Annotated in this window: 58 protein-coding genes (1 of these 58 only partly in view); 11 read left to right on the plus strand and 47 right to left on the minus strand. The window is 71.0% G+C overall.

Annotated elements, in window-relative coordinates; all coding sequences use genetic code 11:
* The 15 genes from nuoL to OG570_RS08455 all read right to left on the minus strand — a co-directional run.
* Positions 1 to 1,342: the 5' portion of an NADH-quinone oxidoreductase subunit L gene (gene nuoL, locus OG570_RS08385; RefSeq protein ID WP_326956149.1), read on the minus strand. 557 nt of this gene lie to the left of the window's left edge; the window shows 1,342 of its 1,899 coding nt (coding positions 1-1,342); its start codon is at positions 1,340 to 1,342; its stop codon lies beyond the left edge, outside the window.
* A 64-nt stretch (positions 1,343 to 1,406) separates the two neighbouring features.
* A complete protein-coding gene (gene nuoK / locus OG570_RS08390; protein WP_247060354.1) occupies positions 1,407 to 1,706 on the minus strand; it encodes an NADH-quinone oxidoreductase subunit NuoK in 300 nt (99 codons plus the stop codon).
* Complete coding sequence (locus tag OG570_RS08395; RefSeq protein WP_326945924.1) at positions 1,703 to 2,563, minus strand: NADH-quinone oxidoreductase subunit J; 861 nt, start codon at positions 2,561 to 2,563, stop codon at positions 1,703 to 1,705. Before OG570_RS08395 ends, nuoK begins: the two co-directional genes overlap by 4 nt.
* Positions 2,560 to 3,123 carry an NADH-quinone oxidoreductase subunit NuoI gene (nuoI, locus tag OG570_RS08400; RefSeq protein WP_326945923.1) on the minus strand — a complete coding sequence of 188 codons (564 nt, stop codon included), beginning with the start codon at positions 3,121 to 3,123 and terminating at the stop codon, positions 2,560 to 2,562. Before nuoI ends, OG570_RS08395 begins: the two co-directional genes overlap by 4 nt.
* Positions 3,110 to 4,459, minus strand: a complete 1,350-nt coding sequence (gene nuoH, locus OG570_RS08405; protein ID WP_326956150.1) for an NADH-quinone oxidoreductase subunit NuoH — start codon at positions 4,457 to 4,459, stop codon at positions 3,110 to 3,112. Before nuoH ends, nuoI begins: the two co-directional genes overlap by 14 nt.
* Positions 4,456 to 6,930 carry an NADH-quinone oxidoreductase subunit G gene (locus OG570_RS08410; RefSeq protein WP_326956151.1) on the minus strand — a complete coding sequence of 825 codons (2,475 nt, stop codon included), beginning with the start codon at positions 6,928 to 6,930 and terminating at the stop codon, positions 4,456 to 4,458. Before OG570_RS08410 ends, nuoH begins: the two co-directional genes overlap by 4 nt.
* On the minus strand, positions 6,927 to 8,225 hold the full coding sequence (gene nuoF / locus OG570_RS08415; protein ID WP_326956152.1) for an NADH-quinone oxidoreductase subunit NuoF: 1,299 nt from the start codon (positions 8,223 to 8,225) through the stop codon (positions 6,927 to 6,929). The genes OG570_RS08410 and nuoF overlap by 4 nt, the downstream gene beginning before the upstream one ends.
* A complete protein-coding gene (nuoE, locus tag OG570_RS08420) occupies positions 8,225 to 9,088 on the minus strand; it encodes an NADH-quinone oxidoreductase subunit NuoE (protein ID WP_326956153.1) in 864 nt (287 codons plus the stop codon). The genes nuoF and nuoE overlap by 1 nt, the downstream gene beginning before the upstream one ends.
* Entirely contained in the window at positions 9,085 to 10,416 is a 1,332-nt protein-coding gene (locus OG570_RS08425) for an NADH-quinone oxidoreductase subunit D (RefSeq protein ID WP_247060344.1), read from the minus strand. Before OG570_RS08425 ends, nuoE begins: the two co-directional genes overlap by 4 nt.
* 61 nt (positions 10,417 to 10,477) lie before the next feature.
* Positions 10,478 to 11,230, minus strand: a complete 753-nt coding sequence (locus OG570_RS08430; protein ID WP_326945917.1) for an NADH-quinone oxidoreductase subunit C — start codon at positions 11,228 to 11,230, stop codon at positions 10,478 to 10,480.
* Between the two features lie 4 nt (positions 11,231 to 11,234).
* Positions 11,235 to 11,783 carry a NuoB/complex I 20 kDa subunit family protein gene (locus OG570_RS08435; RefSeq protein WP_086863694.1) on the minus strand — a complete coding sequence of 183 codons (549 nt, stop codon included), beginning with the start codon at positions 11,781 to 11,783 and terminating at the stop codon, positions 11,235 to 11,237.
* A gap of 4 nt (positions 11,784 to 11,787) precedes the next feature.
* Positions 11,788 to 12,207 carry an NADH-quinone oxidoreductase subunit A gene (locus OG570_RS08440; protein WP_247063898.1) on the minus strand — a complete coding sequence of 140 codons (420 nt, stop codon included), beginning with the start codon at positions 12,205 to 12,207 and terminating at the stop codon, positions 11,788 to 11,790.
* Between the two features lie 481 nt (positions 12,208 to 12,688).
* A complete protein-coding gene (locus OG570_RS08445; RefSeq protein ID WP_326956154.1) occupies positions 12,689 to 13,975 on the minus strand; it encodes a geranylgeranyl reductase family protein in 1,287 nt (428 codons plus the stop codon).
* A 9-nt stretch (positions 13,976 to 13,984) separates the two neighbouring features.
* The gene (locus OG570_RS08450; RefSeq protein ID WP_247060336.1) at positions 13,985 to 14,674 is read right to left on the minus strand and encodes a demethylmenaquinone methyltransferase; all 690 of its coding nucleotides are present in this window, start codon (positions 14,672 to 14,674) and stop codon (positions 13,985 to 13,987) included.
* A 9-nt stretch (positions 14,675 to 14,683) separates the two neighbouring features.
* Entirely contained in the window at positions 14,684 to 15,229 is a 546-nt protein-coding gene (locus tag OG570_RS08455) for a DUF4386 domain-containing protein (protein ID WP_326956155.1), read from the minus strand.
* Between the two features lie 53 nt (positions 15,230 to 15,282).
* Between OG570_RS08455 and OG570_RS08460 the strand changes: the two genes are divergently transcribed.
* The gene (locus OG570_RS08460; protein WP_326945914.1) at positions 15,283 to 15,753 is read left to right on the plus strand and encodes a MarR family winged helix-turn-helix transcriptional regulator; all 471 of its coding nucleotides are present in this window, start codon (positions 15,283 to 15,285) and stop codon (positions 15,751 to 15,753) included.
* Positions 15,754 to 15,755: 2 nt separating this feature from the next.
* On the opposite strand, the gene OG570_RS08465 is transcribed toward OG570_RS08460, so the two are convergent.
* Both OG570_RS08465 and OG570_RS08470 read right to left on the minus strand, forming a co-directional pair.
* Positions 15,756 to 16,859 (minus strand): glycosyltransferase family 4 protein, encoded by a 1,104-nt coding sequence (locus OG570_RS08465; protein WP_326956156.1) that lies wholly within the window; start codon positions 16,857 to 16,859, stop codon positions 15,756 to 15,758.
* Positions 16,860 to 16,862: 3 nt separating this feature from the next.
* Positions 16,863 to 17,933 (minus strand): glycosyltransferase family 4 protein, encoded by a 1,071-nt coding sequence (locus tag OG570_RS08470; protein ID WP_326945912.1) that lies wholly within the window; start codon positions 17,931 to 17,933, stop codon positions 16,863 to 16,865.
* A 177-nt stretch (positions 17,934 to 18,110) separates the two neighbouring features.
* On the opposite strand from OG570_RS08470, the gene OG570_RS08475 reads away from it, so the two are divergent.
* Positions 18,111 to 18,947: an inositol monophosphatase family protein gene (locus tag OG570_RS08475; RefSeq protein WP_247060331.1), complete on the plus strand. Its 837-nt coding sequence runs from the start codon at positions 18,111 to 18,113 to the stop codon at positions 18,945 to 18,947.
* A 31-nt stretch (positions 18,948 to 18,978) separates the two neighbouring features.
* Positions 18,979 to 19,542 carry a GNAT family N-acetyltransferase gene (locus OG570_RS08480; RefSeq protein ID WP_326956157.1) on the plus strand — a complete coding sequence of 188 codons (564 nt, stop codon included), beginning with the start codon at positions 18,979 to 18,981 and terminating at the stop codon, positions 19,540 to 19,542.
* Positions 19,543 to 19,678: 136 nt separating this feature from the next.
* On the opposite strand, the gene OG570_RS08485 is transcribed toward OG570_RS08480, so the two are convergent.
* The 3 genes from OG570_RS08485 to menD form a co-directional block, all read right to left on the minus strand.
* A complete protein-coding gene (locus OG570_RS08485; RefSeq protein ID WP_326956158.1) occupies positions 19,679 to 20,122 on the minus strand; it encodes a DUF3592 domain-containing protein in 444 nt (147 codons plus the stop codon).
* 22 nt (positions 20,123 to 20,144) lie between these two features.
* Positions 20,145 to 21,674, minus strand: a complete 1,530-nt coding sequence (locus OG570_RS08490; RefSeq protein WP_326945909.1) for a M1 family metallopeptidase — start codon at positions 21,672 to 21,674, stop codon at positions 20,145 to 20,147.
* Between the two features lie 719 nt (positions 21,675 to 22,393).
* Positions 22,394 to 24,070, minus strand: a complete 1,677-nt coding sequence (gene menD / locus OG570_RS08495; protein WP_326956159.1) for a 2-succinyl-5-enolpyruvyl-6-hydroxy-3-cyclohexene-1-carboxylic-acid synthase — start codon at positions 24,068 to 24,070, stop codon at positions 22,394 to 22,396.
* A gap of 90 nt (positions 24,071 to 24,160) precedes the next feature.
* Here menD and OG570_RS08500 point away from each other — a divergent pair, with 90 nt between their 5' ends.
* Genes OG570_RS08500 through OG570_RS08515 form a run of 4 tightly spaced genes read left to right on the plus strand, consistent with a single transcriptional unit; the run spans position 24,161 to position 27,340 of the window.
* Positions 24,161 to 25,084 carry a 1,4-dihydroxy-2-naphthoyl-CoA synthase gene (locus tag OG570_RS08500; RefSeq protein ID WP_326956160.1) on the plus strand — a complete coding sequence of 308 codons (924 nt, stop codon included), beginning with the start codon at positions 24,161 to 24,163 and terminating at the stop codon, positions 25,082 to 25,084.
* 1 nt (position 25,085) lies between these two features.
* Positions 25,086 to 26,219, plus strand: coding sequence for an o-succinylbenzoate--CoA ligase (gene menE, locus OG570_RS08505; RefSeq protein WP_326959930.1), 1,134 nt, complete (start codon positions 25,086 to 25,088; stop codon positions 26,217 to 26,219).
* Positions 26,220 to 26,270: 51 nt separating this feature from the next.
* Positions 26,271 to 26,417, plus strand: a complete 147-nt coding sequence (locus OG570_RS08510) for a hypothetical protein (RefSeq protein ID WP_326945906.1) — start codon at positions 26,271 to 26,273, stop codon at positions 26,415 to 26,417.
* A 50-nt stretch (positions 26,418 to 26,467) separates the two neighbouring features.
* Positions 26,468 to 27,340 carry a 1,4-dihydroxy-2-naphthoate polyprenyltransferase gene (locus OG570_RS08515; protein WP_326956161.1) on the plus strand — a complete coding sequence of 291 codons (873 nt, stop codon included), beginning with the start codon at positions 26,468 to 26,470 and terminating at the stop codon, positions 27,338 to 27,340.
* Here the strand turns inward: OG570_RS08515 and OG570_RS08520 are convergent.
* From OG570_RS08520 to OG570_RS08530, 3 genes are read right to left on the minus strand one after another with little or no spacing between them, the layout of a single operon-like run.
* Positions 27,337 to 28,428 (minus strand): PLP-dependent cysteine synthase family protein, encoded by a 1,092-nt coding sequence (locus OG570_RS08520; protein ID WP_326956162.1) that lies wholly within the window; start codon positions 28,426 to 28,428, stop codon positions 27,337 to 27,339. The genes OG570_RS08515 and OG570_RS08520 overlap by 4 nt on opposite strands.
* Entirely contained in the window at positions 28,425 to 28,712 is a 288-nt protein-coding gene (locus OG570_RS08525; protein ID WP_247060318.1) for a DUF4229 domain-containing protein, read from the minus strand. The genes OG570_RS08520 and OG570_RS08525 overlap by 4 nt, the downstream gene beginning before the upstream one ends.
* An 11-nt stretch (positions 28,713 to 28,723) precedes the next feature.
* Positions 28,724 to 29,206 carry an Lrp/AsnC family transcriptional regulator gene (locus OG570_RS08530; RefSeq protein WP_247060317.1) on the minus strand — a complete coding sequence of 161 codons (483 nt, stop codon included), beginning with the start codon at positions 29,204 to 29,206 and terminating at the stop codon, positions 28,724 to 28,726.
* A 282-nt stretch (positions 29,207 to 29,488) separates the two neighbouring features.
* Between OG570_RS08530 and OG570_RS08535 the strand changes: the two genes are divergently transcribed.
* Both OG570_RS08535 and OG570_RS08540 read left to right on the plus strand, forming a co-directional pair.
* Complete coding sequence (locus tag OG570_RS08535; protein ID WP_072474890.1) at positions 29,489 to 29,701, plus strand: BldC family transcriptional regulator; 213 nt, start codon at positions 29,489 to 29,491, stop codon at positions 29,699 to 29,701.
* A 161-nt stretch (positions 29,702 to 29,862) separates the two neighbouring features.
* Positions 29,863 to 30,048 (plus strand): hypothetical protein, encoded by a 186-nt coding sequence (locus tag OG570_RS08540; protein WP_247060316.1) that lies wholly within the window; start codon positions 29,863 to 29,865, stop codon positions 30,046 to 30,048.
* 274 nt (positions 30,049 to 30,322) lie between these two features.
* On the opposite strand, the gene OG570_RS08545 is transcribed toward OG570_RS08540, so the two are convergent.
* The 5 genes from OG570_RS08545 to OG570_RS08565 form a co-directional block, all read right to left on the minus strand.
* On the minus strand, positions 30,323 to 31,693 hold the full coding sequence (locus OG570_RS08545) for a MinD/ParA family ATP-binding protein (RefSeq protein WP_326956163.1): 1,371 nt from the start codon (positions 31,691 to 31,693) through the stop codon (positions 30,323 to 30,325).
* A gap of 88 nt (positions 31,694 to 31,781) precedes the next feature.
* Positions 31,782 to 32,750: a c-type cytochrome biogenesis protein CcsB gene (gene ccsB / locus OG570_RS08550; protein ID WP_326945902.1), complete on the minus strand. Its 969-nt coding sequence runs from the start codon at positions 32,748 to 32,750 to the stop codon at positions 31,782 to 31,784.
* Between the two features lie 3 nt (positions 32,751 to 32,753).
* Entirely contained in the window at positions 32,754 to 34,349 is a 1,596-nt protein-coding gene (resB, locus tag OG570_RS08555; protein WP_326956164.1) for a cytochrome c biogenesis protein ResB, read from the minus strand.
* The gene (locus OG570_RS08560) at positions 34,346 to 35,119 is read right to left on the minus strand and encodes a cytochrome c biogenesis CcdA family protein (protein ID WP_326945900.1); all 774 of its coding nucleotides are present in this window, start codon (positions 35,117 to 35,119) and stop codon (positions 34,346 to 34,348) included. Before OG570_RS08560 ends, resB begins: the two co-directional genes overlap by 4 nt.
* 72 nt (positions 35,120 to 35,191) lie before the next feature.
* Complete coding sequence (locus OG570_RS08565) at positions 35,192 to 36,253, minus strand: FAD-dependent oxidoreductase (protein ID WP_326956165.1); 1,062 nt, start codon at positions 36,251 to 36,253, stop codon at positions 35,192 to 35,194.
* A gap of 80 nt (positions 36,254 to 36,333) precedes the next feature.
* Here OG570_RS08565 and OG570_RS08570 point away from each other — a divergent pair, with 80 nt between their 5' ends.
* Positions 36,334 to 36,885, plus strand: coding sequence for a TetR/AcrR family transcriptional regulator C-terminal domain-containing protein (locus OG570_RS08570; RefSeq protein ID WP_326945898.1), 552 nt, complete (start codon positions 36,334 to 36,336; stop codon positions 36,883 to 36,885).
* Between the two features lie 109 nt (positions 36,886 to 36,994).
* Here OG570_RS08570 and OG570_RS08575 read toward each other — a convergent pair whose 3' ends face one another.
* The 4 genes from OG570_RS08575 to hemL form a co-directional block, all read right to left on the minus strand.
* Positions 36,995 to 37,384, minus strand: coding sequence for a hypothetical protein (locus tag OG570_RS08575; protein ID WP_326945897.1), 390 nt, complete (start codon positions 37,382 to 37,384; stop codon positions 36,995 to 36,997).
* Between the two features lie 87 nt (positions 37,385 to 37,471).
* Positions 37,472 to 38,044: a TlpA family protein disulfide reductase gene (locus OG570_RS08580; RefSeq protein ID WP_326956166.1), complete on the minus strand. Its 573-nt coding sequence runs from the start codon at positions 38,042 to 38,044 to the stop codon at positions 37,472 to 37,474.
* On the minus strand, positions 38,041 to 38,667 hold the full coding sequence (locus tag OG570_RS08585) for a histidine phosphatase family protein (RefSeq protein WP_247060305.1): 627 nt from the start codon (positions 38,665 to 38,667) through the stop codon (positions 38,041 to 38,043). The genes OG570_RS08580 and OG570_RS08585 overlap by 4 nt, the downstream gene beginning before the upstream one ends.
* Complete coding sequence (hemL, locus tag OG570_RS08590) at positions 38,664 to 39,965, minus strand: glutamate-1-semialdehyde 2,1-aminomutase (RefSeq protein WP_326956167.1); 1,302 nt, start codon at positions 39,963 to 39,965, stop codon at positions 38,664 to 38,666. The genes OG570_RS08585 and hemL overlap by 4 nt, the downstream gene beginning before the upstream one ends.
* A 116-nt stretch (positions 39,966 to 40,081) precedes the next feature.
* Here hemL and OG570_RS08595 point away from each other — a divergent pair, with 116 nt between their 5' ends.
* A complete protein-coding gene (locus OG570_RS08595; protein WP_326945894.1) occupies positions 40,082 to 40,558 on the plus strand; it encodes a TspO/MBR family protein in 477 nt (158 codons plus the stop codon).
* Between the two features lie 64 nt (positions 40,559 to 40,622).
* Here OG570_RS08595 and OG570_RS08600 read toward each other — a convergent pair whose 3' ends face one another.
* The 15 genes from OG570_RS08600 to OG570_RS08670 form a co-directional block, all read right to left on the minus strand.
* The gene (locus OG570_RS08600; protein ID WP_326956168.1) at positions 40,623 to 41,261 is read right to left on the minus strand and encodes a hypothetical protein; all 639 of its coding nucleotides are present in this window, start codon (positions 41,259 to 41,261) and stop codon (positions 40,623 to 40,625) included.
* A 10-nt stretch (positions 41,262 to 41,271) separates the two neighbouring features.
* Complete coding sequence (locus OG570_RS08605; protein ID WP_326945892.1) at positions 41,272 to 42,477, minus strand: ABC transporter permease; 1,206 nt, start codon at positions 42,475 to 42,477, stop codon at positions 41,272 to 41,274.
* Entirely contained in the window at positions 42,474 to 43,199 is a 726-nt protein-coding gene (locus OG570_RS08610; protein WP_326956169.1) for an ABC transporter ATP-binding protein, read from the minus strand. The genes OG570_RS08605 and OG570_RS08610 overlap by 4 nt, the downstream gene beginning before the upstream one ends.
* Positions 43,196 to 44,488, minus strand: coding sequence for an efflux RND transporter periplasmic adaptor subunit (locus tag OG570_RS08615; RefSeq protein WP_326956170.1), 1,293 nt, complete (start codon positions 44,486 to 44,488; stop codon positions 43,196 to 43,198). The genes OG570_RS08610 and OG570_RS08615 overlap by 4 nt, the downstream gene beginning before the upstream one ends.
* A 62-nt stretch (positions 44,489 to 44,550) precedes the next feature.
* Entirely contained in the window at positions 44,551 to 44,889 is a 339-nt protein-coding gene (locus OG570_RS08620) for a hypothetical protein (RefSeq protein WP_326956171.1), read from the minus strand.
* A 13-nt stretch (positions 44,890 to 44,902) separates the two neighbouring features.
* Positions 44,903 to 45,349, minus strand: a complete 447-nt coding sequence (locus tag OG570_RS08625) for a hypothetical protein (RefSeq protein ID WP_247060294.1) — start codon at positions 45,347 to 45,349, stop codon at positions 44,903 to 44,905.
* Positions 45,346 to 45,900, minus strand: coding sequence for a hypothetical protein (locus tag OG570_RS08630; protein ID WP_326956172.1), 555 nt, complete (start codon positions 45,898 to 45,900; stop codon positions 45,346 to 45,348). Before OG570_RS08630 ends, OG570_RS08625 begins: the two co-directional genes overlap by 4 nt.
* A gap of 17 nt (positions 45,901 to 45,917) precedes the next feature.
* Positions 45,918 to 46,889 carry a porphobilinogen synthase gene (gene hemB, locus OG570_RS08635; protein ID WP_326956173.1) on the minus strand — a complete coding sequence of 324 codons (972 nt, stop codon included), beginning with the start codon at positions 46,887 to 46,889 and terminating at the stop codon, positions 45,918 to 45,920.
* Between the two features lie 148 nt (positions 46,890 to 47,037).
* Positions 47,038 to 48,570, minus strand: coding sequence for a uroporphyrinogen-III synthase (locus tag OG570_RS08640; RefSeq protein ID WP_247060288.1), 1,533 nt, complete (start codon positions 48,568 to 48,570; stop codon positions 47,038 to 47,040).
* Positions 48,571 to 48,653: 83 nt separating this feature from the next.
* Positions 48,654 to 49,583 (minus strand): hydroxymethylbilane synthase, encoded by a 930-nt coding sequence (gene hemC / locus OG570_RS08645; RefSeq protein ID WP_247060286.1) that lies wholly within the window; start codon positions 49,581 to 49,583, stop codon positions 48,654 to 48,656.
* Between the two features lie 21 nt (positions 49,584 to 49,604).
* Positions 49,605 to 50,912 carry a glutamyl-tRNA reductase gene (locus OG570_RS08650; RefSeq protein ID WP_326956174.1) on the minus strand — a complete coding sequence of 436 codons (1,308 nt, stop codon included), beginning with the start codon at positions 50,910 to 50,912 and terminating at the stop codon, positions 49,605 to 49,607.
* A gap of 73 nt (positions 50,913 to 50,985) precedes the next feature.
* A complete protein-coding gene (locus tag OG570_RS08655; RefSeq protein ID WP_326959932.1) occupies positions 50,986 to 51,915 on the minus strand; it encodes a redox-sensing transcriptional repressor Rex in 930 nt (309 codons plus the stop codon).
* Positions 51,916 to 52,177: 262 nt separating this feature from the next.
* A complete protein-coding gene (locus OG570_RS08660) occupies positions 52,178 to 53,743 on the minus strand; it encodes a molybdopterin-dependent oxidoreductase (RefSeq protein ID WP_326945883.1) in 1,566 nt (521 codons plus the stop codon).
* 82 nt (positions 53,744 to 53,825) lie between these two features.
* Positions 53,826 to 54,065: a glutaredoxin family protein gene (locus OG570_RS08665; RefSeq protein ID WP_247060279.1), complete on the minus strand. Its 240-nt coding sequence runs from the start codon at positions 54,063 to 54,065 to the stop codon at positions 53,826 to 53,828.
* Positions 54,066 to 54,075: 10 nt separating this feature from the next.
* Positions 54,076 to 55,635 (minus strand): AMP-binding protein, encoded by a 1,560-nt coding sequence (locus OG570_RS08670; RefSeq protein ID WP_442788256.1) that lies wholly within the window; start codon positions 55,633 to 55,635, stop codon positions 54,076 to 54,078.
* Positions 55,636 to 55,819: the final 184 nt, after the last annotated feature.

A 55,819-nucleotide genomic window follows, 5' to 3' on the forward strand; every position in this document is an offset into this window, starting at 1 on the left:
TGATTTCCTTCCAGCGTTCCTTGCCGTGGAAGGTCATCACCATCAGGCGGGTCATGTAGAACGCGGTCAGCCCGGCACCCAGCAGCGCCGCGCCGCCCATGACCCAGCCGCGCCAGCCTTCCTGGGCGAAAGCCGCTTCGATGATCGCGTCCTTCGTCCAGAAACCGGACAGCAGCGGGAAGCCGATCAGCGCGAGATAACCGAGGCCGAAGGTGATGTAGGTGATCGGCATCTTCTTGCGGAGGCCGCCGAACTTGCGCATGTCGACTTCGTCGTTCATGGCGTGCATGACCGAACCGGCCCCGAGGAACAGCCCGGCCTTGAAGAAGCCGTGCGCCACCAGGTGCATGATGCCGAGCGCGTACGCGGCGGGCCCGATGCCGACGGCCAGCATCATGTAGCCGATCTGGCTGACCGTGGAGTACGCCAAGACCTTCTTGATGTCGTCGTAGGCGCAGCCGATCACACACCCGATCAGCAGGGTCACCGTGCCGACCAAGGTGACGATCAGGCGCGCGTCCTCGGTGGCGTTGAAGATGTCGTGCGAGCGGGCCACCAGGTAGACGCCGGCGGTGACCATCGTCGCCGCGTGGATCAGGGCCGAGACCGGGGTCGGGCCCTCCATCGCGTCCGGGAGCCAGGCCTGCAGCGGGAACTGGCCGGACTTACCGCACGCGCCCAGCAGGAGCAGGATCGCCATCGCGGTGATCGCGGCCGGCGGGAACTTGCCCGCGCCCACCGCGTCGAAGACCTGCGCGTAACCGGTGGACCCGGCGTACTTGAACATGATGAAGATCGCCAGCGCCAGCCCGACGTCACCGACGCGGTTCATCAGGAACGCCTTCTTCGCCGCGGTCGCGGCGGACGGGCGGCCCTGGTACCAGCCGATGAGCAGGTAGGACGCGAGACCCACGCCCTCCCAGCCCAGGTAGAGCGTCACGAAGCTGTTGCCCAGCACCAGGATCAGCATCGAGGCGACGAACAGGTTCAGGTATGCGAAGAAGCGGTACCGGGCTTCGTCGTCGACCATGTAGCCGATCGAGTAGAAGTGGATCAGCATGCCGACGCCGGTGATGAGCAGCACGAACGTCAGCGACAGGGCGTCGACCCGGAGCCCGAAGTCGATCTGCAGCGCGCCGGCCGGGATCCACGAGTAGAGCTTGGTGTCCGTCGTGGCCTTGCCGTCGGCCGAGAAGAACGTGATCAGGCCCCAGACGAAGGCGAGCGTGACGGTGGCCGTTCCGAGCAGATGCCCCCATGCCTTCGCGCGCTTGCCCATGAGCAGCAGGACGAGCGCGCCGAAGGCAGGCAGGGCCACCAGCAGCCACGATGATGCGGTCACTCGGGCAACCTTTCAGCGGCGCGAAGCGCCTCCATTGAGGGTGGGTGGTGGGGATGAGGCGGCACTAGTACTTCAGCAGGTTGGTGTCGTCGACCGAGGCCGAGCGCCGGGTGCGGAAGATCGCCATGATGATCGCCAGCCCGACCACGACCTCGGCGGCGGCCACGACCATCACGAAGAAGGCCATGATCTGGCCGTCGAGGCTGCCGTTGATCCGGGCGAACGTCACGAGCGAGAGGTTCACCGCGTTCAGCATCAGCTCGATGCACATGAACACGACGATCGCGTTGCGGCGCACCAGCACGCCGACCGCGCCGATCGAGAACAGCAGCGCCGAGAGCAGCAGGTAGTACGTGGGGGTCATTCCTTCTCCCCTTCCGAAGCACCTTCGGAACCGACCAGCGCGTGCGCGTCCGGGTGCGGGCGGTCGTCCGCGACGAGCTTGCGTTCCTTCGCCAGCTCGATCGCCGAGGTGGACTCGATGATCGCCGACAGCGACTCCGGGGCGACCGAGCCGTCCGGCAGCAGCGCCGGGGTGGACACCGAGTTCGCCGTGGCGAAGACACCCGGGCCGGGCAGCGGCGACGGCCGGTCGTGCTCGCCGCGGAAGCGCGCCACGACCAGTTCCTTCTGCGTCTTCTTGCCGCCCTTGGCGTGCCGGTCGGTGAAGGCCAGCACCATCGCGCCGACCGCGGCGGTGATGAGCAGCGCCGACGTCAGCTCGAACGGGAAGAGGTAGTCGGTGAAGATCAGCCGGCCCAGGCCCTTGGGCCCGCCGCCCGCGGACGTCGCCGAGTCGAGCGGGACGGCCGGGGTGACGTTGTCCAGCGCCCGGTAGATGCCGGTGGCCAGCAGCGCGGCCAGGCCGATGCCCAGCACGGTCGCCGCGAGCCGCTGACCGCGCAGCACCTCGACGACCGAGTCGGAGCTCTCGCGGCCGACCAGCATCAGCACGAACAGGAACAGCATCATGATCGCGCCGGTGTAGACGATGATCTGCGTGAAGCCGAGGAACGGCGCCGACTGGATCATGTACAGCGCGCCCAGGCTCAGCATGGTCAGCACCAGCCACAGCGCCGAGTGCACGGCGTTGCGGGAGAAGATCATGCCGAGCGCGCCGAGCAGGCAGACCGGGCCGAGGATCCAGAACGCGATGGCCTCACCGGTCGTCACGCCCGCGGCGGCACCGGTGGGTGCCTGGGCCAGCAGTGCGGTGATCACTTCGTACCCTCCCCGCGCGCCAGCTGTGTTGATGAGCTCTCAGCTGAAAAGCGTGCTTCGAGCTGTGGCCCGTTGACGTAGTAGTCCTGCTCGTTCTCGCCCAGCCGCATCGGGTGCGGCGGCTGCTCCATGCCGGACAGCAGCGGCGCGAGGAGGTCTTCCTTCGTGTAGATCAGCCGCTGGCGGTCGTCGTCGGCCAGCTCGTAGAAGTTGATCATCGTCAGCGACCGCGTCGGGCACGCCTCGATGCAGAGCCCGCAGCCGATGCAGCGCAGGTAGTTGATCTGGTAGTCGGCGCCGTACCGCTCGCCCGGGGAGTACCGGGCTTCCTCGGTGTTGTCACCGCCTTCGACGAAGATCGCGTCCGCCGGGCACGCCCACGCGCACAGCTCGCAGCCGACGCACTTCTCGAGGCCGTCCGGGTGACGGTTCAGCTGGTGCCGGCCGTGGTAGCGCGGGGCGGCCGGCGCGCCGGCCTCCGGGTACTCCTCGGTGGCGACCTTCTTGAACATCATCCCGAAGGTGACGCCGAAGCCCTTGACGGGATCAAGAAACCCCATCTTGCGCTCCTTCCTTTGCGGTACCGACGGCTGCCGGCTTGCGCCGGGCCGCCTTCGCCTCGGCCTTGGCCAAAGCCTTCTGACGCGGAGTGGTCTGCGGGACCTTGAGGTCGAGCGGCGGCACCGGGAACCCGCCACCGGTCACCGGCACGACTTCGCTCTCCTCTTCGCGGCCCGACGCGCGGACGTAGAAGAACAGGGCGAGGACGATGAAGATCGCGACCGCGGCGATGATGATCGACGCGGGGTTCCAGCTGATGACCTTCGCGAAGGTCACCATGACGATCCACACCAGGTTCAGCGGGACCAGGACCTTCCAGCCCAGGCGCATGAACTGGTCGTAGCGCAGGCGGGGCAGCGTGCCGCGCAGCCAGATGAACCCGAAGAGCAGGACGAACATCTTCGCGAAGAACCACAGCACCGGCCACCAGCCGGTGTTGAGCACGTTGTTCCCGATCAGCGACAGCGGCCACGGGGCCATCCAGCCGCCGAGGAACAGCGTGGTGGCGAACGCCGAGACGATCACCATGTTGACGTACTCGGCGAGGAAGAACATCGCGAACTTCATCGAGCTGTACTCGGTGTGGAAACCGCCGACCAGCTCCGACTCGGCCTCCGGGAGGTCGAACGGGGCGCGGTTGGTCTCGCCGACCATCGAGATCAGGTAGATCACGAAGCTCGGGACCAGGTAGAGGAACCACACCGGCTGCTGCTTGGCGACGATGTCGGCCAGGTCCAGCGAACCGGCCTGCAGGATCACCGCGACGATCGAGAGGCCCATCGCGATCTCGTACGAGATCACCTGGGCGGCCGAGCGCATGCCGCCGAGCAGCGGGTACGGCGAACCGGACGCCCAGCCCGCGAGCACGATGCCGTAGACGCCGATCGAGGAGCAGGCCAGCACGACCAGCAGGCTGACCGGCAGGTCGAGCAGCTGCAGGACGGTCCGCTCGCCGAAGATCGAGACCACCGGGCCGAACGGGATGGCCGCCAGCGCGATCAACGGCGGCACCACGCAGATGACCGGGGCGAGGAAGTACACCTTGCGGTCGGCGGTGTCCGGGATGATCTGTTCCTTGAACGGCAGCTTGAGCGCGTCCGCCAGGGACTGCAGGTAGCCGTTCGGACCGACGCGGTTGGGGCCCGGCCGGTTCTGCATCCGGCCGACGGCCTTGCGCTCCCAGACGATCAGCAGGATCGTGAAGATCGGGCCGATCAGCAGGATGATCACGGACTTCAGCGCGATCATCCAGAACGGGTCGTCCGCCAGCAGCGCCGCGCGCGTCGCCGCGTCGGGCACACTCCCGACGGCGACCTCGGTCAGCAACGGTGTCACAGTTCACCCCCAGCGAGGTTCACCACGGCGCCGTGACCGGCACCGAGCGTCTTGGCCACGGCGGAGCCGTCGGAGTTGCCCGGCAGCCACACCACGCCGTCGGGCAGGTCGGCGACCTCGATCGGCAGCGTGATCGCGCCGCGTTCGGTGCTCACCTTCACGGACGCGCCCAGCCCTTCGGCGGTCGTCGCGGACAACCGCGCGACCGGCTTGCGCTGGGTGCCCTTGAGGTGCGGCTCGCCGTCCTGCAGGGACCCGTTGTCGATCAGCTGGCGCCAGGTCGACAGGACCGCCTGGCCGGCACCCGGGGCAACCGTGGCGCCCCCGGTCGCGGCCTCGACGTGACCCCAGCGCAGCGCGGAGGCCGCGCCGAGCTTCTCGTAGTCCCCGCGCGCGGCGGCCGGCGTCTGCGTGAACAGGTCCGTGTCCATCTCGACGGCGAGGGTGTCGAGCACCCGGCAGTCCGGCAGCGAGCCGGTGCCCTCGATGGTGATGTCGAACGGGCGGGTGCGGCCCTCCCAGTTGAGGTAGCTGCCCGCCTTCTCGTCCGACGCGGCCACCGGGAGCACGACGTCCGCGCGCTCGGTCACGGCGCTCGGCCGCAGCTCGAGGCTGACGACGAACCCGGCGTTGTCCAGCGCGCGCAACGCGAGGTCCGGGTCCGGCAGGTCGTACGGGTCGACGCCGCCGACGACCAGGCCGCCGAGCTCACGGCCCGCGGCGGCCTTCAGGATCTCCGTCGCGTCGCGGCCCGGAGCGGACGGAAGCGGGACGCCCCAGGCGTTTTCGACGGCGACGCGCGCGGCGTCCTCGCCGACGCGGCGGCCGCCCGGCAGCAGGCCCGGCACGCAGCCGGTCTCCAGCGCGCCCCGGTCACCGGCGCGGCGCGGGATCCACGCGAGCCGGACGCCGGTGCGCTCGACCAGGTCGTGCAGCGCGGAGAACAGGCCGGGAACCGAAGCGGCGCGCTCGCCGACGAGGACGACGGCGTTCTCGCCGCTCAGGGCCTCGTCGAGGTCCGGCGCGTGCTTGGCGATGCCTTCGATGGCCGCGGGCTCCTGGCCCGGGACGCAGGCGAGCAGCTCGCCGGACGTCTTGCGCACCGACGACGTCGTCCACTGTCCCAAGTGGACGACCCGGGTGCGGTTCTTGCGGGCCGCCTTGCGCAGCCGCAGGAACACGATCGGCGCCTCGTCCTCGGGCTCGAACGCCACGCACAGCACGGTGCGGGCCCGCTCGATCTCGCCGAAGGTGACGCCGTTCTCCGGCGTCACGCCCACGACGTGCGAGGTGAGGAACGCGAGCTCCTCGGCCGAGTGCGCGCGGGCGCGGAAGTCGACGTCGTTGGTCTGCAGGGCGACGCGGGCGAACTTCGAGTACGCGTAGGCGTCCTCGACGGTCAGCCGGCCACCGGGCAGGACACCGACGCCGCCGTTGCCGCGGGCCTCGGTGAGGCCGGCGGCGGCGATGCGCAGCGCGTCGGTCCAGGACGCCTCTTCCAGCTCACCGGTCTCGCGGTTGCGGACCAGCGGACGGCGGATGCGGTCCTCGGCGCTGGTGTAGCGGAAGGCGAAGCGGCCCTTGTCGCAGATCCACTCTTCGTTGACCTCGGGGTCGTCGCCGGCCAGCTTGCGCTGGACCTTGCCTCGGCGGAAGTCGGTCCGCTCGGCGCAGCCGGACGAGCAGTGCTCGCAGACGCTCGGCGCGGACACCAGGTCGAACGGGCGGGAGCGGAACCGGTAGGCCGCGCTCGTCAGAGCACCGACCGGGCAGATCTGGATGACGTTGCCGGAGAAGTAGCTCTGGAACGGCTGACCGGACGTCGTCCGCGACGCGAGGTCGAGCACGTCCGCCGTCTCCGCCGTGCCGATCTGCTGGTGGGCGCCGCGTTCGAGCAGCTCGATGAACGGGTCGCCGGCGATCTCGCGGGAGAACCGGGTGCAGCGCTGGCAGAGCACGCAGCGTTCCCGGTCCAGCAGCACCTGCGAAGAGATCGGCAGGGGCTTCTGGAACGTCCGCTTGGTGTCCACGAACCGGGACTCCGTGCGGCCGTGGGCCAGCGCCTGGTTCTGCAGCGGGCACTCGCCGCCCTTGTCGCAGATCGGGCAGTCCAGCGGGTGGTTGATGAGCAGCAGCTCCATCACACCCTGCTGGGCCTTGTCGGCGACCGCCGACGTCAGCTGCGTCTTGACGACCATGCCGTCGGCGACGGTCATCGTGCAGGACGCCTGCGGCTTCGGCATCGGCCGGCCGCCCATCTCGACCTCGACCAGGCACTGGCGGCAGGCGCCCGCCGGGTCGAGGAGCGGGTGGTCGCAGAACCGCGGGATGACTGTGCCGAGGCGTTCGGCCGTGCGGATCAGCAGCTCGCCCTTGGGGGCGATGACCTCTTCGCCGTCGATGACCAGCTTCACGTGGCCTTCGGGGACCGGCGTCGCAGCCGTGTCGGGCTTGTCGGGGGCGATCGTCATGATGCCTGCGCTCCCACCAGTTCGGGCTTGGTCTCTTCGTGCCGGTTCTTCTCGCACAGAGCCAGGAATTCGTCGCGGAAGTACTTGATGCCGCTGGTGATCGGCGACACCGCGCCGTCACCGAGGGCGCAGAACGACCGGCCGAGGATGTTGTCGCAGACGTCGAGGAGGGTGTCGATGTCCTCTTCGGTCCCGTGGCCCTCGACCATCCGCTCGAGGATCTGCGCCAGCCAGTACGTGCCCTCGCGGCACGGCGTGCACTTGCCGCAGGACTCGTGCTCGTAGAACTGCGTCCACTTCATCACGGCCCAGGGCACCGACACCGTCTCGTTGAAGACCTGGACGGCCGTCGTGCCCAGCATCGACCCGGCTTCCGCCGCGCCTTCGAAGTCCAGCGGAACGTCGAGGTGCTCGGCGGTGAACATCGGGGTGGACGAGCCGCCCGGGGTCCAGAACTTGAGCGGGACGCCGTCCTTCATGCCGCCCGCCATGTCGAGCAGCTCGCGCAGCGTGGTGCCGAGCGGGCACTCGTACTGGCCGGGCTTCTCGACGTGGCCGGAGATCGAGTAGATCTTCGGGCCGGGCGACTTCTCGCGGCCCATCTCGCGGAACCAGCTCGACCCGCCGTTGACGATGAACGGCGCGCTCGCGATGGTCTCGACGTTGTTGACCGTGGTCGGCGCGGCGTAGAGACCCGCCGCGGCCGGGAACGGCGGCTTGAGCCGCGGCTGGCCACGACGGCCCTCCAGCGAGTCGAGCAGCGCCGTCTCCTCACCGCAGATGTACGCGCCGGCGCCGGCGTGCACGGTGATCTTGAGGTCGAAGCCGGAGCCGAGGATGTTCTCGCCCAGGTAGCCCGCCGCTTCGGCCTCGCGCACGGCCGCGTTGAGCCGGCGGATGCAGTGCAGTGCCTCGCCGCGGACGTAGATGAAGCAGTGGTTCGAGCGCATCGCGTACGAGGCGATGATGCAGCCCTCGATGAGCGAGTGCGGGTCCGCCATCATCAGCGGGATGTCCTTGCACGTGCCCGGCTCGCCCTCATCGGCGTTGATCACCAGGTAGTGCGGCTTGTCGAAGTTCGGCGGCATGAACGACCACTTGATGCCGGCCGGGAAGCCCGCGCCGCCGCGGCCGCGCAGGCCCGAGTCCTTGACCAGCTGGACGAGCTGCTCCGGCGTGCCGGCGAGCGCCTTGCGGATGGCGGTGTAGCCCTCCAGCGCCTCGTACGTGCCGATCTGCCAGGAGTTCGGCGACAGCCAGCGCTTCGTGAGGACCGGCGTAATGGGATCTGCCATTACTTCTTCTCCACTTCGGGGAGCGGGACGTCCTGGGCGACCGGGGCGACCCAGCCGCGCTCCTGCGCGATCTGCGCACCCCGCAGGGTTTCGACGGCCTGCGAAGGACCGTCGACGTCCGTGCGGTACTGGCGCTCGTCCTCCGGGAAGAACCCGGCGAGCTGCAGCTCGGCGCCCTTGAAGCTGCTCAGCGGGGCACCGCGCGTCGGAGCCGGCTTCTTGCCGGCCTGCAGCGCGTCGACCAGCGCGACGGCCTTGTCCTCGGTCTGGTTGTCGAAGTACTCGTAGTTGACCTGGATCACCGGCGCGAGGTCGCAGGCCGCGAGGCACTCGGCGTGCTCGAGGGTGATCGAGCCCGGCTCGTTCGGCGTGCCCGCGGTCTCGTTGTGCCCCAGCGGTTCCTGCTCGGAACCGAGGTGCGTCTGGAGCCGCTTGTAGATCGCGTCGCCGCCCATGGCCGCGCACAGCGTGTTCGTGCAGACGCTCACCAGGTGCTCGCCGCACGGCCGGCGCTTGTACATCGTGTAGAACGTCGCGACCGCGCTGACCTCGGCGTCGGACAGGTCGAGCTGCCGCGCGCAGAACGCGATGCCCTCCTGGCTGACGTACCCCTGCACCGACTGCACGAGGTGCAGCAGCGGCAGCAGCGCCGAGCGGGACATCGGGTAACGCGCGATCAGCTCCTGCGCCCGGGAATACACGCCTTCGTCGAAGATGTCTTCGAGCGGCGTCTCCGCCAGGATCCCTTCGGCGACCGCGGGATCCGGCGCGATGGCGATCACGTCGACGTCGCCACCGGCCGCGGCGTGCGTCCGGTCGGCCGCGTTCGGCCCCGGTTCCGGGACTGCGGTTGAAGAGGTCATCGGTCCACTCCCCCCATGACGGGGTCGATCGAGGCGACCGCGGCGATCACGTCCGCCACCAGCCCGCCTTCGGACATCGCGGGCATCGCCTGCAGGTTCACGAAGCTCGGTTCGCGCACGTGGACCCGCAGCGGCCGCGTGCCGCCGTCGGACACCAGGTGCGCGCTCAGCTCGCCGCGCGGCGACTCGACGGAGGTGTACACCTGCCCGGCCGGCACCTTGAAGCCCTCGGTGACCAGCTTGAAGTGGTGGATCAGGGACTCCATCGACTGGCCCATGATCTTCTTGACGTGCTCGAGCGAGTTGCCCATGCCGTCGCTGCCGATGGACAGCTGCGCGGGCCAGGCGACCTTCTTGTCCTCGACCATGACCGGGCCCGGCTCGAGCTTCTCCAGGCACTGCTCGATGATCTTGAGGCTCTCGTGCATCTCGTGCACCCGGATCAGGTACCGCGACCAGCAGTCCGCGCCGTTGTCGACCGGCACGTCGAAGTCGAACTCCTCGTAGCAGGAGTACGGCTCGGTCTTGCGCAGGTCCCACGGCAGGCCGGCAGACCGCAGCACCGGGCCGGTGACGCCGAGCGCGAGGCACGCGTCGACCGGCAGGTACCCGACACCCTTGAGCCGGTTGCGCCAGATCGGCTGCCCGGTGAAGAGCTTGTCGTACAGCGGAAGGCGTTCCTTCATCGTCTTGACGAATTCGGTGACCTTCTCGCGGTAGTCCGCGGGCATGTCCTGCGCGAGGCCGCCGGGGCGGATGAACGCGTGGTTCATCCGCAGGCCGGTGAGGTGCTCCAGCAGGTGCAGCACGATCTCGCGCTCGCGGAAGCCCAGCGTCATCGCGGTGGTGGCGCCGAGCTCCATGCCGCCGGTGGCGATGTAGACCAGGTGCGAGCCGATGCGGTTGATCTCCAGCAGCATCACGCGCAGCAGCTGCGCGCGGCGCGGGGCCTCGATCTGCAGCAGCTTCTCGACGCCGAGGCAGTACGCCATCTCCGTCGAGAGCGGGGCCAGGTAGTCCATGCGCGTCACGAAGGTGACGCCCTGGGTCCAGGTCCGGTACTCGCAGTTCTTCTCGATGCCGGTGTGGAGGTAGCCGATGACCGACCGCAGCTGCGTGACGGTCTCGCCCTCCATCTCCAGCACGAGCCGGAGCACTCCGTGCGTCGACGGGTGCTGCGGGCCCATGTTGATGACCATGCGCTCGTCGTGCTGGGCGTCGGCGACGACGTCGTCCCAGTCACCGCCGGACACCGAGTAGACGCGGCCTTCGGTCGTGTCGCGGGAATCGGCTTCCGGGACTTCGGTGGTTTCGTCGTTGATGGTCACGAGTACGACCTCCGCTGGTGATGACAGGGTCGGGATGTCCGCGCCCGGCGGCTGTTGATCGTCACGAGTACGACCTCCGCTGGTCCGGCGGCGGGATCTCCGCGCCCTTGTATTCGACCGGGATCCCGCCGAGCGGGTAGTCCTTGCGCTGGGGGTGGCCGTCCCAGTCGTCCGGCATGAGGATGCGGGTGAGCGCGGGGTGGCCGTCGTAGACGATGCCGAACATGTCCCAGGCCTCCCGCTCCTGCCAGTCGGCGGTCGGGTAGATCCCGACCAGCGACGGCACGTGCGCGTCGTCGACGTCGAGGGAGACCTCGAGCCGGATGCGGCGGCGGTAGGTCAGGGACGTGAAGTGGTACACCGAGTGCAGCCGCTGCGGGACGTCGACGCCGTAGTCCACGCCGGACACCGAGCTGAGCAGCTCGAAGCGGAGGCCGCCGTCGTCGCGCAGGACCTTCGCGATCGCGGGCAGCTGCTCGCGGGCGACGTAGAAGGTGATCTCGCCGCGGTCGACCGTCGTCTGCAGGATCGCTTCGGCCGGGACCTTGTTGTCCGACAGGGCCGCGTAGAACTCGTCGGCGAACTGGTCGAACCAGCCGCCGTACGGCCGCTCGGCCGGCGCCGGGTTGTAGGCCGGCAGCCGGACGCCGCCGTAGCCGGAGGTGTCACCGGTGCCGTGCACGCCGAACATGCCCTGGCGTTCGCGGCCGGTGACGACGGGTTCGGCGGGCCGGGTGCCCCGCGGCTCGAGGCCGTCTTCGGTGGGGCGATCGGCGCTGGACTGCTCGCCGCCGGGTTCTGGGGTCTCAGTCATCGCTCTACTTCTTCGCGTACTTGATCGAGGACGCGACGAGCTCGGTGCGGGCGCCGCTGGCGGCGCGGATCGCGGCCCGGCGGGCGTTGATCGGCTCGTCCTGGATCTTGGCGTGCAGCTTGAGGATCGCGTCCAGCAGCATCTCCGGCCGCGGCGGGCAGCCGGGCAGGTACATGTCGACCGGCACGATGTGGTCGACGCCCTGGACCACGGCGTAGTTGTTGAACATGCCGCCGGAGGAGGCGCAGACGCCCATGGCGAGGACCCACTTGGGCTCGGCCATCTGGTCGTAGATCTGGCGCAGGACCGGGGCCATCTTCTGGGTGACGCGGCCGGCGACGATCATCAGGTCGGCCTGGCGCGGCGTCGCGCTGAAGCGCTCCATGCCGAAGCGGGCGATGTCGTAGCGGGAACCGCCGACGGTCATCATCTCGATCGCGCAGCAGGCGAGCCCGAAGGTCGCGGGCCACATCGAGTTCTTCCGCGCCCAGTTGACGAGGCCTTCGAGGCTGGCCAGCAGGATGCCGTTGGGGAGTTTCTCTTCGAGGCCCATGGGTCTAGTTCCAATCCAGGCCGCCGCGCCGCCACACGTAGGCGTACGCGAAGCCGACCGTCGCGATGAACAGCAGGATCTCCACCAGGCCGAAGGTGCCCAGCGCGTCCGCCTGCACGGCGAACGGGTAGAGGAAGACCATCTCGATGTCGAACAGGATGAACAGCATCGCGGTGATGTAGTACGCCACCGGCATCCGGCCGCCGCCGACGAGCGGCTGCGGCGACGGTTCGATGCCGCACTCGTACGCCTCGAGCTTGGCCTTGTTGTAACGGCTGGGGCCGACCAGCGGGCCCAGCAGCACCGACAGCACGGCGAACGCCAGCGCCAGCACGAACAGAAGGACCAGGGGCAGGTAGGGCTTCAGGCTCGGGGCCTGCTGCGCCAGGTTCACTGCGTCCGTTTGGGTCAGCACGGGCAACATCAGCACGGGGTCTTCGCCATCCTTTCCGCGCCGCTGCGGTTTTGCTTGTGGTGGGAACCGCTCAGCCTCGTCGGCACCCTAAGGGACCTGGGTCACACCGCCGAGGGTCAGGGTCTCCTTACGGCCCGTGGCTGCGTTCGGGCCAGCTTGTGAAATAGTTCACAAGCCACTCGTCGTGGATGTGAAGCGATTCACAAAGCATGGGGGGAGTGTAGGACGCGACTCACATTCTTGTCCCTAGGCCCCCGTGTTATAAGGGTGCCCTAACTTCCACCGCCATCGTTGTCACGGCCCGGCAACGACGCGCGTGCGACCTGCGCGAAGACGTTTCATGATCACGGCACGACCGGACAAACAGGGCGCTGACCTGTGATCTATCCCACTGACCGCACGGCCAACTTGCTACGCCGGTCGAGTGTCCGCGCGCGAAGGAGGGCGGCACTTTCACGTGAAAGTGCCGCCCTCGACCGGAGATCGAGGCCTAGCGCGGGGAGGGTGTGGCCTTCGCGAGGGCCGAGATGAGGCGGTCGACGCCGTCGCCGCCCTTGGCGTCGTAGCAGCCCGACAGGCCCTTGTAGACCAGCGGGAGGATCTTGTTGATCCGCAGGCCGTACTTGGTCGCCGCGTGCATGATCTTCGGCTTGCCGATGATCTTCGCGAAGACGTTGCCCAGCTGGTAATAGCCGCCCATCAGCTCGCGCACCGCGCGCGGGTACGCCTCCAGCGCCCGCTCGCGCGACGGCCCTTCGCGCCGGGCCAGGGCCTGGACGACGACCTCCGCCGCGATCTGCGCGGACTCCATCGCCGCCGAGATGCCCTCGCCGTTGAACGGGCTGACCATGCCGCCCGCGTCGCCGAGCAGCAGCAGGCCGTCGCGGTAGTGCGGGGTGCGGTTGAAGCCCATCGGGAGGCCGGCGCCGCCGACCTTGCCGATCGCGTTCTCCTCGCGGTAACCCCACTCCTCCGGCGTCCCGTCGAGCCACTGGCGCAGCAGCGCGCGGTAGTCGGTGTTCCGGAACGACGCCGACGTCGAGAGCATGCCGAGGCCGACGTTCACCGTGCCGTCGCCGAGCGGGAACGCCCAGCCGTAGCCCGGCAGCAGCTTCGGGTCACGCGGGTCGGAGCGGTCCCACAGCTCGAGGTGGCCCTCGATGAACGGGTCGTCGTGGCGCGGGCTCTTGTAGTACTGGCGCACCGCGACGCCCATCGGGCGCTTCTCGTTCTTCTGGATGCCGACGCTCAGCGCGAGCCGCGCGGAGACGCCGTCGCAGGCCAGGACCAGCGGCGCGCGGTAGTTCACCGGCGTGCGCTCCGGGCCGACCTTCGCCTCGACGCCGACCACGCGGCCCGTCGCGTCGGTGATGGCGCTGGTGACGGTGGTGCGCTCGTACAGCCGCGCGCCCGCCTTCACCGCGAGCTTCGCGAGGAGGTCGTCGAAGTCGTGGCGGGTGCGGGAAACGCCGTACGGCGGGTAGCTCGTGAGGTCCGGCCAGTCGAGCTCCAGCGTCAGGTCGCCGGTGAGGATCCGCAGGCCGCGGCTCTGCACCCAGCCGGCTTCCTCGCTGGTGTCGATGCCGAGGTCGATGAGCTGCTTGACGCCACGCGGGGTGAGGCCGTCGCCGCAGACCTTCTCGCGCGGGAACTCGGTCTTCTCCAGCAGCAGCACGTCGACGCCCGACCGGGCGAGGTAGGTCGCGACGGTGGACCCGGCCGGTCCGGCGCCGACGACGATGACTTCGGCGTCCTGGTCAGGGTTACGACGGCTCATACCGCGAGTTTAGGCAGGCTTTCGCGCCCGGTGGATCGCGACGACACCGAATGTGAGGTTCAACCACTCGACGTCGGCCCAGCCCGCGCTCTCGATGATCTCGCCGAGGGTGCGCTGATCCGGCCAGGCCAGCATCGATTCGGCCAGGTAGGAGTAGGCCTCCGGGTTGGACGACGTCCGCTTGCCGACCCACGTGAGCAGCTTCAGCATGAACCGCCGGTGGATGAACCTGATCGGGGGGAACGGCGGCGTCGAGACCTCGCAGATCACCAGCCGGCCGCCCGGCTTGACCACGCGGGCGATCTCGGTGAGCGCGGCCTTCGTGTCGACGAAGTTGCGCAACGCCAGCGAGATCGTCACCGCGTCGAAGCTCTCGTCGGCGAACGGGAGGTTCAGCGCGTCCGCCGCGACCATCGGGACCTTGCGGTGCAGCCCGGCCCGCAGCATGCCGAACGAGAAGTCCGCGGCCAGGCACCAGGCGCCACCGCGGGCGTACTCGACGGTGGACACCCCGGTGCCGGCGGCGAGGTCCAGGACCTTCTCGCCGCGGCGGGCGTCGAGCACGCGGGCGGTGGTGGTGCGCCAGCGCCGGTCGAAGCCGAAGGTCATGAACGAGTTCGCCCGGTCGTACCCGTCCGCGACACCGTCGAACATGGCGGCGACTTCGTGCGGGTTCTTGTCCAGGCTGGCGCGTGACATGGCTCGAATCTAGTCGTCGCTCTTTCGGAAGGTGACTAGCACCAGCCAGATGAGCCCGCCGAAGCGGCCGACCGGGATCAGCGGATACAGCACGGACGTCAGCATGCCGAACGCCGAGAGTGCGGCGAGCGCGGCGATCACGTACCCGACGATCGCCAGCCAGCGCGGCGCTGTCCGGGCGACGACGGCGATGAGCAGCGCCAGCGGCACCGCGAAGCCGAACGCGCCCGCCGCGAACGCCAGCGACGTGAGGGGCCGGGCGAACTCGGGGTTCTGCGCGGCCGTCCAGGTCGCGAGGCCGCTCAGCACGAGGCTCCCCGAAGCGAGCAGGCCGCCGGCGAAGCCGAGACTCGGCGGTCTCGCGGCCGCGGTCCAGGTGGCGAGCGACAGACCGGCGCCGAACACGGCCAGCGCCAGCAGCTGGATCAGGCCGTGGTGGCCCGCGTTGTAGGCGGCGACGTCGGCCGCGGACGAGTCCGGGCGGGTGCCGGTGGCGCCGAGGACGCCCCCGGCGACGGTGAACAGGCCGTAGGCGATGATCGCAATTCGTTTCATAACGTGAACCATTACATTGGTGTAATGGATTGTCAACGACTATCGTTCCGGCCATGGAAGCGAGGAGACCCCGGCTGGGCAGCGCGTTCCTGCTCGCCCAAGTCGGCGCGCACGCCGCCCAGCAGTTCACCGAACGGATGACGGAGCTGGACCTGACGCCGGCGCAGGTCGGGCTGCTGCGGCTCGTGGCGTCCCGGCCCGGGCAGAGCCAGCAGTCGCTGGCCAAGCAGCTCGGCACGCCGGCGACCCGGCTGGTCCCGCTGGTCGACGGGCTGGAGAAGCGCGGCCTGATCGAGCGGCGCCGCAACGCCGAGGACCGGCGCCTCTACGCGGTCGAGCCGAGCGAGGACGGGCGCGCGCTGCTGGGCCGCATCGGCCAGGCCGGCGCGGCGCACGAGCAGGCCGTCACCGCGGCGCTGACCGACGACGAGCGCGACGTCCTGCACGGTCTCCTGGTCAAGATCGCGGACCAGCAGGGCCTCACGCCGGGCGTCCACCCCGGCTACCTGCGCCTGCGGTCCTGAAGTCAGCGGAAGGCGGCCAGCATCCCGGCCACCGCGGCGGGCCAGGTGAACTCCTCGGCCCGCGCCCGGGCGGCCGCGCGGCGCAGGTCCTCCGGTCGGTCCAGGAGGTTCGTGACGGCCGAGGCGAACGCGGGCGCGTGGTCGTCGACCGCCGCGCCGCAGCCCGGCCGGACGATCTCCCGCAGCGCCGAGGACGCCGAGACCACCACCGGCGTCCCGGACGCGAGGGCTTCCAGCGCGGCCAGGCCGAACGTCTCGTGCGGGCCCGGCGCGAGGGAGACGTCGGCGCTGGCCAGCAGGCGCGCGACGTCGCCGCGGCCGGACAGGAACCCCAGGAACGTCACCGGCAGGCCGCGCGCCCGGCGTTCGAGCGCCCGGCGTCGCGGGCCGTCGCCGGCCACGACGAGGCGGACCCGCGCGCCCGCCTCCGTCAGCTCGGCGACGGTGTCCACGCTGCGCTCCACGTGTTTCTCCGGCGACAGACGTCCACAGTGGACGATCAGCGCGTCCGCTCCCCCGGCCAGGCCGGCGCGCCAGCCGTCGTCGCGCATGGCGGGCCGGAACGTCGTCAGGTCGACGCCGAGCGGCACGCGGTGGACGTTCGGCGCGGCGATCCGGTCGAACTCCGCCCGCGCGAACGCCGTGGTGCAGACGACCGTGTCGTAGCTCGCGGCCATCCGGCGGTTGGCGACGTCGGCGACGCGGCGCGCCACCGGCTCGGGCAGCAGGAACTGCTCCAGCAGCCGGTCGAGGCGCTCGTGGGAGATCACCGTGCTGGGGACGCCGTGACGCCGCGCCCAGCCGCCCATCCCCCGCAGCGTCAGCCGGTCCGACACCTCCAGCCGGTCCGGTTCGAGCTTCCGCAGCACCGCGCGGACGCGGTGCGGGTCGACGGCGCGGTAACCGCCGGTGCCCGGAATCTTGGGCGCGGGCAGGGAAAACCGGCGGACGCCGGTGTGCAGGACCTCGTCGGCGTAGCGGGTGCCGGGCACCACCAGCGTCACGACGTGCCCGCTCGCGACGTAGCCGGCGCCGAGGTGGTGCAACGCCGTGCGCAGCCCGCCCGAGCGCGGGCCGTAGAAGTTCGCGAGCTGGACGATGTGCACGGCTCAAGCCGCGCGCGCGGCTCGGCCCTGCACCGCTTCGTAGTGCCCCACCAGCTCGTGGCAGACGGCAGGCCAGGTCCGTCCGAGCACGACCTTGCGCGCCTTCTCGCCGAGCCTCGCCCGCAGCGCGGCGTCCCGCAGGGCGTCGATCTTCTCGAGCAGCGCCGGGCCGAAGTGCTCGCGGTCCGCGGGCAGCAGGTAGCCGGTGCGGCCGGGCAGCACCAGGTCCTTCGGGCCGCCCGCGTCGGGCGCGAGCACGGGCAGGCCGGACGCCATCGCCTCCTGCACCGCCTGGCAGAACGTCTCGTGCGGTCCGGTGTGGACGAAGACGTCGAAACTCGCGTACGCGGCGGACAGCTCGTCGCCGTACTTCGCGCCGAGGAAGGCCGCGTCCGGGAGCTGCGCCCGGAGGCTTTCGAGGTCGGGTCCGTCGCCGACGACGACCACGCGGATGCCGGGGACGCCGGCCAGTGCGGCCAGCCGGTCGACCTCCTTCTCGGGCGCCAGCCGGCCGACGAAACCGACCAGCAGCTCGCCGTTCGGCGCCAGCTCGGCCCGCAGCGCGGCGTCGGCGTGCGCCGGGGAGAACCGGTCGATGTCGACCCCTCGCGCCCAGCGGTGCACCCGCGGCACGCCGTGCCGCCGCAGTTGCTCGACGGAGTCCGTGGACGGCGCCAGCGTCCGGTCGGCCCGGGAGTGCAGCCGCCGCACCCAGCGCCAGGCGGCGCGCGCGGCGAGGCCGAAGCCGTACGCGGACGCGAAACCGGCGATGTCGGTCTGGTAGACGGCGATCGAGGGCACCCGCAACCGTCGCGCGGCGGCGAGCCCGCGGGCGCCGACCACGAACGGCGACGCCAGGTGCACGACGTCCGGGCCGAACGCGGCCAGCGCCGTCAGCACGGTGCGCGTCGGCACGCCGATGGGCAGCGAGTGCACGCCGGGGAAGTCGAGCGCCGGGATCCGGACCACCGGGGCGCCGCGGTAGGAGTCCGGGCCGGGGCCGGGCGCGATGATCAGCACGTCGTGCCGGCGTTCGCGCAGGTGCTCGACCACCCGCAGGACGGAGTTGGTCACGCCGTTCACCTGGGGCAGGAAACTTTCGGTGACTATCGCGACTCGCACGTCCCCGACGATCGCACCCGATCCTGGCGACCGCGTGACACCGCGGCCAACGCTGCCGGAACAGATCGGCCACGACATGTCATCTCAAGGTCGTGTCCCGGAAACCAGCGGGGCCCAGACTAAGCAGGCATGACCCTCTTGTCCTCCAGGCCGCCGCGGCCCGTGGAGCCCGGCCTGCTGTCGAGGGCCCTCGAAGTGGCCGGGCGCCTGGCCAACGACGCGACCGACGTGATCACCGCGACCGCCGGCCGGGGTGCGCACCCGGCCACGCTCGACTCGCCGTTCGACTGGGTCACCGACACCGACCGGATCCTCGAGCGGCACACGCGGCGCGTGCTGACCGCCGAGTTCCCGGGCATCCCGGTGGTGGGCCACGAGTTCGGCGCCGACCACGGCGCGGACGTCGCGGAGTACCGCTGGGTCGTCGACTCGGTGGACGGCACCGCGAACTACGTCGCCGGAGTGCCGTGGTGCGCCTACAGCCTGGCGCTGGTGGACGCAGCCGGCCCGGTGGTCGGGGTGGTGGCGGACCCGTACCGGGCCCAGATCTACGCCGCGGCGCGCGGCCGGGGGGCCCGCGCGAACGGCACCCCGGTCCGGCTCACCGACCGCTGCGTCACGGCGGGCGCGCTGGTGTTCACGGAGTTCGCCCGGCGCGGGCCGTGGCCGGGGATGGGCGAGTTCATCGAGCGCGCGGCGGCGGCCCACGCGGGCGTCCGGGTGCTGGGCTCGGCGGCGCTGTCGATCGCCCAGGTGGCGCTGGGCCACGCGGCGGCGGCGGTGCTGCACAGCTACCACGAGTGGGACGTCGCGGGCTCGGTGGCGATGGCCATCGAGGCGGGCGCGGTGGTGCTGGACCGGCACGGCGAAGACACGGCGTTGCCGACGGACGGCCTGCTGGTGGCGGCCCCGGGAGTGGCGGACGAGGTGCTGGGCTGGTGGCAGGAGACGGCCCACGCGGGCTGAAACGGGTTGCGCGCGCTGTGAAGATCGGGACATGCCCACCCTCCACACCGCGCGCCTGACGCTCGTCCCCCTGGCCGACGAGCACCTGGAGCTGGAGATCGAGCTGGACTCCGACCCGGAGGTGATGCGGTACCTGACGGGCCGGGCGGCGACCCGGGCCGAGGTCGAGGCCGCGCACCGGCGCCGGATGGCCGTCTCACCCGGTTTCGGCTTCTGGATGGGTTTCACCGGCGAGGACTTCGTCGGCTGGTGGATCCTGCGGCCACCACGGGGACCGGACCAGCCTTCGGTCGAGGGCGAGGCTGAGCTGGGGTACCGGCTGCTGCGCCGGCACTGGCGGCGGGGTTACGCCGGCGAGGGCTCGCGGGAGCTGCTGCGGTACGGCTTTTCCGAGCTGGGGCTGGACCGGATCTTCGCCCAGACGATGGCGGTCAACACGCCGTCACGGGCGACGATGGCGTCGGCCGGGCTGACGTTCGCCCGCGCGTTCACCTCGGCGGAGGACTTCACCGACGTGCTTCCGGGCACCGAACAGGGTGAGGTCGAGTACGAGATCACGCGGAGCCGGTGGCTGGAGAGGGCCCAGCCGGGCTGAGTTGTCCAGGTCGGCTGAGTTGTCCACATCGGCTGCGGTTGTCCACAGATTCACCGCGTCACCCCTTCGGGGGACCCAGTGCCGATAGACTGGAGCAGGGCACGCCCCCCTGGGTGTGGTGGGGGATGTTTGCCGGTCAGGCCGCGGCTTCGACCAGTGTTCGCTTGTTCTGGCGCCGGATCCACCACAGCAGCGGCCCCGCCACCAGCCACGTGAAGAACACGAAACTGCCCAGCGGCAGCAGCGTCAGCGTCGCCGAGCGGCCCGCTACCCGGGCCAGTTCCGGGTCCGTCGCGTCGTACTCGATGCGGACCAGCTGGCCCGCGGCCAAGCCGTCCGGGTAGAGGACTCCGTTGGCCGGGCTGTGGACGATGCCGTCCGGGGTCTCGAAGTGGATGATCGTGCGATCGAACGCCACCGAGTCCACCGTGGCCGTCGCCGTGCCGAGCTGGCCGGAGATCGAGCGGTCGTTGCGGATCGCCGCGAACAGCAGGCAGATGCACATCACGGTGAGGAGCGAGGCGACGGCGAGGGTTATCCACCACCCGACGCGCCTCGCCCGCTCACCTCTCGTGCTCACGCCGCGAGCGTAGCGGTACTGCTCAGTGCTTGTGCTCCGCGGCGAGATTCCGGTGGTTGGCCTGGATCTGGTCGAACGACTTCGGCTTGACCGAGGCCGCCGGAGCAGCGGCCCGGGCCGTGAAAGCCGTAGGCGAAGCGCCGTTCGGGCCGACCGCCGGCTTGCCCGACGTGTACAGCCACGTCTGGAACAGGTCGTACAGCGGCTTGCCCGAGACCTTCTCGGCCAGCGCGATGAACTCCTGGATCCGGCCGTTCGACCCGCCCTTCTGGGCCTGCCACGCCTGCAGGATCTTGAAGAACGACTCGTCGCCGACGGCGGTGCGCAGCGCCTGCAGCGTCAGCGCGCCGCGGTCGTACACCGCGTTGTCGAACTGGTTGTCCGCACCCGGGTCGGCCGGGATGAGCTTCCACAGGGCACCGTCGGCCGGGTTCGAGTCGTAGGTGTACTGCGCCAGCTCGGCGACCGTGCCCTCGCCCTCGTGCTCCGACCACAGCCACTCGGCGTAGGACGCGAAGCCCTCGTTCAGCCAGATGTCGCTCCAGCGGCCGAGCGAGACGTTGTCGCCGAACCACTGGTGGGCGTTCTCGTGCGCGATGAGCGTCGTGTTGGAGCCCGCGAGGAAGTTGCGCGTGCCGTAGGTCGGCCGGGTCTGGTTCTCCAGCGAGAAGCCGATGCCGCTGGTGACGACGCCGCCCTCGGCCTCGAACGGGTACGGCCCGAACTTCGTCGCCAGGAACGCGTCGATCTCCGGCGTCCGCTCGACACTGGCCTTCGCCGCGTACAGCGAGTCGCCGAGGTCGGAGCCGTACGCCGTGATGAACGGCTTGCCGTCCGGCGTCGTCGACTGGTTCAGCTCGTACTTGCCGACGATGAACGACGTCAGGTAGGTGGCCTGCTGCTTCGTGCTGCGCCACTGCCAGCGCGTCCAGCCGGCGCGGCTCTTCGTCTTGCGGACGAGCGTGCCGTTGGTGACGGCAACGTTGTCATCCGGCGCTTCGATGGAGACGTCGTAGGTTGCCTTGTCGGTCGGGTGGTCGTTGGCCGGGAACCACCACGCGGAGCTCTGCGGCTCGTCGACGCCGAGCGCGCCGAAGGGGCCCTTCTTCCAGCCGTTGAGCCCGTCGACCTGCTCGGTGGACGGCGTGTCCGAGTACGCGACGACGACCGTGGCGGTCTGGCCCTTGAGCAGCGGCTGCGCCGGCGTGATGACGAGCTCGCCGTTGCCGGTCTGGTTCGTGAACTGGGCGGCGCGGTTGTTCACCAGCACGCTCGACGCCTTCAGCGCGAAGTCGAGGTCGAACCGCGAGAGGTCCTGGGTCGCGGTGAGCAGCAGCGTCGTCGTGCCGGCCAGCACGTCGGTCGCGGGCTGGTAGGTCAGGCGGATGTCGTAGTGCAGCACGTCCGTCCCGCCGTTGCCGGCGTTCGGGTAGTACGAGTCACCGACGCCGGGCGCACCGGGCGTCGGGGCCGCACTGGCGGTACCGGCGAGCAGCACCGAGGCGACCCCGGCCGCGAGCACACCAAGGCCGGTGCGAGTTCTTGCACGCATTCGAATCCCTCCAACGGGTGAGGATCAGCGCGCTCGAACGTAGCCAGCCAGGAAGACACCAGGAACAGCCGAAGGGAGGATCTTGCCTGCTGAGATCACACCCGGAAAGCGGTTGACCGGTTGTTTCAGCCGGCGGAGACGGCCGCGCTGACCGCGGAGCGCAACCTCGCGTGCAGGTCACGGTGCCGCGAACGGTCCACCCGCACTTCGAAGCCCACGACACGACGGCGCCCCGCGCGAGCCGACCCTCCGAGTACGCGAGCCGACTCCCCAAGCACGCGAGCCGACCCTCCAGGCACGCTGGCCGACCCTCGGGGCACGCTGGCCGACCGCTGCACGGCTCGCCCGCGACTCACCGCGACCCGCGGCTGCCGGATCCGCCCTTCGACAAGCCTGGAATCCCGCAAGTCAGAACGGCGACCGCCTGCGCAGACCGCGCGCGCAGGTCACGGTGCTGCGAACGGTCCTCTCGCACCTGTACTACCCCGCAGCGCCATGCTCGCGTACCCAGAGGGCCGGCTTACGCACCCGGAGGGCCAGCTCACGTGCCCAGAAGGTCGGCTCGCGTACCCGGAGCGTCGGCTCGCGTACCTGGAGGGTCGGCTCACGTGCCCAGAGAGTCGGCTCGCGTACCCGGGGAGTCGGCTCGCGTGCCCAGAAGGTCGGCTCGCGTGCCTGGAGGGTCGGTCCGCCCGGTCGCGGCGCCCGTCGCGAGCGGGTCAGACCGCCGAGACGGCCGCGCTGACCGCGGAGCGCAACCTCGCGTGCAGGTCACGGTGCCGCGAACGGTCCACCCGGACCTCCACCACCCGCAGCCCCGGCGCGGGGCGGAGCGCGGCCTGGAACTCCGTCAGCGTCTCCGCCACCACGTGCGGCACCCGGTAGCCCGCGCACAGCGCGCCCAGGTCGGCGCCGTGCGGGGTGCCGAACACCCGCTCGAAGCTCGCCGAGTGCTCCGGGGCGCCCTGCTCCAGCAGGGAAAATATCCCGCCGCCGTCGTCGTTGCAGACCACGATCGTCAGGTCCGGGCGCTGCTCCGCGGGCCCGGTCAGCAGCCCCGACGCGTCGTGCAGGAACGTCAGGTCGCCCAGCAGGGCGTACGACGGGCCGCGGTGGACCGTCGCCGCGCCGATCGCCGTCGAGACCGTGCCGTCGATGCCCGCGACGCCGCGGTTGCGGTGGACCAGGACGTCCGGGCGCAGCCGGCCCGCCAGCGCCACGTCGCGGGTCGGGTTGGACGAGCCCACCACCAGCAGCGAGTCCGGCGGCAGCGCGTCCACCAGCTCCGACGCCAGGCGCAGCCCCGAGGGCCACGGCTCCGACGCCAGCACCGACGCGACCGCCGTGGACGCCGCTTCGTCGGCCCGGCGCCAGCTGGCCAGCCACTCCGGGTCGGCGGGCTTGGTCGGCTCGTCGAACCACTGCCCGACCTGCCGGACGTTGTGCGCGGGCGCCGGCCAGTCCGAGTCCGGCCGGACCAGCAGCACCTCGACCGAGGCGTCGGAGAGGACGTTCTGGATCTGCCGGAACACCGTCGGCCGGCCCAGGCAGAGCACCTGCTCCGGCTTGTGCCGCGTGATGAACTCCGTGACGCCCAGCAGCCACGCGCCGGACGAGATCGCCGTGCCGCCGGACAGCCCGAGGCCGCCGGTCTCCGAGATCACCGGCCAGCCGTGCTGCTCGGCCCACTCGCTCGCCGCCTGGACGCCGGTGTCGCACGCGATGACCAGGCCGTGACGCGCCGACGGCACCACGAACGACGGCAGCGCGCCGAAGTCGGGCAGCTCGGTCCAGCGGGAGCCGTCGGGACGGCCGTCCAAGGACTCGTACCACTCGCCGTCGTCGTCCGGATCCGGCACGAGCGGCTCGCGGAACGGGATGTTCAGGTGCACCGGCCCGCAGCGCCACTCGCCGTACGCGGCGTTCCAGGCCCGGCAGATCTGGCTGCGCCAGTACGAGTTCTGCCCGGCGCGGCGCTCGGCGACGGCCAGCTCGTCGAAGTAGCGGGCGGCGTTGCCGAACAGCCGGTGCTGGTCGATGACCTGCGACGCCCCCGCGGCCCGCAGCTCGGGCGGCCGGTCGGCGGTCATCACGATCAGCGGGACGCCGGCGCGGTCGGCCTCCAGCACGGCGGGGTGGAAGTTCGCGGCCGCGGTGCCGGACGTGCAGAGCACGGCCACCGGACGGCCGGTGCGCGCGGCGATGCCGAGCGCGAGGAAGCCGGCGCCGCGCTCGTCGATCCGGACGTGCAGCCGGAGCTTGCCCGCCGCCGCGGCGTCGTACAGCGCGATCGACAGCGGCGCGTTGCGGGAGCCCGGGCACAGCACGACGTGCGAGACGGTGTTGCGGACGAGTTCGTCGACGATGACCCTGGCCTGCGCGGTGGAAGGGTTCACCGGCGGGCTCCGAACTCCGCCGAGGCACTTTTCCCCGCCGAGGCGGCATCAGGCACAGCAAAGGTGTCCACAGGTCCTATTCTCCCAAACGTGGATGACGCCCGAGTTTCCGAGCTGTTCGATCCGGCCGCGTGGACCGAGGTCGAAGGTTTCGCCTTCACCGACATCACCTACCACCGCTCCGCTGAGAGCCGACACGGCAAACGCGTGGTGCGCGTCGCGTTCGACCGCCCTGAGGTCCGCAACGCCTTCCGCCCGCACACCGTCGACGAGCTCTACCGGGCCCTCGATCACGCCCGGCTCAGCTCCGACGTCGGCTGTGTCCTGCTCACCGGCAACGGCCCGTCGCCCAAAGACGGCGGGTGGGCGTTCTGCTCCGGTGGTGACCAGCGTATTCGCGGACGCTCCGGGTATCAGTACGCGAGCGGCGAGACCTCCGACACGGTGGACCCCGCCCGGGCCGGCCGGCTGCACATCCTCGAGGTCCAGCGGCTGATCCGGTTCCTGCCGAAACCGGTCATCGCGGTCGTTCCGGGCTGGGCCGCGGGCGGCGGGCACTCCCTGCACGTCGTGTGCGATCTCACGCTCGCTTCCGCAGAGCACGCGAAGTTCAAGCAGACCGACGCCGACGTCGGCTCGTTCGACGGCGGCTACGGCTCGGCCTACCTCGCGAAGATGGTCGGCCAGAAGTTCGCCCGCGAGATCTTCTTCCTCGGCCGCGAATACTCCGCCGAGCAGATGCACCGGATGGGCGCGGTCAACGCCGTCGTCCCGCACGCCGACCTCGAAAAAGAGGCCCTGGACTGGGCGTGGACGATCGCCGCCAAGTCGCCGACGGCCCAGCGGATGCTGAAGTACGCGTTCAACCTCACCGACGACGGCCTGGTCGGCCAGCAGCTGTTCGCCGGCGAGACCACCCGGCTGGCGTACATGCAGGACGAGGCCGTCGAAGGCCGCGACGCGTTCCTGCAGAAACGCGACCCCGACTTCAAGGACGTCCCCTATTACTACTGACCTGCTCCCCGTAGAGCTCGACGGCTCGCCCGCGGCGCTCGACGCGCTGAAGGGAGCCCTCGCGGACGCGCTGGGCGGCGGTCCGGCCGTGCTGCCCTTCACCGACCCCGCGCTACGCGACGCGATGACGCCCGGCGAGCCCGCGGAACCGGACACCGCCGTGGTCATCGCCACCTCAGGCTCGACCGGCGCGCCCAAGGGGGTGCTGCTCTCGGCCCGTGCGCTGACCGCGTCGGCCGAGGCGACCCACCGCCGCCTCGGCGGGCCGGGGCACTGGCTGCTGGCCACCCCGGCGCACTACATCGGCGGCCTGCAGGTGCTCCTCCGGTCGCTGCTGGCCGGAACCGAACCGGTCTACCTGACCGGTGACGGCTTCCGCCCGGACGCGTTCGCCGCCGCAGCAGCCGCCTTGAAGGGTGGCCCGCGGTACACGGCGCTGGTCCCGACCCAGCTGGTCCGGCTGCTCGAGGACGGCGGCGCCGGGCTGGCCGCGGCGACGACGTTCGACGGGATCGTCGTCGGTGCGGCGGCGACGTCGGCCGCGCTGCGCGAACGCGCCGCCGAGGCCGGCGTGGCGATCGTGCCCGCGTACGGGATGAGCGAGACGGCCAGCGGCTGCGTCTACGACGGTGTCCCGCTCGACGGCGTCCGCGTCGACGTCGCCGGGGACCGGATCCGGATCGCCGGTGACGTCCTCGCGCACGGCTACCGGCGCCGGCCGGACCTGACCGCGGAGTCGTTCGAGGGTGGCTGGTTCACGACGTCCGATCGCGGGGTCCGGCACGCCGACGGCCGGGTCGAGGTGCTCGGCCGGGCCGACGACATGATCAACACCGGCGGTGTGAAGGTGTCGGCGAACGCGATCGAACGCTGCCTGACCGCGCAGCCGGGCGTGCGCGACGCTTGCGTCGTCGGCCTGCCGGACGCCGAGTGGGGCGAGGCCGTGGTGGCGCTGGTCGTCCCAGCCGGTGAACCGCGCGCAGCCGACGAACTGCGCGCCGCCGTCCGGGCCGAACTGGGCGCGCCGTCCACGCCCAAACGGCTCGAGTACGCCGCTGAGCTGCCCCTTCGCGGGCCGGGCAAGATCGACCGGGCGGCCGTGCGGGTCCGACTTCTGGCGGGTTTCGGCGGCTGATCGGCCGCACTTCGTTGACACGCACAGGGTGCACCCGCTTGGCTACTCACCATGACGCGCTGGATTCGCACGGCCCTGATCAGCACCGCCGTCGCACTGGGTGTCCTGATTCCGGTGGGCACAGCGCTGGCCGCCGAGGGCCCGACGGTGGACCCCAACAGCGGCTCCCTCGTCTGGCAGCTGCCGACCTCCGACTGACCTCCCGGGCTCCCGCTCGGGCGTGATCGTCATGGCGTTGAATGACGTCCATGGCGAGCTTGAGCGAGTGGATCGAGGGGGCCCGGCCGCGGACGTTGCCGAACGCGGTGGCTCCGGTGGTGGCGGGGGTCGGCGCGGCGATCGCGCTGGACGCGTTCTCCTGGTGGCGTTCGCTGCTGGCGCTGCTGGTCTCGCTCTCGCTGATCGTCGGCGTCAACTACGCGAACGACTACTCCGACGGCATCCGCGGCACCGACGAGAACCGCGTCGGACCGCTGCGGCTGGTCGGTTCCGGCGTCGCCGCTCCGAAAGCCGTCCTCACCGCGGCGCTGATCGCGCTGGGTCTGGCCGGGGTGCTGGGTTTGCTGCTCGTCGCGCTCACCGGGTACTGGTGGCTGCTGGCCATGGGCGGCCTCTGCATCCTCGGCGCCTGGTTCTACACGGGCGGCAAGAAGCCTTACGGCTACTACGGTTTCGGCGAGATCGCGGTGTTCGTCTTCTTCGGCCTGGCCGGGGTGCTGGGCACGGTCTACGTCCAGGCCGGCCGGATCAGCTGGGCCGCGCTGGCGTGCGCGGTCGCCGTCGGCTGCTTCTCGACGGCGGTCCTGACGGCCAACAACCTGCGTGACATCCCGACCGACGTCGAGTCCGGCAAGCTCACCCTGGCCACGCGCCTCGGCGACCGCGGCACCCGGCGGCTCTACCTGGCGCTGCTCGCGGTGCCGTACGTGCTCGCGCTGGTCATGGGGTTCGCCACGCACTCGCTCGCCGCGCTCCCGCTGATCAGCGCGTCGCTGCTGTACCAGTCCGTCAGCGCGATCCGGCACAACGCGACCGGCCGCGACCTCATCCCGGCGCTGCGCGACACCGGCCTGGCGATGCTCGCCTGGGCCGTCCTGGCCGCGGTCGGCCTGAACCTCTAGTCGTCGATCTCCTCGACGGGGAACTTCCCGGTGACCAGGAACTCCTCGAACAACGCCGTGTGCGGCGCGAGGTCCAGACCTTGCCGGGTGACCCACTCGTCGTCGTAGTAGGTGTGCGCGTAGCGCTCGCCGCCGTCGCACAGGAGCGTGACGACGCTGCCCGCCTGGCCGTCCTCGACCATCCGGGCGATGAGCCGGAACGCGCCGTAGAGGTTGGTGCCGGTGGAGCCACCCGCCCAGTGCCCGGTGTGCTCACGCAGCAGCCGGACCGCCGCCAGCGAACCGGCGTCGGGGATCCGGAACATCTCGTCGATCACGCCGGGCACGAACGACGGCTCGCACCGCGGCCGGCCGATGCCCTCGATCCGCGACGGCATCCCGGTCGCGTAGTCCAGGGCGCCGGTCTGCCAGGCGCCGTAGAACGACGAGTTCTCCGGGTCGACGACGCAGACCTTCGTGGTGTGCCGCTTGTAGCGCACGTACCGGCCGAACGTCGCGCTCGTGCCGCCGGTGCCCGCGCCGACGACGATCCAGGACGGCACCGGGTGCCGCTCGGAGCGCATCTGCGCGAACACGGACTCGGCGATGTTGTTGTTGCCACGCCAGTCCGTCGCGCGCTCGGCGTAGGTGAACTGGTCGAGGTAGTGGCCGCCGCACTCGGCCGCGAGCCGCTCGGCCTCGGGGTACATCGCCGGGGCCTGGTCGACGTAGTGGCACTCACCGCCGTAGAACTCGATGAGCGCGATCTTCTCCTTGCTCGTCCGCCGCGGCACCACGGTGATGAAACGCAGGCCGAGCATCCGGGCGAAGTACGCCTCGGAGACCGCCGTCGAGCCGCTGGAGGCCTCGACGAGCACCGTGTCGGGCCCGATCTGGCCGTTGACGAGCCCGTAGAGGAACAGCGACCGGGCGAGCCGGTGCTTCAGCGAGCCGGTCGGGTGGACGGACTCGTCCTTGAGGTACAGGTCGATGCCCCACTCCGGGGGCAGCGGGAAGACGTGCAGGTGGGTGTCGGCGCTGCGGTTGGCGTCGGCCTCGATGATCCGGACGGCCTCGCGCACCCAGCTGCGGCTGTGCAGGCGGCTCATTCCGGCTGCCCGGCGGCGTCGCCACGCAGCTGCGCGCGCAGCTGGGCCCGGGCCCGCGCGCGGTTCTCGTTGCGCTTGGCCAGGCCGGCCGTGACGCGGGCGTTGAGCGGGCGGAACAGCAGCAGCCCGAGCGGCAGGCCGACGACCAAGCCGATGAGCAGCGCGACCAGCAGGGGCACACCCACCAGGCTCAGGGCCCAGCCGATCACCCCGACCAGCACGAACCGGGCCAGGAGGTACAGCGTCAGGTCACGGGGCAGGGTGCCGGCCTTCTCGTCGCTCACACCAACGCAGGTTACGCCCCGCCCGGCCGGTCCTTTTCCACGCCCGCGCCGGCCGCGTTGTTCGGGCGGCCCTCGAAGCGGGTCGAGAGCACGACGGTGGTGTTCGTCCGCCCGACGCCGGGGATGCGCCGGAGCCGGCTGAGCGTCCGCTCCAGCTCGTCGACGGTCGGCACGCGCACCTTGACGACGAAGGCTTCGTCACCCGCGACGGCGTAGCAGCTCTCGACCTCGTCGAGCTCGCCGAGCGCGTCGGCGACGTCTTCGTCCGTCGCCGTGTCCGTCGGATGGATGCCGACGAGGGCGGTGACGCCGAGCCCGACCGAGCTCGGATCGACGACCGCGTGGTAGCCGGTGATCACGCCGGCGGCCTCCAGCTTGCCCACGCGCTCGTGCACCGACGAGGCGGACAGCCCGACGGCCCGCCCCAGATCGGCATAGGTGGCCCGTCCGTTGATGCGCAACGCCGCGATGATCTTCCGGTCCAACTGATCCACGGCATCACTCTATGCGGTTGGACAATCCCCCATTGGCACCACGCCTAGCACCCACTGGACAGGGGAAGACTCGTCTCCGCACTTCAAGTGACCGGATCTGATAGTTGCACACCGTAAGCAACCTGTCCGTTTTGACCTTTAAGGGCTCTTTACTCTTTGACAACCGTTCGAGTACCTGACGGGTGAAGTGCAACGATTGCCGTGTTGGCTACCCCGGCGCGACGGGCCAAAATGGCCCGGATTGCCTCCGGTATAGCAGTGAGGGCGTTAAGGAGGCGGAAAATGACCGCGACGATGGGCGGACGACTGCTCACCCCAGGCGAGGTGGCAGCACTGTTCCGGGTGGACCCGAAGACGGTCACCCGGTGGGCGACGGCAGGTCGCATCGGCTCGATCCGGACCCCCGGCGGGCACCGCCGGTTCCGCGAGTCCGAGGTCAACGAGCTCCTGGCCGAGCTGACCACGGACGCGAGCGAACCGGCTCGCAAGGCCTGAACCATCCAGCAGCCTGGGCCGTGTCGGGTACGGGGTACTCCCCCGCCCCCGCACACGGCCCGGTTTGTTTCCGGGTGCCACACCGCAACGCGGCGTACCGCCCGCAGCCCGCGCGGACGGGTAACCTCGGGGGACTGGCAAGCCAAGCGGAAGGATCCGGCATGCTCGCTCTGCTCGCGGCCGTCGGCGCGCTGGTCGTCGCCCTGCTCCTGTGGCGGTCGTTCGCCGGCCAGCGGATCGGAGTGCCCTCGACCCCGCGGCGCGCCCCGATCGCTCCGGACGACGACCCCGACTTCCTGCGCCAGCTGTCCGAACAGCAGCGCAAACGCCGGGACGAAGACCTCTAGGCCGCCCTTGACGTTCGGCTGACCCGAGACCCGCAAGCCCGGGCCCGGCCCTCACGCGACCCCACACGCATCCCGTGCACTCCAGCCCGGACCCCGCGTGATCCCAGCCGTAACTCGCGTGATCCAGGCCGGATCTCGCGTGACTCAGCCCGTGACTCACGTGATCCGGGCCGGAACTCGCGAGTCACGGCCTCAATCACGCCAGTTACGGGCCCGATCACGCGAGTTGCGGGTCTGGTCACGCCGGTTACGGCGCTGATCACGCGTCTTGCGGCTAGCGGTACTGCTGTGAGAGCGGTGTCGCGAAGCCGTCGGCGACCGTGGCCGCCAGGTCCAGCAGGGCCAGCCGGGTGTCGCCGCCCAGGCGGTCCAGCTCGATCTCCGCGCCCTCTTCGAGGTGCGGGTCGAACGGGACCTGGCAGACCGCGCGGACCTTGGCGCCGAAGTGGGCCGACAGCTTGTCGAGGTCGACCGAGCCGCCCTTCGGGCGCACCGAGTTGATCACCGCGACCGAGCGTTTCACCAGCTCGCCGTAGCCGTGGGCCTCGAGCCAGTCCAACGTCGCCGAGGCGCTGCGGGCGCCGTCGACCGAGCCCGACGAGACGACGACCAGCGCGTCCGCGACGTCCAGGACGCCCTTCATCGCCGAGTGCATCAAGCCGGTGCCGCAGTCGGTGAGCACGATGTTGTAGAAGTGCTCCAGCAGGTTGACCGTGCGCCGGTAGTCGTCCTCGGAGAACGCCTCGGAGACGGCCGGGTCCTGCTCGCTGGCGAGGATCTCCAGCCGGCTGGCGCCCTGGGACGTGTAGGACCGGACGTCGCTGTAGCGCGTGATGCGGGCCGCGTCGCGCAGCAGGTGGCGGACCGTCGCCGTGGTCTCCAGCGGGATCTTCTGCGAGAGCGTGCCGCGGTCCGGGTTGGCGTCCACCGCGACCACGCGGTCGCCGCGCAGCGAAGCGAACGTCGCGCCCAGGGTCGTCGTGACCGTGGTCTTGCCGACGCCGCCCTTCAGCGACAGCATCGCGATCTTGTAGCACCCGCGCAGCGGCTGGTTGACCCGCGCGATGAGGTCACGGCGCTGGGTGTCGGCCGGGCTCTCCCCCGGGTTGACGAGCTTGCCCGTGCCGACGTAGACGGCCTTGCGCCAGCCCGACTGCGGCGGCCGCTTGACCTGCTTGACCAGGTGCGCCGTGGACAGGTCGTGGCCGTGGCCGCCCTGCGGCTGCGGCGCGGCGTGCCGGCCGCCCTGGGGCTGCGGCAGGCCGGACGGCTGCTGCTGGGGTTGCTGCTGCGGGTACTGGGCCTGGGCCTGCGCCTGCGACTGGTACTGCTGCGCGGGGTCGCCGTACTGCGGCTGCAGCGGCGGGAGGTTCTGGTCGTAGCCGTACTGCGTCGGCTGGCCCTGGGGCACCTGGTGCGGGCCCGAGACGGCCGGGTTCGGCACCTGGTGCGGCCCGGACGCCGCCGGGTTCGGCGGCGGCGCGACGGCCTGCGTCGGCTGCACGTCGAACGCGCCTGACGTCTCCGGGTGCGGATGCGAGTCCGTCCGGTCGTCGGCGAACAGGCTTCCCGGCGCCTCCGGCTGCTGCGGGGCAGCGGCCGGTTCGGCGTGGCCAGGAGCCGATTCTTCGCTGGGTCCGGTCACCGGTGTAAACCTCCGCGCACTCCGCCCGACATCACTACCCCTGAAGCTCTCCCCGATGACGACGGTAGTCGGCGTACCCGCAGGTTGCTCAGCCCACCCCGGCGTAGGAGTGCAAGCCCGCGGTGACGAGGTTCACGAAGAACAGGTTGAAGATGATCGCGGCGAACCCGACGATGTTGATGGCCGCCGCCCGGGCGCCGCGCCAGCCGGCCGTCGCGCGTGAGTGCAGGTAGGCCGCGTAGACGACCCACGCGATGAACGCGACGGTCTCCTTGGGGTCCCAGCCCCAGAACCGGCCCCAGGCCGACTCGGCCCAGACGGCGCCGCAGAGCACGCCGAAGGTGAAGACCGGGAACGCGAAGATCGTCGTCCGGTAGGCGATCCGGTCGAGGACGTCGGCCGCGGGCAGCTTCGAGGCGAAGCGCGCGAACTTGGTGTTGTCCTTGTCGTAGGCCGCGCGGAACAGGAACAGCACGCTCGCCACGCCCGGCACCAGGAACACGCCGGAGCCGATGATGGCCGCCGAGACGTGGATGGCCAGCCAGTACGACTGCAGCGCGGGCTGCACCGGCGCCGCGATCGTGTACAGCAGCGTGCCGTTGATGAACATCAGGATCACGACGGGCAGCAGCAGGAAGCCGGTGAGGTGCCGGACCGGGAACTTCCACATCACGATCAGCCAGGTGACCACCGTGATGAAGGTGACCGCCATGCCGTACTCGTACATGTTGCCCCACGGCGCGCGGTGCACGGCGAGCCCGCGCAGCACGATCGCCGACAGCTGCAGCAGCGCGCCGAGCACCAGCAGCGCCGCGCCCATCCGGCCGATCCGCTCGGGCCGCCCGACCGCGCGCTGCTCGGCCTGGATCTGCTCGATCGGCGGTCCGCCGGCCCCGACGAGCTCACGCGCCCGCAGCTTGGCCCGCTCGGTGGCGAGCCGGCCCTTGGCGCCGAAGCCCTGCTCGATCAGGGTGAACATCAGCGCGACGACGTAGATCGCCGCTGCGGTGGTGTACAGCCAGTCGCTGTACTGCGACAGCGTCTCGTTGATCGGCATGCCTCAGCCCTTCTGACCACTGATCAGGCGTTCGCTGATCCGGTGGAACTCTTCGCCGTACCCGGCCTGATCCGTGCGGGCCAGCCCGGCGACCTCGATCACCGTACTCGGCTCGCTCTCGGTCCCCGGCTTCACCCGGACCCACAGCCGACGCCGCTTGACCAGCAAGGACGCGCCGAGGCCGAGGAACATCGAGATGGCGAACCCGAGCACGAAACCCTGCGTCGGGTCGTGGGAGACCTGGAGCGAGACCCAGTGGCCGACGCCGTCGAAGCGGACCTTCGTGCCGTCGTCGAGCTTGATCTCCTGGCCGACCTTCATGTTCTCGCGGGCGATCTTCTTCAGCCGCCCGTCGTCGACCATCGACTGGTCGACCTCGAACACCGACTGGCCGCGCCCGGCGTCCAGGCCGAGGTCGCCGCGCAGGATGTCGACGGCGACGGCGGGGTCGGTCAGCTGCGGCGCCGACGACGTCAGGACGTTGCCGTGCAGGAACGACGTCGGCGCGAACAGGCCGGTGATGGCCAGCTGGCGGGTCCGCCGCTGCACCTCGTCGGTGACGCCGGGCTGGTCGAACTTCGTCGCGCCTTCGGCGAGCATCGTGGTCGGGTCGACCGTGCGCCACTGCGTGTTCTGGGTGCGCTGGGTGCCGTCCGGGAAGGTCACCGTGAACTTCGGCGAATACCCCTGGCCGAGCAGGTAGACGCGGTCGCCGACGGTGCGCAGCGGCGAGTTGACCTCGAGGCCGTACGGGCGCCAGGTGTTCGTGTCGAGGTCGGCGCCGGACTGGTACTCGATGTTCGAGTGGTAGTACTCCGGCTCGCCGGCGTCGGTGTAGCGCGCGGTGAAGTCGTCGATCTTCACGCAGAACGGGTCGAGGTCGGTGCCGTCGATGCGCAGACCCGCGTTGAAGGAGTCGTAGTTGTAGATGCCGGAGTTGCAGAACGTGCTGCCGTCGGCCTGGACGATGACCTGGCCTTCGTAGCCGTACAGCTTGCCCAGCGCGAAGAACACGATCAGGCCCAGCATGCTGAAGTGGAAGATCAGGTTGCCGGTCTCGCGCAGGAACCCGCGTTCGGCGGAGATCGTGCGGACGCCGCCGGCCTCTTCCCGCTCGACGCGCCGCCAGCCGGACAGCTGCTTGTGGACGGCGGCGAGCTCGGCGGCGACGTCCTGCTTGCCGCGGCCGAGCCGGTAGTGCGGCATCCGCGCCAGGTTGCGCGGGGTCAGCACCGGCTTGGCGCGCATCGCCTTGACGTACTCGAAGCTGCGCGGCGTCAGGCAGCCGATCAGCGAGATCATCAGCAGCAGGTAGATCGCCGAGAACCAGATGCTGGAGTAGACGTCGTAGAACTCGAGCTTGTCGAGCAGCGTGCCCCACCAGCCGTGCGCGCTGATGTACTCGTCGACCTTGGGCGCGTTGAGCTTCCGCTGCGGCAGGAGCGCGCCGGGCAGCGCGGCCAGCGCCAGCAGGAACAGCAGGACGAGCGCGGTGCGCATCGACGTCAGGCCGCGCCAGGTGTTGCGCACGAAGGCGAAGGTGCGCTTGGCGGGCGTGGGTCCTCGCGGGGCCGCGGGCGGTGCCTCGGTGGTCGTCACAGCGGCAGCCTCAAGTCGCCGGCCAGTTCGTTGCGGAGGAAGCCCATCAGATCTCCCCAGACGCCGGTGACCAGCAGGATCCCGACGATCATCAGCAGCGCGCCGCCGAAGACCTGGACCTGGCGGCCGTGGCGGCGCAGCCAGTCGGTGGCGCGCACGGCCCAGCGGGCGCCGAGCGCGATGAGCAGGAACGGCAGCCCGAGGCCGAGGCAGTAGACGGCGATCAGCAGGTAGCCGCGGGCCTCGGCGCCGCCGGTCGCGCTGGCCAGCGTCGTGACGGCGGACAGCGTCGGGCCGATGCACGGCGTCCAGCCGAGACCGAAGACGGCGCCGAGCAGCGGCGCGCCCCAGATGCCGCCGCCGGGCACGCGGTGCGAGCGGAACTCGCGCTGCAGGCCGGGGATCCAGCCGAGGAACACCAGCGCCATCGCGATGGTGAGGACGCCGCCGATGCGCTGCAGCAGGTCCTGGTTGAGGGTGAGCGTGTCGGCCAGCCAGACCAGGGTGCCCAGGGTGGCGACGAACACGACGGTGAACCCGAGCACGAACAGCAGCGCGGCGCCCAGGACGGCCCAGCGGCCCTGCTTGCGCTCCTCGCCGGCCCGGACCGCGGGCGCGTCCGCGCCGACGAGCGCGGCGAGGTACGCGAGGTACCCCGGCACCAGCGGCACCACGCACGGCGAGGCGAAGGAGATCGTTCCGGCCAGCAGCGCGACGCCCGCGGCGAGCAGCAGCGGTCCGGAGATCGCCAGCTCGGTAACGGAGTTCACGGGATTGAGGGTAGGCAGTGAGGTCCCGGTGAGAACTCCGGGGCCGGTTCACAGGACCTACCTCACAGCAGTTCAGGACCTTGGTCCCGCCCGTTCCGGGAGAAACTGGTCAAGCACGGCGACACTGTGCTCGACGGCCTGGGCGCCGTAGGCGAGCATCTGCGTCTCGTACTCCTCGACGGCTTCGGGGACGGCCTTCTCGACGAGCAGGTCCCGCAGCAGCCGTGCGTCGTACAGCGCCATGTTGGCGCCGTTGCCACCGCTGGGCGACGTCGCGTGGATCGCGTCGCCGAGGAGCGTGACGCGGCCGGGTGCCCACCGCCGTTCCGGCCGGACGACCCGGATCGACAGCGCCGCCGAGTGGGCCGGGTCGGCCGCCTCGACCAGCGCGCGGACCCGCGGGTGCCAGCCCTCGACGGCCTTCACCGGGACGTCCGGCGCCGGCAGCAGCACCCAGCGGACGTAGTCGGGTGTGTCGGGCAGCTCGACGCCGAACTCGAGGCCGGCTTCGCGCGGCGGACGACGGAAGCGCATCAAGCCGAGCATGAGCTGCACCGCGCCGTCGCTGACGCCGGTGCCGAAGCCGGGAACGAGCGACTCGAACTCCGGCGTCAGCGTGGTGCGGCCGACGACGCACCGGACGCCGGTGTCGCTCGGCCGGAGGTCCGGCGCGAGCCGGCCGCGGACCGCGGAGGTGATGCCGTCGGCCCCGACGATCAGGTCGGCGTCGACGTGGGTGCCGTCCGCGAACTCGGCCCGCGTGCCCCGGTAGCCGGTGAACCGCTTGCCGAAGCGGACGTCGATGCCGTCGAGCAGGAGGTGGCGCAGGACGTGCCGGTCGACGGCGATCGCGGTCATCGGCTCGAGCTCGCGCAGCTGCCGGAGCTGGGTGTCGTGGAAGACGCGGCGGCCGTGGAGGTCGCCCGTGACGGCGTCCAGCAGCGGGTGCAGCCGGTCGGGCAGGCAGGCGAGCAGGGCTTCGCGGCCGACGTCGGCTAGGCCGATCCGGTAGCCCTGGAAACGGGCGCGGACACCCGGGTCACGTTCGAACACCTCGACGTCGATCCCGGCTTTCCGCAGGCCCTGGGCCAGGCACAGGCCCCCGAGCCCGGCTCCGATCACTGCGACTCTCATGGTTCCTCCCCGGCTTATTGAACACTGCTCAAGTTACCTGAACAACGCTCAAGTGCGCCAGGCGTGGTGAACTTGTCCCGATGCCTCTGAACCAGGCGGTGGTGCTGGACGCCGCGATCGAATTGCTCGACGAAACCGGGCTGGACGAGCTGACCACGCGCAAGCTCGCCGACCGCCTCGGCGTGCGCGTCGGCGCGCTCTATTGGCACTACGCGAACAAGCAGGCGCTGCTGGACGCGGTCGCGGAGCACATGCTGGCGGTGGCGTCCCGCGGGCTGAGCGCGTCGGGAACGTGGCGGGAGCGCGTGACGGCGTTCGCGAACGCCCACCGCGAGACGATGCTCGCCCACCCGGACGGCGCCCGGGTCATCGCGACGATGAGCGTCCCCGGGCCGGCCGCGCGGGAGTTCCTGGGCCACCTGCTGACCACGCTCGCCGCCGCCGGGATGGCTTCACCGGAGCGCGAGGCGTGCGCGGACGTCGTGACGAGCTACGTGAACGGCTTCACGGTCGAAGAACAGGCCCGCCGCACGGCCGTGCCCCGCTCGCTGCGGGACATGGCGTTCGCGACGGGCCTGTCCGTGGTCATCGACGGCCTGGCCGCTCGGGTCGGGCGCGCCGAAAAGCCGTGAAGGCCTCCTTCGCGGCTCTTACGGCCGGTAAGGAGGCCTTCACGGCTTTCGCGGGTCTCGCGGGTCTGGCGGGTCTCGCGGGTCTCGCGGGTCTCGCGGGTCTCGCGGGTCAGAGGTAGAGCTGGCCGCCGTCGGCGAGGACGCCGCCGATGCGGGGGCCGTAGTTGCCGTACTCCTGGGTGTTCAGCTCGTACTGGCCGGTGCTGGTCACCGTCTCGTACGTGACGTACGGGTAGCAGCAGTTGCCGATGTACAGCTGGTCGCCGTACTGTGCGCCCGACAGGCTGCCGTGCACCAGGCCGTTGCCGGTGTTCTGCCACAGGCGGAGCGTGCGGCCGTTGCCGCTCGTCTGCTTGAGCAGCGTGAATCCCTGGACCGTGACCGGTGCCGCCGAAACGACCGGTGCCGTCGAAGCGGCGGGTGCCGCCGAAGCGGGCGCCGACACGGCCGTGGTGACGGCGAAGGCGAGGAACGCCACGGCCGCCAACTTCTTCATCATGAGAAACCCCCTGGGTTCGGACAAAACGATCACCGGGAACGTACCGGGAATCGCGCGGCCGGCTGAGGGGTTTCAGCCTGGGCTTGATCAGGCTTGTTCGGCCGCCAGGCGCTGGGTGACCGGGAGCAGGTCCTGGGCCAGCACCGGGCGCAGGAACACCGCCGCGACGCGGTGTTGTCTGTCCAGCACGATCGTCGACGGGATGATGTTGCGCGGGTAGCCGCTCAGCTTGAGCAGCACCCGGCCGTCCGGGTCGTAGATCGACGGGTACGTCAGCCCGCGGTCGCGGACGAAGTCCTGTGCGGCGTCGCGCGCCGGGTCGCGGACGTCGATGCCGACGACCTGCACCCCCGGCGCCTGCTTCGCGAGGCTCTCCATCTCGGGCACCTCCGTGCGGCACGGCCCGCACCACTGGCCCCAGAGGTTGAGCACGACGACCTTGCCGGGGAAGTCCGCCAGCGACAGCTGCTTGCCCTCGTTCATCAGGTCGTCGCCGGAAAGGACGGGCGCCGTCTGGCGCTGAGCGACGTCGTAGGTGATGTCGACCTGGCCGCCCGGGGAGACGAACGTGAAGCTGCTCCCCTGGACGACCGCGTCCTTGCCCGCGCTGCACCCCGCGATCAGGCCCAGCGCGGCCAGCGTGACGAGGAGCCGTTTCATGCCCCGGTCACCTTCGGGTCGGTGGACCCCGCGGGCTCGCTGTAGACGATCTCGCGCAGCTCGTCGCCGTCGAAGACCAGGCTGGTCAGCGAGGCCAGCGAGCACTGACGGCGGCGCGGGTCGTGCCACAGCTTCTTGCCCTCGAGGAACCGCCGGAGCGTCCAGATCGGCAGCTGGTGCGAGACGCACAGCGCCTCGTGCCCCTCCGCCGCGTCGCGCGCGCGGTGGACGGCGCCGAGCATCCGGTGCGCGATCTCCAGGTACGGCTCGCCCCACGACGGCTTGAACGGGTTGGTCAGCTTCGACCAGTGCTTCGGCTCCCGCAGCGCGCCGTCGCCGACCGCGACGTGCAGGCCTTCGAACTGGTTGCCGGCCTCGATCAGCTCCGCGTCGGTCGCGATGTCGAGGCGGTGCGCGGCCGCGATCGGCGCCGCCGTCTCCTGCGCCCGCTGCAGCGGCGACGCGACGACGTGCACGAGGTCGTGCCCCGCGACGGCCTCGGCGACGGTCAGCGCCTGACGCTGGCCGCGCTCGGAGAGCCGGTAGCCGGGCAGCCGGCCGTAGAGGATCTTCTCGGGGTTGTGGACTTCGCCGTGGCGGAGCATGTGGACGACGGTGGTCACCGGACCGCTCCGGCCGCCGCCTGCGCCGCCGCGGGCAGCGCCGCTTCGATCACCGAGAACGCTTCTTCGTCCATGGCCGCGTTGACGAACCAGGCCTCGTACGCGCTCGGGGGCGCGTACACGCCGCCGTCGAGCAGCGCGTGGAAGAACGGCGGGAAGCGCCAGGTCTCGGACGCCTGCGCGCCCGCGTAGTCGCGGACCGCCGGCTCGCCGAAGAACACGCTCACCAGGTTGCCCGCGTACTGGACGCTGTTCGCGACGCCGGCTTCGCTCAGCGCGAGGCGGAAGAGGTTGCCGAGGCGCTTCGCGTTGGCGTCGAGCGCCGCGTACACGGCCTGGTCGGCCGCGCGCAGCGTCGCGAGGCCGGTGGCCACCGCGACGGGGTTCCCGGACAGCGTCCCGGCCTGGTAGACCGGCCCGCCCGGGGCGAGCTTGGCCATGATGTCGGCGCGGCCGCCGAACGCCGCCGCCGGCAGGCCGCCGGACATCACCTTGCCGAACGTGTACAGGTCGCCGGCCACGCCTTCGAGGCCGAACCAGCCCGCGCGCGAGACGCGGAACCCGGTCATCACCTCGTCCATGACCAGCAGCGCGCCGTGCTCGTGGGCGATCTCCAGCAGGCCCGCGTTGAAGCCCTCGTCCGGCGCGACGGCGCCCATGTTGCCCGCCGCGGCCTCGGTGATCACCGCGGCGATCGTGTCCGGGTTGTCCACAAAGGACTGCCGGACGGCGTCGAGGTCGTTGTAGGGCAGCACGATCGTGTCGGCGGCCTGGGCGCCGGTGACACCCGGCGACGTCGGCAGCCCGAGCGTCGCGACGCCGGAGCCGGCCTGGGCGAGCAGCGCGTCGACGTGGCCGTGGTAACACCCGGCGAACTTGACGATCTTCGCGCGGCCGGTGAACCCGCGGGCCAGCCGGATCGCGCTCATCGTGGCTTCGGTGCCCGAGTTGACCAGCCGCACCCGCTCGACGGGCTCGACCCGGCCGATGATCTCCTCGGCCAGCTCGACCTCGCCGATGGTCGGCGTGCCGAACGACAGCCCGGACGTCGCCGCCTCGCGCGCCGCCTCGACGACCGCCGGGTGCGCGTGCCCCAGGATCATCGGGCCCCAGGACGACACCAAGTCGACATAGCGGTTCCCGTCGGCGTCCCACAGGTGCGGGCCCTCGCCGCGGACCATGAACCGCGGGGTGCCGCCGACCGAGTTGAACGCCCGGACCGGCGAGTTCACCCCGCCCGGGATGGCCGCCTTAGCGCGGTCGAACCATGCCTTGGACTGCTCGGTTCCAGTGCTCACCCCTTCAGTCTCGCAAACCCGGGCGACGCACCGCCGACCCCGTCACCGGCAACTCGGGTGCGCGCGAGCGTCACCGCCCTAAGATGGCCGCACGCCGCCCGGGAGGGGAACAACCGGTGACCGAACGTGCGCCCCAGCGCAACCCCTGGCTGGTGCTGGCCTGCTTCCTCGGCGTCGTCGCCGTGGTCGCGGCGGTCGGCGCCCTGGCCGCGACGTCGTCGAAGGAGATCTACGAGCGCTTCGACCTGCCGTCGTGGGCGCCACCGGTGTCGCTGTTCGGTCCGGTGTGGACGGTGCTGTACGTCACGATCGCCCTGTCCGGCTGGTGCTACTGGCGCACCGACGGCGAGAACCGCGGGTTTGCCGCGTACGGCATCGGCCTGCTGGTCAACCTGCTCTGGCCGCCGCTGTTCTTCGAGGGCGGCGCCGCGGTGCTCGCCCTGCTCGACATCCTGGTGCTGGACGTCGTCGTGCTCGTGACGATCGTCCTGTTCGCCCGCCGGTCCAAGCTCGCGGCCGCGCTGCAGGTGCCCTACCTCGTCTGGATCCTCTTCGCGACCGCGCTCAACACCGCCATCGTCGCGCTCAACTAGCCGTCGTGAGTGGTTAGGGCGGTTAGAACCGCCCTAACCACTCACGAGAGCCGCGGCAGACCCGTCAGCGGGCGGCCTGCTGGGTGATCGCCTGGGCGGCGACCGTGCCGTCGTCGCCGGCCTGGCCCTGGATAGTCACCGTCGAGCCCGGCTTGAGGTCGGCGAGCTTGCCCGGCTGGGTCACGCCGACCGTCGTCGAGTCCGATGTGGACACCTTGACGTCGTTGCCCTGCGCGGTCTTCACGTAGACGGTCGTGCCGTCGACGTGGTCGATCGTGCCCGTGGTGCCGCGCCCGCCGGCGCCGCGGAAGCCGCCGCCCTGCTGACCGGTGCCGGTCCCGGTCCCGGTGCCTGTCCCGGCCTGGGTACCACCCTGGGTGCCGCCCTGCTGGCCGCCGAAACCGCCGCCCTGACGTCCGGCCGGCGCGCCCGACGAGCCCGAGCCCGAGGACGAGCCGAACGCGGCGTGCGTCCAGGCGCCGCCGGCGAACACCGCCGCGAGCACCACCAGCCCCGCCAGCACCATCGTGGCGCGGGAGAACGGCTTGGCCGCGCGGCGCATCTCGGCGTTCAGGTCACCCTCGACCGCCGGGCTGGCGACGATCTGCTCCGCCGTCGGCTCGGAAGCGGCACTTTCACGTGAAAGTGCCGTCCCCTGGTGGTCACTTTCACGTGAAAGTGCCGGATCGGTTGGGGAAGACATCGGTGACTCCTTATTCATGACGCAGCGCGTCGATCGGCCGCAGCTTGGCGGCCCGGTTCGCCGGGAAACTGCCGAAGAACAGCCCGATCAGGGCGGATACCGCGAAGGCGAGCAGGATCGACGAGGGCACCACGACCGGCTTGATCCCGGAGATGGTGAACCGGCTGCCGATCAGCCCGATCGCGACGCCGAGCAGCCCGCCGAACAGGCTGAGCATGGTCGCTTCGGCGAGGAACTGGCCGAGGATGGCTGCGCGCGGGGCGCCGATGGCCTTGCGGATGCCGATCTCGCGGATCCGCTCGGTGACCGTGACGAGCATGATGTTCGTGACGCCGATGCCGCCGACGAGCAGCGAGATCGCCGCGACGGCCGCCAGCAGCACGGTGAACGTCTCGGTCGCCGACGTCCGTGTCGCGAGCAGCTGCTCGGAGTTCTGGATCTGGTAGTCGGCGGTGCCGCCGAGCCGGATGCCGTGGCGCGCGTTGAGGATCGCGGTGATCTCGGACTGCGCCAGCGTGACGGAGTCCGCGCTGGTGGCCTGGACGGCGATCTGGCTGAGGCTGCCGTAGCCGGCCAGCGAGTTCTGCACGGCCGAGATCGGCGCGATCGCGACGTCGTCGGCGTTCTGCAGCCCGGTGCTGCCCTTGGCCTGCAGGACCCCGACCACGGTGAACTGGATGCTGTTGAGCAGCACGTTCTGGCCGACCGCGTCGGTGCCGCTGCCGAAGATCGACTCCGCCGTCGTCGGGCCGAGCACGACGACCTTGCGCGCGGCCGTGACGTCCTCGCTGGTGAACAGCGCGCCCTCGGCGATGTCGCGGTTCGTGGTGGTGAAGTACGCGGGCTCGGTGCCCGCGACGGTCGAGATGTCGTACGACGTCTGCCCGTAGGTCGCGGTGGCCGTCGTGTTCACGACCGGCGACGCGGCCTTGACGTCGGGCGCGCCGATCGGGTCGACCAGCGCGTGCGCGTCCTGCACGGTCAGCGGCCGGGCCGAGGCGCCCTGCCCGCCGCCGCGCGCCGGGGAGACGTTGACGACGTTGGTGCCGAGGCCCTGGATGCTCGCCGCGATGGCCGCCGAGGCGCCGTTGCCGACCGCGACGAGCAGGATCACCGCGGCGACGCCGATGGTGATGCCGAGCGTGGTGAGCGACGAGCGCAGCTTGTTCGCCGTGAGCCCGCGCACGGCGAAGCGCAGGACTTCGAAGAGGTTCACGACACGGCTCCCACGACTGTGCCGGTGGCGCGGGTGCCTCTGCTTATCACGTCGGCCACGATCAGCCCGTCGTCGACCCGGACGACGCGGCGCGCGTGCGCCGCGACCTCGTCCTCGTGCGTGATCACGACGATGGTACGGCCGAGCTGGTTGAGCCGGTCGAACACGCCGAGGACGTCCTCGGTGCTGCGGCGGTCCAGGTTGCCGGTCGGCTCGTCGGCGAGCAGCATCGCCGGCCCGGTGACCAGCGCCCGCGCCACGGCGACGCGCTGGATCTGGCCGCCGGACAGCTCGCTCGGCAGGTGCTTGGCCCGGTCGGACAGCCCGACCATGTCGAGCGCCGCGAGCGCGCGGCGCCGGCGTTCCGACCGACGGAGTCCACTGTAGACAAGCGGTAGCTCTACATTGGACAGAGCCGACGTCCGGGGCACGAGGTTGAACGACTGGAAGATGAAACCGATCTTCCGGTTGCGCAGCAAGGCCAATTGGCGTTCGTTGAGCTTGCCGACGCCGAAGCCGTCCAGCAGGTACTGGCCGGACGTCGGGACGTCGAGGCAGCCCAGCATGTTCAGCAGCGTCGACTTGCCCGAGCCGGACGCGCCCATGATCGCGACGTACTCGCCGGGCCACACGGTGAGCTCGACGCCGCGCAGGGCGTGCACCGCGGTGTCTCCCGCGCCGTAGGTCTTGCGCAGTCCGGAGACCGCGATCACCGGGTTCATCCGCGTCCGCCGAAGCCGCCGCCGGCACCCGTGCCGCGCTGGCCACCGCCGGGCACGCCGCCGGTCCCGCCGCCCGGGAACCCGCCGGTGCCGCCCGTTCCCCCGGTGCCGGTCCGGCCGGTGCCGCCGGTGCCGGTCGCGGCCGTCGCGGTGAGCACGACGTTCTCGCCCTCGGTCAGCCCGGACGTGATCTGCACGGTCGACTCGCCGCGGATGCCGATCTGCACCTGGCGGGGCACGTTCCGGCCGTTTTCCTGCACGGTGACGATGTTGGTGTTGCCGGCGGTCGTCACGGCCGCGGCCGGCACGCTCAGCGCGTTCTGCGCCTCGGCGACGGTGATCACGACGCTGGCCGACTGCCCGGGCCGCAGCCCGTCCGGCGGGCTGGTGAGCGCGAGCTGCGCGCCGTAGGAGACCACGCTGCCGCTGGTCGTCGGGGTCAGGTTGATGCTGGAGACGGTGGCCTGGATCGGCTTGTCCGGCAGCGCGTTGAGCGTCACCGTGGCCTTCTGGCCCGCCTTCACCTTGCTGACGTCGATCTCGGCGACCGAGGTGGTCACGACCAGGCCGCTCATGTTCGTGATGGTGATGAACCCGGTGCTGCTGCTGGAAGAAGACGACGTCGCGGCGCTGGAGTTGGACGAGCCCTGCCCGCCCTGGCCGCTGCCGCTGGACGTCGACTGGGAGCTGCTGCTCGCCGAGCCGCTCGAGGACTGCTGCCCGACCGTGCCGTTGACGGCGGTGACGGTGCCCGCGCCGGGCGCGTAGAGCGCGGTGTTGTCCAGCGCGGTCTGCGCGGTCTGGACGTCCAGCTCGGCCTGGTCCAGCTTCGCCTGCGCCGAGGTGACGCTGTTCGCGGCGGCCTGGGCGCTGTTCTGGCTGTTTTGGCCCGTCGCCGGGGTGTCCTCGGCGGTTTCGGCGCTGTCGAGACTGTCTTGCGCCACCGAGCGATTCGCCTTCGCGACCTGAAGCTGCTTCGCCGCCTGCGTGCTGTCGACGGTCGCGAGCTTCTGGCCGGCGCTCACGACGTCGCCGACCTTCACGTCGATCGACGTCACCTTGCCGGCCGTCGTGAAGTTCGCCGCGCCCGTGTAGCTGCTGGCGAGCGTCCCGGCGGCGGAAATCGTCTCGGAGACCGTCGCCCGGCGCACCTGCGTGCTGCGCGTCTGGGCCTGAGCCGTGTTCGAAGCCGGGGTAAAGGCTTGGTATATCCCGAATCCCGCCCCGGCCAGTAGCACGATCAGAGCACCGTTGATCACCCATGCCCTGGAGGCACGCACCCGCGTCATGCGGCAACAGTGCTGCCGCCGCTTAGCAATTGACTGTTCGTTCCCTGTGGAGGAGCTGTGTATCAGTCCGGCTGCTTTGGGGGGCGCGCACGCAGCGCGAGAGAGAGCTGACGGACCGCGTCCACCAGCAGGATCGCGGCCACGACACCGAGCCCGATGGCCGCGGCGAGGTGCCCGCCGAAGTACCGGTGCGACTCGAGGACGGCGCCGTCGTCGGTGCGCGTCACCACGGTGGCCATGCCGCTGTGCCAGAAGGCGTAAACGCCCCAGCCGGCCGCCACGGCGAGCACGACCTCCAGAACGGCGACCAGAATCCGCCACGGCTTGTGCAGCCGCGCGGCGGACCCGGATTCATCCGGCGGCCAGAGCTCGGCCCCGGTGGGCTGCGGAAGGTCGATCACGGAGAGGATTTTCTCACGTCTCGCGCGGCGTCGCCCGGACGAGGCGGTCCAGCGCGTCCTGCAGGGCTTCGACGTCCTTCGCCCACGCCAGCACCACCGTGCCGTCCGCCAGCTTCAGCGGCAGCGAATCGTACTTGCGCGGGACCGACCAGCCGCCGCCGAGCACCCTCGCGCCGACCGGCGTGCCGACGTCCGTCACCGACTCCAGCTCAGCTGCCTGGACCTTCTCGCGGCCCTGGCGCAGCTGCTTCGTCGTGACTTCCAGCGAGAGGAACCGGCGCCGCGCGTACACCCACGGGATCGTGATGACGCACAGGCCGAACGCGACCAGCAGCCAGCCCACGAGGTGCACCGGGCCACCCGTCACCAGCTCCGCCAGCGCCCCGACCACGGCGAACACCGGGCCCCACACGATGGCGACCCAGCTCACGCCGGACTCGGCGTAGAGCCGGTCGCTCACGGGCGCTTGCCGGCCTTCGGGAAGTAGCCCGCCACCGACGGCAGGTACAGCAGCACCAGCGCGACGACGAACACCAGCACCGCGGCCAGCGTCAGGAAGTTGATGATCGGCGCGATCACCATGATCAGCACCAGCATCACGATCGGCAGGATGGTGAGCACCGTCCGGGCCGAGCGGGTGCCTTCGCGCGCCTTGTACGCGAACAGCAGGAACAGAAGCACGAACACGACCGAGCCACCGAGCAGGTACCACAGCAGCGTCGTGACGCCGTCCGCGATCATCTGCGGCGAGTACTTCGAGTCCTTGGTGCCCTCGACGAACTGCGCGATGACCGCGGACTTGCTGCTGAGCAGCTGGACGTAGCTCAGGATCAGCAGCACGCCACCGCCGAGCCACAGCCAGAACGACCACCACACCGGCCGCGGCGGGGCGGCCTTCGGCGCGGACTGTCCCGGCATGACCGGATCCGGCGCGCGGCCCAGTTTGCGGCGTTCGTCGTCGGTGAGACCGCTGAGGTCGGTGCCGTTTTCGGGTGTTTCAGCATCGGTCACGCGAGGACTCTAACCGGTCAGTCCAGCCACGCAGCGGCTTCGGCTGCCCAATACGTCAGGATCATGTCGGCGCCGGCCCGGCGGATCGACGTCAGCACCTCGAGGACGGTCCGCTCACGCTCGAGCCAGCCGTTGGCCGCGGCGGCTTCGACCATCGCGTACTCGCCCGAGATGTTGTAGGCCGCCACCGGCACCGGGGAGATGTCCGCGGCCGCCTTGAGGACGTCCAAATAGGACAGCGCGGGCTTGACCATGATCATGTCCGCGCCCTCGGCGAGGTCCAGCTCGATCTCGCGCAGCGCCTCGCGGGAGTTGCCCGGATCCTGCTGGTAGGTCTTGCGGTCGCCCTTGAGCTGCGAGTCGACGGCCTCGCGGAACGGGCCGTAGAACGCGCTGGCGTACTTCGCGGCGTACGCGAGGATGGCCTTGTCGCTGTGGCCGACCTCGTCGAGCGCGCGGCGGATGACGCCGATCTGGCCGTCCATCATCCCGGACGGCCCGAGCACGTGCGCCCCGGCTTCGGCCTGCGCGACGGCCATCTCGGCGTAGATGCGCAGCGTGGCGTCGTTGTCGACCCCGCCGTCGGCGTCGAGGACGCCGCAGTGGCCGTGGTCGGTGAACTCGTCGAGGCAGGTGTCGGCCATCAGCACGGTGGCGTCACCGAGTTCGGCGCGGAGGTCGCGCAGGGCGACGTTGAGGATGCCGCGCTCGTCGACGGCGCCCGAGCCCTCGGCGTCACGGGTCTCGGGAATGCCGAACAGCATCAGCCCGCCGACCCCGGCGTTGACCGCGTCGACGGCGGCCTTTCGCAGGGTGTCCCGGGTGTGCTGCACAACGCCCGGCATGCTCGAAATCGGCCGCGGCTGGTCAAGCCCTTCAGCGACGAACATCGGGAGGATCAGCTGGCGTGGCCGCAGCGTCGTTTCACCGACCAGCCGGCGCATAGCGGGCGTGGTCCGAAGCCTGCGGGGACGATGCTCGGGGAACACCCCTCCAAGTTACTCCGCGCCCCTTCGCCGAAGACCCGCAAGGGTGCTCAGCGGCTACTTTCGTCGGTGACCGGCAGCCTGGAAAGCCGTGAAGGCCCCCTTCCCGGCGGTAAGAGCCGGTAAGGAGGCCTTCACGGACCAACGAACCTCAGGACCTGCGGGCCCGCTTCGCCTTGCGCGGCGGCGGCAGGGCGCCCTCCGCGCGGAGGCGTGCGGCGTGCTCGGCCAGGGCGTCCACCAGGTGGGGGACGTCCGCCTTCTCCGGCTGGACGTCGACCCGGAGGCCGAACTCCACTGCCGTCTCGGCCGTCTTCGGGCCGATGCACGCGACCAGCGTGCGGGTGTGCGGCTTGCCGGCGATGCCGACCAGGTTGCGCACGGTCGAGGACGAGGTGAAGCAGACCGCGTCGAAACCGCCGGTCTTGATCATCTCGCGGGTGTCGGCCGGCGGCGGCGCGGCCCGGACGGTCCGGTAGGCCGTGACGTCGTCGATCTCCCAGCCGCGTTCGCGCAGGCCGGCCGACAGGGTCTCGGTGGCGATGTCCGCGCGGGGCAGCAGGACGCGGTCGACCGGGTCGAGGACGTCGTCGTACGGCGGGAACTCGGCCAGCAGGCCTTCGCTGGACTGCTCACCCTCCGGCACCAGCTCGGGGATGATGCCGAACGAGCGCACCTTCTCCGCGGTGGCCGCGCCGACGCAGGCGATCTTCACGCCGGAGAACGCGCGGGCGTCCAGGCCGAACTCCTCGAACTTCTCCCACACCGCGCGGACCGCGTTGGTGGAGGTGAAGACGATCCACTGGTAACGGCCGTCGACCAGGCCCTTGACCGAGCGCTCCATCTGCGCCGGGCTGCGGGGCGGCTCGACCGAAATGGTGGGCACCTCGTGCGACGTCGCGCCGTGGCCGCGCAGGCGCTCGGCCATCTCGCCGGCCTGCTCCTTGGTGCGCGGCACCAGGACCTTCCAGCCGTAGAGCGCGCGCGACTCCCACCACGACAGCTTCGAGCGCTGCCCGGCGGCCTGGCCGATCGTGACGATCAGCGGCCCGACGAGCTCGCCGGCGTCGTTGGCGACCTTCTCGAGCGTGGTGTCGAGGGTGCGCTGGGTGTTGATGGTGCCGTTCGCCGTCACCGCGACCGGCGTCGACGCGGGCAGGCCGTGCCCGGTCAGCGCCGAAGCGGCCTCGGCGAGGTGCGCCGACGACGCGTGCAGCACCAGCGGGCCCGGGGCCGCGGCCAGGGCCGCCCAGTCGACGTCGCCGCGGACGTCGACCTCGGTGTGCGTGCCGCCGAGCGCGACGCCGGCGTACGCCGGGACGGCCGCGCCCGGGGACACACCCGGGATGACGTCGAACACGGCGCTCGTGCGGGCGACCGCCTGCACCTCGGCCACGACGGCCGGGGTGGTCAGCGGGTCGCCGGCGATCAGGCGGAGCACCAGCCGGCCGGCCTTGGCCTCGTTGGTCAGGTCCTTGGCGACCTCGGTGGCCTCGCCGACGGCGGGGCGGACCTCGGCGCCTTCGGCGGTCATCGCCAGGACGGCCTGGGGCACGTCCGGGTCGGTCACCACGACCTCGGCCTTGGCCAGCAGTTCCTGGGCACGGACCGTGAGCAGGCCGGCGTCGCCGGGCCCGGAGCCCACGAACGCTACGCGCCCGGTGGTCTTTCGCGCGGGGGTCATCTGTGCGTTTCTCCTCTTGCGGCGGCCGTGCGTCATGGCACGGACGCAGGTCTCCTACGTCTTGAGAAGCGCTCGTGAAAGCGCTACTGCGCGGGTCCGGAGAGGGCTCCGGCTCCGAGGTCCAGCAGCTCTGCGGCCAGGTCCTTGCCCAGCTGGGCGGCCTGGTGCTTGTCGGCCAGCGCGATGGCCCGGACCATGTCCACCACGCCTTCCTCGCCCTCGATCGCGGCGGTGCCGCGCAGCGAGATCCGTTCCACGACCTTGCCCTCGGCGTCGAGATCTTCGACGATCTCGGCGAGCGCGCCCACGGGCGAGCTGCACCCCGCCTCGAGCGCGGCCAGCAAAGCACGCTCGGCCGTCACCGCGGCCCGCGTGCCCTCGTCGTCCAGCGTGGATGCGAGCAGGTGCTCGAGGTCCACGTCGGCGGTCCGGCACTCCACCGCCAGCGCGCCCTGTGCGGGCGCGGGCAGCATCTGGATCGGGTCGAGGGTCTCGGTGATGACCTCGACCATGCCGACCCTGGCCAGTCCGGCACGCGCGAGCACCACGGCATCCAGCTCGCCGTCGGTGACCTTGCGCATGCGGGTGTCGATATTGCCGCGAATCGGCACGATTTCCAAACCGAGACCCAGCGCGCGCAGCTGCGCGGTGCGCCGCAGCGAGCCGGTGCCCACCGTCGCGCCCGGCGGCAGCTCGCCGAGAGTCAGCCCGTCACGCGCGATCAGCGCGTCCCGCGGGTCCGCGCGCGGCGGCACGGCGGCGAGCGAGATGCCCGGCTCCGGCGCGGTCGGCAGATCCTTGTACGAGTGGACGATGACGTCGACCTCGTTGCGCAGCAACGCTTCCCGCAGCGCGGAGGTGAACACGCCGACGCCGATCGTCGGGATCGGCGCCATCGACTTGTCCCCGGGCGTGGTCACCGTGACGATCTCGACCTCGGCGCCGGTGGCGCGCAGGGCGTCGGCGACGTGCCCGGTCTGGGCGAGCGCGAGCTTCGATCCGCGCGTACCCATGCGAATGACTCTGGTCACTTACTACTTCTTCTCTGGTGGGGGCGTCGGGCTCGCCACCGCGGCGGGTGCCTGCGGGTCGAGGCAGAACAGTTCGCGCAACGCGTTCGCGTAGTCGGTGTCGGCCGTCTCGGCGGCCAGCTGCTTGACCCGCACCGTCGGCGCGTGCAGCAGCTTGTCGACCACCCGGCGGACCGTGCGGCCGACCTCTTCGCGGATGGTGCTGTCCAATTGGGGCAGCCGGTGGTCCAGCCGCAGCAGTTCGGCGTCGACGACCTCGGCCGCGCGCTTGCGCAACGCGGTCACCGTCGGGGTGACCTCGGCGCTGCGCTGGCCGGCGAGGTACTCGCGCACCTCGTCGAGCACGATGCCGGTGGCCTTCGCCGTCTGCCGGTCGGTGGTCGGGGTGCCGGCTTCGCGCATCCGGCGCTGGACGGTGGCCAGGTCGACGACGCGCACGCCGGCGAGCTCGCCGACCGCCGGGTCGACGTCACGGGGCAGGCCGAGGTCGCAGACGACCAGGGCGCGGCCGCCGCGGGGCAGCACCTGCTCCGGGCCGAAGACGGCGTCCTGCGCGCCGGTGCAGCAGATCACGACGTCGGCGTCACGCACCGCGTCGGCGACCTGGGACAGCGCGATCGCCCGGGCGGGCACGCCCTGCTCGGACACGTTCGCGGCGAGCCGGCGCGCGCGGGCGTCGGTGCGGTTGGCGACGGTGATCTCGCCGATGCCGGCCTTGCGCAGCTGCGACGCGCTCAGTGCGCCCATCGAGCCGGCGCCGACGATGACGGCGTGCTTGCCGGTGACGTCCCCGGCCGCGGCGAGCGCTTCGGACACGACCGACGCGCCCAGCTGGTCGAGGCCGGTTTCGGTGTGGACGCGCTTGCCGACGCGCAGCGTGGTCTGGATCAGCTCGTGCAGCGTGCGGCCGACGGTGCCGGCCTCGCGCGCGGTGGCGTAGGAGGAGCGGATCTGGCCGAGGATCTGCGTCTCGCCGACGACCATCGAGTCCAGGCCGGAGGTGACCGAGAACAGGTGCTCGACCGCGGCCCCGGCGTAGTGCACGTACAGGCTGTCGTACAGGTCGGCGGGCGTCATCCCGGCCTGGCGGGCGAGGACGTCGGAGACGTCGTTCAGGCCGCCGTGGAAGGTCTCGACCACCGCGTAGACCTCGATGCGGTTGCACGTCGAGACGAGCATGACCTCGCTGATGTGCTCGGCCTGCTGCAGCTCGTCGAGCACCTTGCCGATCTCGGGCGCCGGTACCGCGACGCGTTCCAACGTGCTCAGCTCGGCGCTGCGATGGGAAAGCCCCACTGCCAAGACGCTCATGCCGTCACCTCGCTGACGCTCGGTGAGCGCCTAAGCGGCTGCGCTGTGTTGAATGATTCACTCGCAGGCTCGCTCATGAGCGCACCACCACTTCCCGTCCGCCGTCCGGACCCGCGCCGTTCCGTCCGCTGCTCTTGCCATTGTCGGACGGCAGACCCGCTGCGGGTAATCCGGAATTGCCCTGATTGCTCGCAGCATCATCCGCCCGACGGGCTACGTGAAATGACAGTATCTGCAGCTCGACGGCCAAATCCACCTTGCGGACCTCGATGTGAGCAGGAACTTGCAGCACGACGGGAGCAAAGTTGAGGATGCACTGGACGCCGCCGGCGACCAGGCGGTCGCACACCGACTGCGCCGCGGTGGGCGGCGTGGCGATCACGCCGATGGAGATCCCGCGCTCGGCGCAGACCCGCGGGATGTCGTCCATGTGGGAGACCGGCAGGCCGCCGACCGGCACGCCGATCAGGTCCGAGTCCAGGTCGAACAGGGCCTCGACCGGGAAACCGCGCCCCGGGAAGCCGCCGTAGTTGGCCAGCGCGTGACCGAGGTTGCCGATCCCGACCACGGCCACCTTGTGCTGCCGGGTCAGGCCGAGGATCCGCTCGATCTGGCTGACCAGGACGCTGACCTCGTAGCCGACGCCGCGGGTGCCGTAGGAGCCCAGGTACGAGAGGTCTTTGCGCAGCTTCGCGGAGTTGACGCCGGCGGCCTGCGAAAGCTCTTCGCTGGAAACGGTCGTCGCGCCCTGTTCCGACATCGCGGACAGCACGCGGAGGTAGACGGCCAACCGGGCGACGGCCGCTTCGGGGATCTGCTTCGCCCGGACGGCCTCGGGGGCATCCCCGTTGCCGTTGGCGCGGCCGTTCACGGCGGCCGCGGGCACGGCGGGCATCTCGGCCGTCGGCGCGTTGTCGGCGTCCGGCGTGTCCGGCCGGCGGGTCCGCCGTGGCGGCCGGCCGGCGGAGTCCGCTCCGTCACGCCCCCCGCGCTGTGTCACCACGCCGTGTCTCCTGCCCGCTGCGCACCTGCCGGCCATCGCCGCGACCGTTCGGAACTGTGTCTTGACCCAGGGCCCGGCGTCCGGTTCGATGCCGGACCACCGGGAGGCGATGGTCCTACGGTAGTCCACTTGTGAACGCACGCACAAAGTCACTGGTCGGAGGCGGTTCGGCACCCCCCGAGTGTGCGCGCGGGCGGGCGCGGCGGCCTCGAGCGCGGGTCCATCGGGCCGGATCACCGGCCGCACAAGGGTTTCCGGGTCGTCAGTGCGCGTCGAGGGTGACGGAGTGCCAGCCGGTGGCGCCGTCGGGCACCGGGTCGGCGGTGTTCTCCGTCTGGGTGTAGCCGTCCTGGTCGGTGGCCCGGACGAACGCCTGGTGCGTGCCGCCGGGGACGTCGAGCTCGAGCCACCAGAGGCGCCAGGTGTCCTTGCTCACCTCCGCCGAAAGGGTGGCTTCGCGCCACTCGCCCTGGTCGAGCCGGACCTCGACCTTCGCGATGCCGGTGTGCTGCGCCCACGCCGTGCCGGCCAGCCGGACCTTGCCCGCGGTGACCTTCGCGAAGCCGGTCGGGGTGTCGATCCGGGACTCGGTCTTGATCGGCGCCTGCTCGGCCCAGCCGCGGTTGAGCCAGTACGACTGCCGCGCGTCCCACTTGGTGAACTCGAGGTCCTTGACCCACTTGGTCGCGGACACGTAGCCGTAGAGGCCGGGGATGACGATCCGCGCCGGGAAGCCGTGCTCGACCGGCAGCGGCTCGCCGTTCATCCCGATCGCGAGCATCGCGCCGCGCGCCGGGTCGAGCGCGACGTTCGCCGGGGTGCCGCAGGTCCAGCCGTCGACGCTGGTCGCGAACATCTGCTCGGCGCCGGTCTGCACGCCGGCTTCGTCGAGCAGGTCGACGAGGTCGACGCCGATGAACGACGCGTTCGAGATCAGGTTCCCGCCGACCTCGTTGGACACGCAGGTCAGCGTCACCCGGCGCTCGACGAGCGGCCGGTCGCGGATGTCCTTGTAGGTGAAGTTCACCTCCTGGTCGACCATCCCGTGGATCTTCAGGCCCCAGTCCTCGGTGCGGATCTGCGGCACGACCAGCGCGGTGTCGATCCGGTAGAAGTCCGCGTTGGGCGTGATGAACGGCGGCGAGCCGAGCTTGACGAAGTCGGCGTCGGCGGGCAGCGGCGGCGCGGTGCGCGCGGGCACGAGCGGCCCGACGGCGGCCCGCGAGTCCTCGGCGTTCGTGCTGGTCCCGGCCACTTCGCCGACCACGGCGGCGACGCCGGCCCCGGCCGCGATGCCGACGCCGGTGCGGATGAACTTCCGCCGGTCGAAGCCACGGTCGTAGCGGGCGAGCTCGGGCGGCAGCACGAGGCGGTGCAGCATCGTGAACACCGTCAGCCCGGCGACGAGCGCGGCGACCGGCGCGAGCAGGGAGACCTGCCCGAGGTCGGTGCGCACGAACACGGCGGCGATCCCGGCGGCGCCGAGCAACCCGACGAGCACCTGCCCGGCCAGCGGCTTGCGCCGGGAGAGCTGCCCGGCGGCCACCGCGAACAGGACGAGCACGACGGCGAGGCCGAGCTTGAGGATCGGCTTGTCCCAGGTGCCCAGCGTCCGCTCGGCCCACTTCACGATGCCGGTCGGGCTGTGGTCGATGACGTAGTTCGCGACCGCGATGAACGGCGAGGCCGTGTAACCAACGAAGCCCGCGACCAGGTGCCCGACGCCGAGGGCGGCGGCCAGGGCGAGAAGGCCGATCAGCGTCGCGACCGGCAGCGAAAGCCGCCTGGGCGCCTCGGGCGGGGCAGGCGCGTCCTGCAAGGTGCTCACCCCTCCATCTTCGGAGCGGTGGGCCGTTCGGGTGGGACTTCAGTGCTTACGGACGTGTTACGGCTTCACCAAGCCGGGACGTTCAGGACGAAAGCGCCTTGCGCAGCCGGTCCTCTTCGACGCGCCAGTAGCCGTGCTCGGCGCCGTCGACCAGGATCACCGGGACGCGGTCGCCGTACTCCGCGCGCCACTCCGGGTCCGTGTCGACGTCCTCGGACTTCCACGCGACACCCAGCTCGCCGCAGATGCGGGCGACGTCGGCCTCCGCCACCTCGCAGAGGTGGCAGCCGACCCGGCCCATGACCGTCACTTCCTGTGCCATGCCGCCATTACTACCGCAGCCGCATCCGGCGCAGCTTCCCGGTGGCCGAGTGCGGCAGCGACTCGGCGAACTCCACCGCGTGCGGCACCTTGTACCCGGCCAGGTGGGCGGTGCACTGGTCGACGACCTGCTGCTCGGACAGCGACGCGCCCGAGACCGGCACCACGAACGCCTTCACGGCCTCGCCGCTGCGTTCGTCGACGACCCCGACGACGGCGGCTTCGGCCACCTCCGGCAGCTGCGCGATGACCGACTCGACCTCGTTCGGGAAGACGTTGAAGCCGTTGACGATGATCAGGTCGTTGGCCCGGTCGACCAGGTGCAGGTCGCCGTCGACGTCGAGGTAGCCGACGTCGCCGGTGCGGAACCAGCCCTCGTCGTCCGGCCCGTGGGCGCCGTCGGGCCAGTAACCGGAGAACAGGTTCGCGCCGCGGATCGACACCAGCCCGGTCTCGCCCTCGGCCTCGAAGACGTCGTCGACGTCGTCCGGGTCCAGCGGCACGGCCTGGTCGGTGCCGTCGCTGTCGACGAGCCGCAGCTCGACGCCGGGCAGCGGGCTGCCGACCGAGCCGGGCTTCGGGTAGCCGGTGACCAGCGTCGACGTCACCACCGGCGCGCACTCGGTGAGGCCGTACCCCTCGAAGACGTCGAGGCCCGTGGCCTCCCGGATCGCGCCGAGCACCTTCGGGTGCAGCGGTGCCGCGCCCGACGTCATCCGCCGGACCGTGGCCAGTCCCCGGCCGAGCTCCCCGGCGTCCAGCGCGGCGAACTCGGCGTACATCGTCGGGACGCCGGTGATCGTGGTGACGCCGTGTTCGGCGCAGTCCGCCAGCGTGCGCTGGGCCTCGAAGCGCTCCGACAGGACCGCGGTCGCGCCGACGGCGACGGCCTGCAGCAGGCCGGGCCCGAGGCCGTAGACGTGGAAGAGCGGGATGGTGATCAGCACGCGGTCGTCGTGTTCGAGGACGCCCTCGACGCCGCTCAGCTGGGCCAGGTTCGCCAGCAGCGCGCGGTGCGAAAGCATCACGCCGCGCGGCGGCCCGGTGGTGCCGGAGGTGTACGAAATGACCGCGGTGTCCTCGCCGGTTCCCCCGGCGTCCGCGAACCCGGCTGCTCCATCCGGGTCAGCTTCGGGAGTGAGACCGATCACCCCGGCCGGCAGCGCCGTATCCGTGTCGCGATGGATGACAACCTTGGCGCCACTGTGCTCGACCAGCTGCTCGAGCTCGGGTCCCGGCGACTGCGGCGACACCGGGACGGCGATCGCGCCGGCCCGCAGCGCGCCGAAGAACGCGACGGCGAAATCGACCGACGTCGGCAGCCGCAGCGCGACCCGATCGCCGGGTGTGACACCCGCACCCGTAAGTGTCTTGGCCTGGGCTTCGACCGCGGCGGTGAGCTGACGGTAGGTCAGCGTCCGGCCGCCACCGGTCTCCCGCACGGCCGGGTGCTCCGGCCACGTCGCGGCGGCCCGGCCGAGCAGCTCGCCGACCCCGGACAACGTCTCTGCACCGGCACTCACCCGTGGCCCGCCTTCCCGTCGTTCCGCGAAGCGTTGCAAGTCTGTCATCTCGCGCGACGTCATGGGAGAACACCGCGAGCGTCGCCCCTTCACAAGACCGGAACCACTACCTACTTCGCGGTAACTACACGTATGCTGCACTGCGTCGCGGGGGGTGGTGATGATCACCGCCGCGATCGGAGAGAGGGAGTCGCCGTGACGAACTTGCCTGCCCACGGCGCCGTGGGGCACG

Origin of the sequence: Amycolatopsis sp. NBC_01286 (assembly GCF_035982555.1) — a bacterium.
Classification (GTDB): Bacteria; Actinomycetota; Actinomycetes; order Mycobacteriales; family Pseudonocardiaceae; genus Amycolatopsis.

Coding starts and splice junctions, on each gene's coding strand:
- OG570_RS08455 (WP_326956155.1), bottom strand. CDS start 15,229: ATGAAACGAATTGCGATCATCGCCTACGGCCTGTTCACCGTCGCCGGG.
- OG570_RS08475 (WP_247060331.1), top strand. CDS start 18,111: ATGACCCTCTTGTCCTCCAGGCCGCCGCGGCCCGTGGAGCCCGGCCTG.
- OG570_RS08450 (WP_247060336.1), bottom strand. CDS start 14,674: ATGTCACGCGCCAGCCTGGACAAGAACCCGCACGAAGTCGCCGCCATG.
- OG570_RS08520 (WP_326956162.1), bottom strand. CDS start 28,428: ATGAGCCGCCTGCACAGCCGCAGCTGGGTGCGCGAGGCCGTCCGGATC.
- nuoE (WP_326956153.1), bottom strand. CDS start 9,088: ATGACCTCTTCAACCGCAGTCCCGGAACCGGGGCCGAACGCGGCCGAC.
- nuoK (WP_247060354.1), bottom strand. CDS start 1,706: ATGACCCCCACGTACTACCTGCTGCTCTCGGCGCTGCTGTTCTCGATC.
- OG570_RS08670 (WP_442788256.1), bottom strand. CDS start 55,635: ATGACAGACTTGCAACGCTTCGCGGAACGACGGGAAGGCGGGCCACGG.
- OG570_RS08640 (WP_247060288.1), bottom strand. CDS start 48,570: ATGACCCCCGCGCGAAAGACCACCGGGCGCGTAGCGTTCGTGGGCTCC.
- OG570_RS08515 (WP_326956161.1), top strand. CDS start 26,468: ATGGCGAGCTTGAGCGAGTGGATCGAGGGGGCCCGGCCGCGGACGTTG.
- OG570_RS08540 (WP_247060316.1), top strand. CDS start 29,863: ATGCTCGCTCTGCTCGCGGCCGTCGGCGCGCTGGTCGTCGCCCTGCTC.
- OG570_RS08430 (WP_326945917.1), bottom strand. CDS start 11,230: ATGACTGAGACCCCAGAACCCGGCGGCGAGCAGTCCAGCGCCGATCGC.
- nuoI (WP_326945923.1), bottom strand. CDS start 3,123: ATGGGGTTTCTTGATCCCGTCAAGGGCTTCGGCGTCACCTTCGGGATG.
- ccsB (WP_326945902.1), bottom strand. CDS start 32,750: ATGCCGATCAACGAGACGCTGTCGCAGTACAGCGACTGGCTGTACACC.
- OG570_RS08490 (WP_326945909.1), bottom strand. CDS start 21,674: ATGCGTGCAAGAACTCGCACCGGCCTTGGTGTGCTCGCGGCCGGGGTC.
- OG570_RS08580 (WP_326956166.1), bottom strand. CDS start 38,044: ATGAAACGGCTCCTCGTCACGCTGGCCGCGCTGGGCCTGATCGCGGGG.
- OG570_RS08445 (WP_326956154.1), bottom strand. CDS start 13,975: ATGAGCCGTCGTAACCCTGACCAGGACGCCGAAGTCATCGTCGTCGGC.
- OG570_RS08570 (WP_326945898.1), top strand. CDS start 36,334: ATGCCTCTGAACCAGGCGGTGGTGCTGGACGCCGCGATCGAATTGCTC.
- OG570_RS08510 (WP_326945906.1), top strand. CDS start 26,271: ATGACGCGCTGGATTCGCACGGCCCTGATCAGCACCGCCGTCGCACTG.
- OG570_RS08435 (WP_086863694.1), bottom strand. CDS start 11,783: ATGGGCCTCGAAGAGAAACTCCCCAACGGCATCCTGCTGGCCAGCCTC.
- OG570_RS08575 (WP_326945897.1), bottom strand. CDS start 37,384: ATGATGAAGAAGTTGGCGGCCGTGGCGTTCCTCGCCTTCGCCGTCACC.
- OG570_RS08610 (WP_326956169.1), bottom strand. CDS start 43,199: ATGAACCCGGTGATCGCGGTCTCCGGACTGCGCAAGACCTACGGCGCG.
- OG570_RS08650 (WP_326956174.1), bottom strand. CDS start 50,912: ATGAGCGTCTTGGCAGTGGGGCTTTCCCATCGCAGCGCCGAGCTGAGC.
- OG570_RS08535 (WP_072474890.1), top strand. CDS start 29,489: ATGACCGCGACGATGGGCGGACGACTGCTCACCCCAGGCGAGGTGGCA.
- OG570_RS08460 (WP_326945914.1), top strand. CDS start 15,283: ATGGAAGCGAGGAGACCCCGGCTGGGCAGCGCGTTCCTGCTCGCCCAA.
- OG570_RS08600 (WP_326956168.1), bottom strand. CDS start 41,261: ATGTCTTCCCCAACCGATCCGGCACTTTCACGTGAAAGTGACCACCAG.
- hemC (WP_247060286.1), bottom strand. CDS start 49,583: ATGGGTACGCGCGGATCGAAGCTCGCGCTCGCCCAGACCGGGCACGTC.
- OG570_RS08565 (WP_326956165.1), bottom strand. CDS start 36,253: ATGAGAGTCGCAGTGATCGGAGCCGGGCTCGGGGGCCTGTGCCTGGCC.
- OG570_RS08440 (WP_247063898.1), bottom strand. CDS start 12,207: ATGTTGCCCGTGCTGACCCAAACGGACGCAGTGAACCTGGCGCAGCAG.
- nuoF (WP_326956152.1), bottom strand. CDS start 8,225: ATGGCAGATCCCATTACGCCGGTCCTCACGAAGCGCTGGCTGTCGCCG.
- OG570_RS08410 (WP_326956151.1), bottom strand. CDS start 6,930: ATGACGATCGCCCCCGACAAGCCCGACACGGCTGCGACGCCGGTCCCC.
- OG570_RS08615 (WP_326956170.1), bottom strand. CDS start 44,488: ATGACGCGGGTGCGTGCCTCCAGGGCATGGGTGATCAACGGTGCTCTG.
- OG570_RS08480 (WP_326956157.1), top strand. CDS start 18,979: ATGCCCACCCTCCACACCGCGCGCCTGACGCTCGTCCCCCTGGCCGAC.
- OG570_RS08665 (WP_247060279.1), bottom strand. CDS start 54,065: ATGGCACAGGAAGTGACGGTCATGGGCCGGGTCGGCTGCCACCTCTGC.